The following is a 57,671-nucleotide window of genomic DNA, read 5'->3' as shown; positions in this document are numbered from 1 at the left end:
TACGGAGACAGTGCTTTAGTAAAAGATTATTTAACCGTATTAGCCGAGCAGCAAGTTAATAACGTACTTATCGTTTCTCATTTACCATTGGTCGGAGATATTGCTTACGAACTTTGTCACGGTAGAACGGCTATGAATTTCTATACTGCCGCCATCGCACTAATCGAATGGGATGGTGTGAAAGGGGAATTAGCCGAAGCTTATTATCCGGCATAAAATATTTGAAAAAGCCACCGCACTTTTTGCTGAAGTGCGGTGGCTTTCCAATTGTTTTTTTTAATTAAGTCTTATTCGTCCAAGAAACTGCGTAAGGTTTCCGAACGGCTCGGATGACGCAATTTACGCAATGCTTTCGCTTCAATCTGACGAATACGTTCACGAGTCACGTCAAACTGTTTACCCACTTCTTCTAAGGTGTGATCGGTGTTCATATCAATACCGAAACGCATACGCAATACTTTCGCTTCACGCGGTGTTAAGCCTTCTAACACTTCGTGGGTTGCCGCACGCAGACTTTGTGCCGTGGCGGAATCTAACGGTAACTCTAAAGTGCTATCTTCGATAAAATCACCTAAATGCGAATCGTCGTCATCGCCGATCGGGGTTTCCATGGAAATCGGCTCTTTGGCAATTTTCAATACTTTGCGGATTTTATCTTCCGGCATTCCCATGCGTTCTGCCAACTCTTCCGGTGAGGCTTCACGGCCCATTTCTTGCAACATTTGACGTGAAATACGGTTAAGTTTATTAATCGTTTCAATCATATGCACCGGAATACGAATTGTACGGGCTTGGTCAGCGATAGAACGGGTGATTGCCTGGCGAATCCACCAGGTCGCATAAGTAGAGAATTTATAACCGCGACGGTATTCAAATTTATCTACCGCTTTCATTAAACCGATGTTACCTTCTTGAATTAAATCCAAGAATTGCAAACCGCGGTTGGTATATTTTTTCGCGATAGAAATCACCAAACGTAAGTTCGCTTCAACCATTTCTTTTTTCGCACGGCGGGCTTTAAGCTCACCTTGTGCAATGCGTTCGCCGATATCGCGAATTTGTTGAACGGTTAAACCGGTCTCTTGTTCAATCTGAGCCAATTGAGCGATACACGCTCGAATATCATCCGCATAAGCGGCTAATTTTTCCGCATAAGGCTTACCGGAATCCAATACTTTCACCAACCAATCATCGGTAGTTTCATGACCTAAAAACGCTTTTTGAAAAGAGGATTTCGTCATTTTCGAATGTTCGACCGCCCAACGTTGTATTTTACGTTCTTCAGTGCGTACGCGTTTCATAATCGAACGCATACTTAATACTAAAATGTCAAATTGACGTGGCACTAAACGGAATTGAGTAAAAATATCCGCCAATGCTTGAATTTGTTCTTTCGCTTTTTTCGTCGTACGTCCGTGCTTTTGGATTGCCGCTAAGGTTTTCGCATGTTGTTCTTTTAATAAGGTGAATTTTTCGCGAGCCAACTCAGGATCGATGGAGTTATCACCGTCATCACTGCCGTTGTCATCAGATTCTTCCTCTCCTTCCTCTTCTTCATCATCCAAGTCGGCATCATTAATTTCGCCTTCCTCTTCATCTTCGTCGGCATCTAACGCCTCTACATCAGGAATTTCTTCTGCAATAATATCATTCGGATCGATAAAACCGGTGATAAGGTCCGCTAAACGTACTGCACCTTCATCCACTAAAGTATATTGCTCAAGCAAATTATCCAATGCTTCCGGATATTCGGCAATGGCACATTGCACTTCGTTAATGCCTTCTTCAATGCGTTTTGCAATGTCAATTTCACCTTCGCGGGTCAATAATTCAACACTCCCCATTTCACGCATATACATACGCACAGGATCGGTGGTACGACCTAATTCATTTTCTACGCTGGACAATACTTGCGTGGCTTCTTCCACTGCATCGTCATCTGCATCGGTAATATTTTCCGCCAAAATCAAATCATCGGCATCCGGTGCCACTTCCAGCACTTGAATACCCATGTCATTGATTGTTTGAATAATATCTTCAATTTGATCAGTATCAACAAGATCTTCCGGTAAATGGTCATTGATTTCGGCATAAGTTAAATAGCCTTGCTCACGACCTTGGGCGATCAACAATTTGAACTGAGACTGTGATTGGGATTGTGGATTTTGATCCATAATTGACTTCCGAATGTAGTTAAACTGATAACGAAAAATAAATAGGATTAATTATTCTAGCATTATTGCCTTATATTAACTAGGCTTAGCCGTTAATAATTTTGCTAATTCATATTTTTCTTCCTGACTTAAACTATCCGAGCGATCTTTTGCAATTAATGTTTCAATACGCTTTTCAATTAATTGAGAAAATAGAAATTTCAGTGTGTCTTGAAATTCTTGCAAGGTAGTTTCAATATTTTCTTTGTTCTCTAAATGGTTCCAAATCGCCAACATTTCAAGGGCTTTTTGGTGTTCGGTATCACGCCAGTTCTCTAATAACTGGCCGGTGGTGATTCCCACATTATTACGGCAATAATCCGCCAGTTGAGTAAATAGTTCGAATCCTGGTTCATTCAAAGTGCTTAACAGCGAAATATCCGGCACAAATTCGACCCAATTCGGATTTTGCAATAATAAGCTGATTAAAATCCGCATTGGCGTACGTTTAATTTTTTGTTTTTCCACCGCACTTTCCGGCACTGCGACATTAGGAATCAATGCTTCCAATTGACTTTGATCCAAAATACCTAATTTTTGCGCCAACGTATTGCGTAAATACAAACGCAGCATTTCACCCGGTACTTGTTTAATCAATGGCACGGCTAAAGATGCCAGTTTACTTTTTCCTTCTTTACTGGAAAGATCGACTTGAGTAAGTAAATGAGAAAACAGAAAATCACTCAACGATAATGCATTATTAATATAATTTTCAAAAGCTTCTTTGCCTTGGGCACGAATAAAGGTATCGGGGTCTTCACCGTCCGGAAGAAAAATAAATTTTAACTGACGACCGTCATATAAATAAGGCAAGGCATTATTTAACGCTTTCCAAGCCGCATCCCGCCCCGCTCTATCACCGTCATAACAGCAGACAATTTGTTCCGTAGATTTAAATGCAAGTTGAATTTGTTCCGGCGTGGTTGCCGTGCCTAATGCGGCAACGGCATAATTTACTCCGAACTGAGCCAATGCCACCACATCCATATAGCCTTCAACGACTAATAATTTTTCCGGATTATCGTCAGATTGCAAGGCTTCATATAAACCATATAATTCATTACCTTTATGATAGGTCAGACTTTCCGGTGAGTTTAAATATTTAGGGCGTTCGTCGCCTAGCACACGACCGCCGAATGCGATTATGCGACCGCGACGATCCCGAATCGGAAACATAATGCGATGACGAAAACGATCATATACATTGCCGTGATCGTTTCGTGATAACATCCCCGTATCAAATAATTTTTGCTGATCATCTTTATTTTTGCCGAAACGGCGTAGCACTGTATCCATGGAATTCGGCACGAAACCGATTTGAAAACGTTCAATGATCTCGCCGGAAACACCGCGATTTTGCAAATAAGCCTGAGCCGGAATATTGTTTGGTAATTGTTGTTGATAAAACACAGCAATATCTTGCATTAACTCATACAGATTCCGCTTAGTTGCACTGGGTATTTGCGGTACATCGCCATTATTTAATGTTTCCCGCGGCACTTCCAAACCAAGCATGGCAGCCAATTCTTCTACGGCTTCCACAAATTCCAGTTTGTCATACTCCATGAGAAAATTTAATGCACTGCCATGTGCACCGCAGCCAAAACAATGATAAAACTGTTTATTTTTACTGACAGTAAAAGACGGCGTTTTTTCATGGTGAAACGGACAACAGGCTTGATAATCACGTCCTGCTTTTTTCAATTTCACACGACTATTCACAACGTCCACAATATCGGCACGAGCTAAAATATCGTTGATAAAGGAGCGAGGAATACGACCTTTCATCCGTTAATAATCCTTAATGTCACAGCATAATTTAAACACAGAGTTCAGCAACAACAAAACCGCGATCCCCTAAGGTTTCACGGTTCTACTGCTAAATGTAAATATCCGAAACGAGAATTTTCGATATATTTTAATAATTAGTATAAGCGGGTATTACGCGCATTTTCGCGGAAAACACGTTTAGCATGACGTTTTTTCAAAGACGCGTTTTCACGTTTACGAATTGTAGTTGGTTTTTCGTAGAATTCACGGCTACGTACTTCCGCTAAGATACCAGCTTTTTCGCAAGAGCGTTTAAAACGACGTAATGCAACGTCAAATGATTCGTTTTCACGTACTTTAATTACAGGCATAAGCCATTCACCTCAATGAAATTTTGCTATTTTGCTAATTTATTAACCGCCCTTTTGAACGGCTGTATTCAATAAAGGTCGCAATTTTAATCCAAGATCCCGGTAAAAGTAAAGCCTAATTTACGATTTTATTTCGAGGATCCCGAAAATTTGATATAGATCACAAAAAGTGAATCTGTTATATTTTGTCCCAATAGCTTGCTTTCAGAACAAACAGAAACCATGCTATAATCACCAAATGACAGGGGATTGAATTATTTTATCTTGTAAAATTAACTCGAATAGAGTAATTTAGCGACTGTAATAATTTTGTTTAACTTTACTATAGAAGGTGAAAATCTTATGGCAATTAAAATTGGTATCAATGGTTTCGGCCGTATCGGTCGTATCGTATTCCGTGCAGCACAATCTCGTAGCGACATCGAAGTTGTCGGTATCAACGACTTAATCGACGTTGAGTACATGGCTTATATGCTAAAATACGATTCAACTCATGGTCGTTTCGATGGCACTGTTGAAGTGAAAGACGGTAATTTAGTGGTAAACGGTAAAGCAATCCGTGTAACTGCTGAACGTGATCCGGCTAACTTAAACTGGGGTGCGATCGGTGTAGATATCGCTGTTGAAGCAACCGGTTTATTCTTAGATGATGCAACTGCGCGTAAACACATCACTGCCGGTGCGAAAAAAGTTGTTTTAACCGGTCCGTCTAAAGATGCAACTCCAATGTTCGTAAACGGTGTAAACTTTGATTCCTATGCCGGACAAGACATCGTTTCTAATGCGTCTTGTACAACAAACTGTTTGGCACCGCTTGCTAAAGTAATCAACGATAAATTCGGTATCAAAGACGGTTTAATGACAACTGTTCATGCAACCACAGCAACGCAAAAAACGGTTGACGGTCCATCAGCAAAAGACTGGCGCGGTGGTCGTGGTGCGTCACAAAACATCATCCCGTCTTCAACAGGCGCAGCTAAAGCGGTAGGTAAAGTAATCCCGGCATTAAACGGTAAATTAACCGGTATGGCATTCCGTGTTCCTACACCAAACGTATCTGTCGTTGACTTAACCGTTAACTTAGAAAAACCGGCAACTTACGCTGAAATCTGTGCAGAAATCAAACGTGCTTCCGAAAACGAAATGAAAGGTGTTTTAGGTTATACTGAAGATGCAGTAGTTTCTACTGACTTCAACGGTTGCACATTAACATCTGTATTTGATGCCGCAGCAGGTATTGCATTAACTGATACTTTCGTTAAATTAGTATCTTGGTACGACAACGAAACAGGTTACTCAAACAAAGTATTAGACTTAGTTTCTTTAGTGTACAACTACAAAGGCTAACCCTGTCTTTAAAAATTTCCAAATTTTTAACCGCACTTTTTTAAAGTGCGGTTATTTTTTTACATTTTTTATAAAATTTATTACAGAAGCAGGAAATTTTACTGTAATTTATGCTCAATTTTTGGTAAATTAGCCACAAATTTTTCAGCTGTAAAATCAGCGTCTCGAATCCCAATTAATCAAATTCTGAAAACGGTAGTGAAACAGTTATGTTCAAAAAAATTCGTGGTTTATTTTCAAACGATCTTTCCATCGATCTTGGTACGGCAAATACTTTAATTTATGTAAAAGGGCAAGGTATCGTGCTTGACGAACCTTCCGTGGTGGCAATTCGTCAAGATCGGGTAGGATCACTAAAAAGCATTGCAGCGGTGGGTAAAGAAGCAAAAATGATGTTGGGTCGTACACCGAAATCCATCGCGGCTATTCGCCCGATGAAAGACGGTGTGATTGCGGACTTTTTCGTTACTGAAAAAATGTTGCAATATTTTATTAAGCAAGTACACAGCGGTAACTTTATGCGTCCGAGTCCGCGTGTGTTAGTGTGCGTACCGGCAGGTGCAACTCAAGTGGAACGTCGTGCCATTAAAGAATCCGCAATCGGTGCCGGTGCACGTGAAGTATATTTAATTGAAGAGCCTATGGCTGCCGCAATCGGTGCAAAATTACCGGTTTCTACCGCAACCGGTTCTATGGTTATCGATATCGGCGGCGGTACCACTGAAGTGGCTGTAATTTCTTTAAACGGTGTCGTATATTCATCATCCGTACGTATCGGCGGCGACCGCTTTGACGAATCCATTATTGCTTATGTTCGTCGCAAATTCGGTTCATCCATCGGTGAAACTACGGCGGAACGCATCAAAAAAGAATTGGGTACCGCTTGTTTGCAAGAAGGTGATGAAATTTTAGAAACCGAAGTACATGGTCATAATTTGGCAGAAGGGGCTCCACGCACCTTCACCTTAAACTCCAAAGATATATTGGAAGCAATTCAACAGCCATTAGAAGGTATTGTTGCCGCAGTGCGTACCGCATTGGAACAGTGTCCGCCGGAACTGGCTGCCGATATTTTTGAACGCGGTATGGTGCTTACCGGTGGCGGGGCATTATTACGTAATATCGATGTGTTATTATCCAAAGAAACCGGTGTGCCGGTTATCGTTGCAGACGATCCGCTAACCTGTGTAGCTCGCGGTGGCGGTGAAGCGTTAGAAATGATCGATATGCACGGCGGCGATATTTTTAGTGACGAACTCTAATCATCAGCCCAAAAAGTGCGGTTATTTTTACCGCACTTTTTAGTTATTAAAATTCTGATATGAAACCTATTTTCGGTAAAGCCCCCCCACTTGGACTTCGTTTAGCATTGGCGATCATCGCTTCGACCGCACTTATTTTGTCGGACGGACAAACCAATACTATGATCAAAGCACGCAGTTTTATGGAAACTGCCGTAGGGAGTTTGTATTATCTGGCCAACACGCCTCGCACGGTATTGGATGGCGTATCGGATAATTTGGTGGACACCAATAAATTACAAATCGAAAATAAAGTCTTAAAAGATCAACTTCGCGAAAAAAACGCCGATTTGTTGTTATTAGATCAGCTTAAAGTAGAAAATCAACGTTTGCGTTTATTGCTCAATTCCCCTCTACGCCAGGACGAATATAAAAAAATCGGAGAAGTGCTCACGGCAGAAACCGATACTTATCGCCAACAGGTGGTAATGAACCAAGGGCAAAATGACGGTGCTTATGTTGGTCAGCCGGTGATTGATGAAAAAGGCGTAATCGGACAAATTATTTCCGTCGGCGAACAAACCAGTCGTGTCTTATTGCTTACCGATGTCACTCACTCTTTGCCAGTACAAGTATTGCGTAATGATGTTCGCTTGATTGCCAGCGGCACAGGGCGAACTGATGAATTGCGTTTAGAAAACGTGCCGCGCTCCACGGATATTGAAAAAGGGGATTTGTTAGTTACTTCCGGTTTAGGCGGTCGTTTTCCCGAAGGCTATCCGGTAGCAACAATAGAAAGCGTATCTCGTGACGGGCAAAATTACTTTGCCACCGTAACAGCCAAACCTTTGGCTTCACTCGAACGTTTACGTTATATTCTATTATTGTGGCCGACCGGTGAAGAAAGTCGTAAAGCAAATTCATTATCCCCGGAAGATGTGCGTAATGCCGTCAAACAACGGATGGCCAACCAACAAGGTGTAATAAAAGAGAAAGTGCTGGAATCTCACGATAAAGAAGCGGAAGAACATCCGCATTCCGCCTCGGATATCACCGATCCGGCCGATTTAGCACCGCCGAACTATGAAAGTTTACCCGTCGATGTGGAAGATATTCGTGATAATAAAACCAATAAACAAGGAACCGAATAATGAATAATAATATTATTTTTCAGTGGCTGATTATTCTTTGTACTTTTATTATCGCGTTAGTAATGGAAATCGCGCCTTGGTCGAGTTTTTTTCAATATTTTCGCCCCGCTTGGGTTGTGATGGTACTACTTTATTGGATATTGGCAATTCCCGGTAAAGTCAGCATCGGCAGTGCCTTCGTTGTCGGGATTTTATGGGATTTGGTGCTAGGCTCTATTCTCGGCGTACATGCACTGGTCTTATCCGTATTTGCTTATTTAATCGCTGTAAATTATTTGGTCTTACGCAATTTATCTCTTTGGCAACAAAGTTTATTGGTCGTCGTCTTCGTCTTTGCCATTCGTTTAGGTATTTTCTTTGTTGAGCTATTGCTGCACAGTGCGGTGCTAAATTGGCATGAAATGCTCGGTGCATTAACCAGCGGACTACTCTGGCCTTGGTTATTCCTGCTGTTACGCAAAATCCGCCGACAAGTCAATCTGCATTAATAAAAAACGATTATTCCAAACTTTTGTATTACTGTCATTAATTAATGACAATATGCTACCACCAGGATTCCGACAAAGCTTAACAATGCCAACCAGAAAAATAAGGGATTTGCAATTTGTACTTTTCGACTGAAAAATTTGGTGGAAAAAACAACGTACAGTACCAAGAAAGCAAGTTTGAGCAAAATCCATGTTTCCCACAATAAACCATAAGCAAAGAAAAGCCAGAAACCGCTCACGAGTAAAAGGGTATCCACTAAGTGCGGTAGGATTTTCAATAATTTTATGGCACGCCAATCTTTACCGCTGAATTGCATTGTGCCGCGTACTAATAATAAAGCTAAACTTGAAAATGCACAAATAATGTGCAGATAAAATAAATAAAGCATAAGAGTCCTTGAGAAGAGTAGAGGCGTATGTCATACGCCCAATAAAAGTAAAAATTAAATATTTAGTGCCTGATCAATTTCGACATTGATTTCTGAAAAATATTGGTTCATGTCAAAAGCCGGTTTAGCACTTCTGTCATGGCTGACTATCTTAGCCGGCACACCGGCTGCGGTGGCATACTCAGGCACCGCTTGCAGAACCACAGAATTCGCCCCGATTTTGGCATGTTTACCCACTTCAATATTACCTAAAATTTTTGCACCGGCACCAATCATCACGCCTTCGCGAATTTTAGGATGGCGATCGCCATGTTCTTTGCCCGTACCGCCTAGAGTAACGCCCTGCAAAATCGAGACATCATTTTCAATGACGGAAGTTTCCCCCACCACAATACCGGTCGCATGGTCAAACATAATTCCGCAGCCGATTTTGGCCGCCGGGTGAATATCCACATCAAAAGATACGGAAATTTGATTTTGCAAATATAACGCTAAGGCTTTGCGATCTTGTTGCCATAAATAATGCGTCACGCGATAGCTTTGAATAGCATGAAAGCCTTTTAAATATAATAACGGGGTAGAATATAAATCTACTGCAGGATCGCGTTGTCGCACAGCTACAATATCGCAAGCGGCATTATCCACAATATCCGGATTCGCCGCATAAGCTTCTTCGATAATCTCTTTTAATGCAATAGCAGGCATTATCGGATTAGCCAGCTTATTCGCTAAAATATAACTTAACGCTCCGCTAAATTGATGGTGTTTTAAAATCGTTGCATGGAAAAAACTCGCGAGCATCGGTTCACATTCCGCCAATTCCTTTGCTTCAACACGAATATGACTCCACACTTTTTCAAGATTTGCCGACATACTATTCCTTATTTTTTTCACGACCTAATAGTGCCACAGCGGCCTCACGCGCATCTTTACCACAAAATAATACTTGATAAATTTGTTCGGTAATCGGCATTTCAATGCCTTGTCGCTGTGCTAATAAATAAGTTTCTTTGGTGTTATGATAACCTTCCACCACTTGACCGATATTTTGCATTGCCACATCCGCAGAAAAACCTTGTCCCAACATTAAACCGAAACGACGATTACGGGATTGATTATCGGTACAAGTCAACACTAAATCACCTAAGCCTGACATTCCCATAAAGGTATTTTGATTAGCACCGAGCGATAGACCCAAACGCGTAATTTCAGCAATGCCACGCGTAATTAATGCGGTACGGGCATTGGCTCCAAACCCCATACCGTCGGAAATCCCGGCACCGATGGCAATCACATTTTTAATCGCTCCGCCCAACTGCACGCCACACATATCGGCATTAATATAAACGCGAAAATTCTTACTACAATGAATACGAGCCTGAAATTCTAATGCAAATCGTTCGTCCTGTGATGCTAACGCGATCGCCGTCGGTAAGCCTTGTGCCAATTCCTTCGCGAAAGTCGGACCGGATAATACTGCCAACGGATAATTCGTGCCGAGCTGTTCTATGACAACCTCTTGCAATAAACGCCCGCTATCGCGTTCCAAACCTTTAGTTGCCCACACGATACGGCTGTCAGAGCGTAAGTGCGGTTTAATTTTCGTAATAATTTCACCAAATACATGACTCGGTACAACAATCAATAAATCGCGGGATTTTTGAATCGCTTGTGCTAAATTGGGTTCGATATGTAAACTGTCGGGAAAAGTCACATCGGGTAAATATTGTGCATTTTGGCGTTCTTTGGACAGTCGTTCCATATGCACGGGATCATGTCCCCAAAGATAGGTCGGATAACCGTTACGAGAAAAGGCAATTGCCAGAGATGTACCGTAAGAACCGGCACCTAATACTGTGATCGGGGATGTGGTAACAATATGATTTGTCATATTACGCTCCATTTTACTCTTATATTCCACTGACAAAAAGTCAGCGGAATATAAGTAAATCAAGGATTAATGCGTAGTTTCAGGTTGTTCAGCTTGTTGTTCTTGCTGACGTTGTAAATATTCCATAAACAACGCATCAAAGTTTACCGGAGAAAGATTCAACGGAGGGAATGTTCCACGGTTCACTAAACTTGCCACTAATTCACGGGCATAAGGGAATAACATTTCCGGGCATTTTGAGGTTAAACAATGTGCGAATTGCATTTCTTCCAATCCGCTAACCATAAACACACCGGCCTGCTTGATTTCACAAATAAACGCGACATCACCGGAGCCTTCCAAAGTGGTTTCTACGGAAATATTTAAACATACTTCGTATAAATCTTCACCCATAGAAGCGGTTTCAGTGGTTAAATCAAATTTTAATTGCGGTTTCCATTCTTGCTGGAAAATTTGTGGTAAATTCGGCGCTTCAAAAGAGACATCTTTCACGTAAATGCGTTGAATTTGTAACACCGGTTGTACTTGTTGCTCTGCTTCTGTTGCAGCGACTTGATTTTCTTCAGTCATTTTTAGTTCCTTGAGATTAATGTTTAACTAACGGTAAATTAGCACCACGCCAGCCTGTAACACCTTCTTTTAAAATGTACACACGGGCAAAGCCTTGTTTGACCAACTCTTCGGCTAATCCGCTGGCGGATACGCCGTTGACATCCGCCACGATCAACGGAAGATCTTTATGTTGTTCAAGTTTACCTAAGTTCTTCGTTTTGATTTCACTCGGTAAAATATGCAAACTGCCAATAATATGTCCGCGTTGGAACTCATCCAACGTACGTACATCAATTACTTTTGCATCTTCTTTATTAATTAATTGAGTCAATTGGGCATTATCCACCACTTTGGCTTTAGATGTTGCAGATTTAAAAAATTGGTACACCACCATTGCAAATACGGCAATCCAAGCAATCACCATCAAAGAATGGTTTTTGACAAATTCTGTCGCCATTTGACTAAAAGTTAATTCTTCCATTTTGTTCTCGTTTTGTTATCGTTAAAAAATGATTAATAAAATTAAGCGTTAAGTATAACCGTTGGAAGGGCTTTGAGCAAATAAAGAAAAACACTTTCGTTGGAAATTTAATCGGATTCGAGTAGCATATGTCGTTGATGAAAGAATAAAAAGTGCGGTAAAAATTTTCAAAATTTTACCGCACTTTACAAATCATTTAATGTGAGCAAAAGCCTGTGTAATATCTCCAATTAAATCATCGATATTTTCGATACCGCAAGATAAACGAATCATTCCTGCCGGAATTTTAGCAGCGGCTAATTCCGCTTCGTTCATTTGGCTGTGTGTGGAACTCGCCGGATGTAACGCACAGGTGCGAATATCCGCCACGTGCACCTCGCGAGAAATGAGTTTTAACCCATTCAGCCATTGTTCCGCCGCAGGCTTGCCGCCTTTAATCACAAAAGATAACACGCCACATAAGCCGTTCGGTAGGTATTTTTGTTTTAACGCATAATCTGGCGATGTAGGTAAACCGGGATAATTGACGGTTTCCACTATCGGATGTTCGGCTAAGAACTCTGCCGCTAATTGCCCGTTACGGGCATGTTCTTTCATACGCACCGCAAGGGTTTCTAAGCCTAAATTCAATAGGAAACTGTTTTGTGGTGCAGGGGTGGAACCGAGATCCCGCATTAATTGCACTCGAGCTTTGATAATGTAGGCGAGATTACCGAAGGCTTGCGTGTAAACAATATTGTTATAGGTGTTATCCGGCTGATTAAAATCGGCAAATTTTTCACCGGACCAATCGAAATTACCGCCATCTACAATCGCACCGCCAAGTGCGACCGCATGACCGTCCATATATTTTGATGTGCTGTGCACCACAATATTGGCACCATGTTCAAATGGGCGGCAGAAATAAGGGGTTGCGAAGGTGTTATCGATGATTAACGGTGCGTTAGCAAATTTGGCAAGTTCGGCAAATTTTTCAATATCCAGCACACGCAATGCCGGGTTAGCAATAGTTTCGCCGAAAATGACTTTAGTATTCGGCCGTACCGCAGATTTAAGCACTTCCAAAGACGCATATTGATCCACAAAAGTTACGCTGATACCCATTTTTTGCATGGTGTGTGCGAATAAATTATAAGTACCGCCGTAGATGGTGGAGGCAGAAATAAAATGATCGCCGGCGGAAAGAATATTCATCAGTGCATAAAAGGTTGCCGCCTGTCCGGACGATGTGCAAAGTGCACCGACACCGCCTTCCAATGCGGCTATTTTATTTTCTACGGCACTGTTAGTCGGGTTTTCAAGACGGGTATAAAAGGAGCCCGCCTCTTCCAGTTTAAATAATTTTGCGATGGATTCGGAAGAGTCATAAGTAAAGGTGGTACTTTGTACGATAGGGAATACACGCGGCTCGCCGTTTTTCGGGCTGTAGCCCGCGTGTAAACATTGGGTTTCAAATTTCATATTAGTTATCCTATTTATGTAATTTTTATAAATAAGTAAACACTTGCTCTGCACTTAAACGGGCTTTTGGTTTTGCTGCATTCGGATCGGTGTCAGCGTGATAACCTAAGGCCACAATCACAGAACTGTGCATACCTTTTGCCTGCAGATCAAATTCTGTATCTAAACGTTTTGACGTGTAACGGGTTTGTGCAATGTTCAATGAATCAGTCATAATAGCAATAATCTGTGGCTGTAACTATATCACTAAATCAGCATAAAATAACAAAAAAGTGCGGTGATTTTTAGCAAGATTTTTTGTAGAATGAAAATACCTCATTTTCTATTCAAGGAACCACTATGACCGCTGTTCTACTCTACATATTTATTTATCTCAGTGCCGCCGTAATCACTGTTCCACTGTCAAAAAAACTCGGCTTAGGTTCGGTCCTCGGTTATTTGATAGCCGGTGTATTTATCGGACCGACCTTAGGTTTGGTAGGAAAAGAAACCGAAACAATTCAACACGTTGCCGAATTCGGTGTCGTGATGATGCTGTTTTTAGTAGGTCTTGAATTAGAACCCAGTAAATTATGGAAATTACGTTCCAAGCTGCTCGGATTAGGTGGTTTACAAGTGATGTTAACTGCCGCTGCCATTGCCTTCTTAGCCTATTTATGCGGTGTAGCATGGCAAAGTGCGGTCACTATCGGCTGTATTTTTTCATTATCATCAACGGCAATCGTCTTACAAACCCTGGGAGAAAAAAACCTGCTTAGCAGTCCCGGCGGACAAAGCAGCTTTTCGGTATTGTTATTCCAAGATATTGCCGTTATCCCAATGTTGGCACTCTTACCTTTATTGGCATTACCGGAACTCACCAATTCCACTATCAGCGTATCCGCTCATTCCTCCTTAAATTTATTAGAACACGCCAGTGCAATCACAAAAACCGTAATTACTACATTTGCAATTTCAGTGATTATCGTCGCGGGGCATTATTTGGCTCGCCCCGTATTTCGCTATATTGCCTCCACCCGTTCACAAGAAATTTTTATTTTCTTTGCATTGACTTTAGTTGTCGGTATCGCATTATTAATGTCATTAATCGGCTTATCACCGGCTTTAGGCACCTTCCTCGCCGGTGTCGTTTTGGCAAATAACGAATATCGTCACGCACTGGAAAGCACGCTGGAACCGTTTAAAGGCTTATTGCTCGGCTTATTCTTTATTACCGTGGGAGCCAGTATTCAATTCGGTTTATTATTCAGCAACTTCTTTTTAATCATCGGTTTGACGCTTGCTATCATTGTAATCAAATTCGTGGTGTTGTTTTTACTCGGCAAAGCCTTCCGTTTAAAAGGTTTGGACACCTATTTGTTCGCACTCAGCTTGGCTCAAGCAGGGGAATTCGGTTTTGTATTACTCACCTTCGGCGTACAAAATGCCTTAATCAGCCAAGAATATTCCGATATTTTATTATTAGTTGTCACGCTTTCTATGGTGTTCGCACCACTACTATTTATTTTATATGACAAAGTGTTGATACCGCGCTTCCATAAAAAAGGCGAACGTCAGCAAGACACGATTGAAGAAGCAAATCCTATTCTCGTGTTGGGACACGGACGTTTCGGACAAGTCGTCAATGGTATATTAAATAGCTGTGGCTATCCGACCACCATCATCGACCACGATCCGCATATTACTGAAGGTATGTCGATGATCGGTGTTAAAACCTATTTCGGCGATGCCTCACAACCTACATTGCTGGAAGCAGCAGGCGTAAAAGATGCCAAATTGGTTGTGGTTGCCATTGACAACCAAGAACAAACATTACAAATCGTGCATTATTTACATCAGCATTTTCCAGAATTACCGGTTGTTGCCCGCGCTTATGATCGTCGTGCAGTATATAATATTTATCAAGAAGACATCGGCACGGCTATTGTGCGGGAAACCTTCGACTCCGCCGTACGTGCCGGACGTTACGCATTAGAAAAACTGGGCATTGAAACGGAAAAAGCGAAAATGCTGGCTCAATTGTTCTTTGAACGCAATCGTACAGGTTTAAAACATTTAGCGGAATATTATGATCCGGAAATCGAAGCCTTTAAAAACAAAGCACTTATTTATGCTGCGAAACAATATGATCAGGAAACCGCCGCGTTATTGCAGGCACTAATCGCCAATGACGGTTTATTGACAGACGAAACCACGAAAGAAGAGCTGAACACGGATTTCCCTGAGGTTGAAAATGAATATTCGAAAAATAATGATGATAAATCCGAAACTGCACAGGAAGATAAATCATCAGCTTAAAACAGATTGAATAAGGGGCAGCATATGCGCCCTTATTTCACCACTGCAAACATGTTTATCGAATGCCGCCAAATGGTCTCCGCAATAATCTCCGGCGGCATTTTTTTTAGCTCGCATAAAGCGTTAAATACATTAATAATGCGTTCCGGACGATTAGGCTGCCCCTGAAAACCAAACACCGGCATATCAGGACTATCGGTTTCCAACAGCAAACTATCTAAGGGCAATTTAGCAATCGCTTGACGGGTTTTATTAGCCCGTTCGTAAGTAATGGTTCCGCCTACACCGATTTTGTAACCTAAATCCACAAAGCGTTTTGCCTGCTCATAACTGCCGGAAAATCCATGAATCACACCGCACTTTGGTGGTTGAATACGTTTTAAAAAGGTGAAAATGTGATCGTGGGCTTTACGGGAATGAATATTCACCGGCAGATGATATTGCTTCGCCAGTTGTAATTGGGCTTCAAAAAAATCGCATTGCTTCTGCCAATGTTCATAAGTCAGCAATTCGGGAACCGCCCGCTCTAAACCGATTTCCGCCACTGCGGTACAATTTGCCGAACGTTGCGAAAACATTTTTGCCAATAAATCTAAATGCTCAGTCTGATGCTGTTTTAAATGCAAAGGATGCAAACCTAAACCGCAATAAAGCTGTTCGGGAAAAAGTGCGGTCATTTTACGGATAGTTTTAAAATCCGCTGCCATCACCGCCACAATTAAAATTTTCTCCACGCCTACCGCACTTGCTCCGGCGAGTAAATCCGCCAGTGATTCTCTGGTGGATTGCCGTACGTAATCTAAATGGGTATGGGTGTCAAAAAATTTAAACATAGATTAAACTTCCTCTCTCCGTTTACGGGAGAGTGTGCGCAGGAAGAGAGGAAAATCAATTATTCCACAGTCACCGATGTAATCACTACATCATCTTTTGGTACATCTTGATGGAAGCCTTTATTGCCGGTTTTGACGCCTTTGATTTTATCTACCACATCCATACCTTCAACCACTTCACCGAATACGCAGTAGCCCCATTCTTGCACCACTTCACGACCGTGCATTTCTTTTGAGCGATAGTCTAAGAAATTGTTATCTGCTACATTAATGAAAAATTGCGAGCTGGCTGAATGAGGATCTGATGTACGAGCCATTGCAATAGTGCCGCGTTTGTTGCTTAAACGATTGTTCGCTTCGTTTTGAATCGGTGCATTGGTGCGTTTTTCTTTCATGCCGGCTTCCATACCGCCGCCTTGGATCATAAATCCGTCAATAACACGGTGAAAAATTGTGTTATTATAGAAACCGTCTTTGCAGTAATTTAAGAAGTTTTCTGCGGTAATCGGTGCTTTTTCGCTGTTTAATGCGATTTTAATATCGCCGAAATTTGTATGTAATGTAATCATTTTAATCATCCTTATGAAAATTCAAGATCGTCATTATTTCATAAATTGTGGAAAAGTGCTATAAAGTGCGGTAATTAGTTCATTTAAATCAGAGATATCCAATGCTAAAAATTTTCAATACCCTCACAAGAGAAAAAGAAGTATTCAAACCTATCCGCGAAAACAATATAGGTATGTATGTATGCGGTGTGACAGTTTATGACCTGTGCCATTTCGGTCACGGCAGAACCTTCGTTTCTTTTGATGTGATTACCCGTTATTTGCGTTATTTAGGCTACAATTTAACCTATGTCCGTAATATTACCGACGTGGACGATAAAATCATCAAACGGGCATTGGAAAACGATGAAACCTGTGACGAGCTTGTAGATCGTATGATCGCTGAAATGCATAAAGATTTCGATGCCTTAAACATTCAACGCCCGGATATCGAACCGCGTGCCACCCATCATATTCCTGAGATTATCGCCATGGTGCAACGCCTTATCGCCAATGGTCACGCTTATGTGGCACAAGACGGTGATGTGATGTTTGATGTGGAAAGTTTCAAAAAATACGGTGTATTATCCCGTCAAAATTTAGCGCAGCTGCAAGCGGGTGCTCGCGTTGAAATCAAAAGCATTAAACGCAATCCGATGGATTTTGTGCTGTGGAAAATGTCTAAACCGAACGAACCGAGTTGGGATTCCCCTTGGGGAAAAGGCCGCCCGGGCTGGCATATCGAATGTTCCGCAATGAACAGCAAAGAACTGGGCGAACATTTTGATATTCATGGCGGCGGTTCCGATTTGATGTTCCCTCACCACGAAAATGAAATAGCACAATCCTGCTGTGCCAACAGTGGCGATTATGTGAACTATTGGATGCACACAGGGATGTTGACTATCGACAAAGAAAAAATGTCAAAATCCTTAGGTAATTTCTTTACCATTCGCACTATGTTGGAAAAATATGATGCGGAAAGCCTGCGTTATTTCTTTTTAACTGCACATTATCGTTCTTTATTAAACTACGATTTAGAAGCCTTAGATAACGCCCGCAACGCCTTAGAGCGTTTATATACGGCATTACGCGGCACTGATGCAAGTGCGGTGGCTTTTGGCGGAGAAAATTACATTGACGATTTTAAAGCCGCAATGAACGATGATTTCAACACACCGGGAGCATTAGCGGTATTATTTGAAATAGCTCGCGAGGTAAATAAGCTTAAAACGGAAGATATAGTACGTGCTAATGGTTTAGCCGCACGTTTGCGTGAATTAGCGGCTGTACTCGGCATTTTATATCAAGATCCGGAACAATTTCTGCAAGCAGGTTCCGATGATGACGAAGTGGCACTTATCGAAACCTTAATCAAACAACGCAATGAAGCCCGTGCAGCCAAAAACTGGCCGGCTGCAGATGAAGCCCGCAATAAACTCACTGAAATGGGAGTGCTGCTGGAAGACGGTGCTAACGGCACGACTTGGCGTAAGGGGTAATTTCCACTCTCTCGTTTACGAGAGAGTATGTGCCCCAAAGGCGAGAGGGGAATTTGCGAAATAAATTTCAAAATAAGCCCCTCTACCTACTCTTTCTTTCGCCAATATGTCGCAAATCTTGGTTTGCCGTTCTTTGTTAATCCCCGATATTTATAAGTAATCACCGTACCAATAGGTGGCGGGTTAATGCGATCTGTTAGTTTAAATCCCGAACCGATTTTAAATTGCCCGCGATGATTTTCACAAGTTAGGCTGCCCATAGCATTTTCAAATTGACCTTTGCCTTTATGGTGAGCAATAACTGTACATTCTTCATCAAGTGCGGTCTTAAATTTTAAAATTTGCGAACTGCGTTTGGTTTCATATGGCACATTTGGATTACGCACCACAACGCCTTCACCACCTAATGATTCAACATGCTGCAAATAGGCGGTAAGTTCAGATTTTTCTTGCACAGGGATCTGTTGAATAATTTGAATATAGGGATTGGGATGTTGTTTTAAATACTGTTCTAATACGGCTAGTCGCTCAAATAAATTGCCTGCTGCGTGCGGCACATCAAATACATAGAGTTTTAAACGATCCCAGCCTTTATCTTCGGTGGAACGCACAATCGTGGAAATTTGTTCAAACTGATTACGTTGGCTGAACAACTCGCCGTCAATGGCAAAAGGCGGAAAATGTTCGGTAAAATAATGAGGGACTGAAAAAGGATTGCCTTGTCGTGATAATAATTGTTTGCCGTTCCAATAGCCTCGAATGCCATCTAATTTTTCACTCATCGTCCAGCCTTGAATTTCTTGATTTTCATACGTATCCAACAACATCAACGGCAAATCCGCCGCAACATAACCGCTGACTAAGGCCAATAATAAAATTAATTTTTTCATCTGCTCTCCTTTATCTCTCTTTCATACTAAAGAACGGTATAATAAAAGAAAATTTTTTTAACAAATCATTGTTTATTTATGGAAGCAAGATCACAGTTTTGCTGACGATAATCAAATTTATACCGGAAGATTCAAAATGAAGAAATTAGTTTCAACGTCTTGTGCTTCAATGATGTTATCGGCCTGTGCCAATGATACAGACAAACCGAACATCGGTATGGCTAACCCTGCCAGCGAATATTGCGTTGCGCAAGGGGGTACTTTAGAAATTAAGAAAGATAAACAAGGCAATGAATACGGTATCTGTCATTTGCCTGACGGCCGTGTAATTGAAGAATGGGATTTTTATCATCAAAGAATGGGATTTTTATCATCAAAATCATAAATAACAAAGAAGGAAATCAAAAGATTTCCTTCTTTATCATTGAATTACATGATTATAATACGCGACGGGATTGAGTATAATTTCTCGCCCAGTAGCTTTCGCTTAATGAACTGATGGTGACACCTTGACGGGAGCTGGCGTGCATGAAACGCCCTTCACCAATATACACTCCAACGTGATTATTTCTGCGGAAAAATACTAAATCGCCGACTTTCAACTGGCTTTTGGCAATATTCCGACCTATATGGCGTTGTTCAGATGTTGAACGCGGCAGGCTCATTCCAAAGGCTTGTTCAAAAACTTCACGCATAAATGCCGAGCAATCGATCCCGCGTTTACCGGTGCCGCCTAAACGATAACGCGTGCCATGCCATTCTTGGAATACTTGAGAAAGTTTTTTGTTCGCGATAACTGCGTGAGATTTCCTGTTGAATACAGCTGCATCATTTTCATCAGCACCGAAATTATGCGGTTGGTTGGTTCTGATATTGACGATAAATTTATTTAATTGAACCTCGTCTTTACTGCCATATGATCCGGTCTTGTTCGATTGATAACGTGCATGAGTTTGATCTACCGAGCTTGAACAAGCGGTCAAGGCAAGCAAGGCGGTAATCATTAAAATTTGCTTAAACATAATAAAAAATAAATTGTAAAAATGTAAAAAGTCTGAAATTTCATCGATACTACCCGAATTTATCCCTCATTACTACCTTTTATTTGGCTTTTTATTGAATTTTATGCTAAAAAGTGTTCCTTTATTCGATAATATTTAAAGAAATCAGCTTATGACTGCAATAAATACAATTAATAACTTTTCCATGATTAGCCGTTTATTCGGTAATCTATTCTATCGTTCCCCCAAAGATCCGATTTTAAGCGGAGTATTCGGTTGGTTAAATCAACAAGGATTAAGCCAAATTTGGGCATTATCTACTGATGCTCAAAGTGAGCCGGCTCTAAAACAGCTGCAAACTACCTCAGATTTCACCGCACTTGAATTGGAATACCAACATCTATTCGGCGATGAGGCCGCCGTGCCCACCACAATTTCTGCTTATGGTATTGATGTGGATGAATTTGTGGCATTTCGTAACGTGCGTAATATGCCGGCGATAGAAAGTGCGGATCATTTTGCGTTACTTTTACTGACCGCATCTTGGTTGGAAGATAATGTGGATTCCGTTTCAGCTCAACAGGAATTATTTGAGCAGTTTTTATTACCTTGTGCAGCAAAATTTTTAGGCAAAGTAGAAGCCCATTCTACCTTGCCTTTTTACCGTGCATTAGCTCAACTGACCCGGGATATTTTATCTGCTATGGCCGATGAGTTGGAAGAATCTGCGGAATAATTCAACCGAGCAAATTTCGTACCGGAGCAAAACTTTTTCGATGCTCCGGTAACACGCCGAATTCGACCAGTTTTTCAAAATGCAGTTTGGTGGGATAACCTTTGTGTTGAGCAAAACCATATTGCGGATATTTTTGATCCAATTCTACCATTTCCTGATCGCGGGCAACTTTCGCTAAAATCGATGCAGCACTAATCTCTTGCACCAAGCTATCGCCTTTCACTACCGCTTGTGCGGGCATTAGCAATGCCGGAATACGATTGCCGTCCACGAGTACAAAATGCGGTTGAATTTTTAAATTTTTCACCGCTCTTTGCATTGCCAACATTGTGGCGTGTAAAATATTCAGTTCATCAATTTCTGACGGTTCTGCTCGCCCTAACGCCCAAGCCAAGGCTTTTTGCTTGATTTCATCTGCCAGCGCCAAACGTTTTTTCTCTGATAATTTTTTAGAATCCGCCAGTCCTTGAATGGGGTTATGAGGATCTAAAATCACCGCAGCCGTTACCACCGCACCAACTAAAGGTCCGCGGCCTACTTCGTCCACACCGGCGATCAGTTCGTAATCAGGATAAACAAACTCAGTCATTTTGCTCACCTTTCGCTTGTTCGGTTCGCGTTTGTTCGTCTTCTAGTAAATCAATCACTGCCTGTGCCGCCTGTTTATCCGCATCGCACTGAATACTTCGGTGTAAGTCCGTGAAACGTTGGATTAAATTATGCCGATTTTGCACCGCACTTTCTTGTGAATCTAAATAACCCGCTAATTTTTCTGCTAATTTTCCCGGTGAGCAGTCATCTTGGATCATCTCCGGCACCAACATTTCATTTGCCAATAAATTCGGTAAAGAAATATACGGGGTTTTCACCAAACGTTTTGCCAAGAAATAGGTCGTACCTTTCATTTTATAGCCGACCACCATCGGGGATTTGCACAACATCGCTTCTAATGCCGACGTACCGGAGGCCAGCAAAGTGACATCAGCCGCAATCATCGCTTGACGGGCCTGACCGTCTAGCATAACCACATCAAGATCTGGTGCTACACGTGCTTTAATCGTTTCAAATTGCTGGCGGCGTTTTTCATTGATCAACGGTAATAAGAACTGCAATTCGGGATATTTTGCTTTCAACAATAATGCCGTTTGTAAAAATGGCTCCGTAAGAAATTCCACTTCACTACCACGACTGCCTACAAGAATCGCCATATAACGACTATTCTCATCAATATTAAGCAAACGACAGGCTTCCGAACGGTTCGGTTTTAGCGCAATCTGATCCGCCATTGTGTGACCGATAAAACGGCAAGGCACATCAAATTTATCATAAAAGGCTTTTTCAAAAGGCAAAAATGCTAACACTTGATTGGTCGCCCGTGCGATTTTGTGAATGCGGTTTTGTCGCCACGCCCACACTGACGGACTCACATAATGAATAGTTTTAATGCCGTTTTCTTTGAGTTTCAACTCTACATCAATATTAAAGTCCGGGGCATCAATACCGATAAAAATATCCGGTTTTTCAGCCAGCATGGTATCAATCACTTGGCGGCGGATTTTCAATAAACGGGGCAAATGTTTCACCACTTCCACTAATCCCATAACGGAAAGTGCTTCCATATCCACTAGAGTTTCACAGCCTTCCGCCAACATTTGTTTGCCGGCAATGCCCATAAATCGGGCGTTTGGATAACGGGTTTTCAATGCCCGAATTAAGCCGGCACCAAGAATATCGCCGGACACTTCGCCCGCAACCAGTGCAATGGTAAGTGGTTTATTTTCCATATTATCTCCCGATTTTGATAAAAAATAACCGCACATAAGTGCGGTTACTTTTGCGAAAATTTTATTAACGAATAATCCCGCGGGTTGAACGCTTAAAGAATTCCACAAAGAAACTGATTGCAGAATCAGTTTCTGCGATACGTTCGATTTCCGGGATCACATCTTCTAAAGTGCGGTCGCTACGATAAATTAATTTATACACGTTGCGGATTGCATGTAAAGTCGGTTTGTCAAAACCGCGACGTTTTAAGCCTTCCAAATTCACGCCGAACGGACGAGCATGGTTGCCCTGAGCCATCACATACGGCGGCACATCTTGGCTGACCATTGAACCGCCGCCTAACATAACATGAGCCCCCACGATAGCGAATTGGTGAATTGCCGACATTCCGCCCACGATCACAAAGTCATCTAACTCAACATGGCCTCCCAACGTAGCATTATTGGCTAAGATACAACGGTTTTTAATTTGACAGTCGTGAGCAATATGGGTGTTAATCATAAATAAATTATCATCACCGATACGAGTGACGCCGCCGCCTTGTACAGTTCCACGGTGAATAGTCACGCTTTCACGGATGCGGTTGCGATTACCGATAATAGTTTTAGTCGGTTCGCCTTGGTATTTCAAATCTTGGTTCACTTCACCAATGCTGGCAAATTGAAAAATTTGGTTATCTTCACCGATGGTTGTACGTCCTTTTACCACTACATGAGAATATAACACGGTATTTTTACCGATTGTTACGTTGTTTTCTACAACACAAAACGGACCGATCACAACATTTTCAGCGATTTTGGCACCTTCTTCAACAATGGCTGACGGATGAATTTTTGCACTGGCGTGAATCATAAATTGCTCCTGATTATAAATTATTTTTGTAAGATCGACTTATTTGCGCGCACACATTAAAGTGCCTTCGCACGCCACTTCGCCATCAACGCTTGCCACAGCTTTAAAACGAGTAATACCGCGACGTTCTTTGATCACTTCCACGTATATTTCCATTTGATCGCCCGGCACAACCGGTTTTTTGAAACGTACTTCATCGATTCCGGCATAATAGAATAGCTCTCCGCCTTGTAATTCGTAAGTTTTAAACGCCAAAATACCCATTGATTGTGCCAACGCTTCAAGAATTAACACACCGGGGAAAATCGGTTTTTGTGGAAAATGACCGGTAAACTGCGGTTCGTTTACACTCACATTTTTGATCGCTTTCAACCATTCGCCTTCTTTATAATCCACCACGCGATCCACTAATAAAAACGGATAACGATGGGGTAATAAAGACATAATTTCATTAATGTCAATTGTTTTATTTGTCGTTGCCTGTTCAGTTGTCACAATAAATCACCTTTGGTTTAAATTAAAATATGTTCAAAATTATTCTTTGCCGATTTTACGCTCTAAAGATTTTAAGCGTTTATTCATTTCATCTATATTCAGAGTGAGTGCTGCTGTTTTACGCCATTCTTTATTGGTTTGCAGCGGAATACCCGATGAATAGACTCCCGGTTTGGTAATTGGTCGCATAACCATCCCCATGCCAGTGACAGTGACCTGATCGCAAATTTTCATATGTCCGTTAATCACGCTGGCGCCGCCGATTAAGCAATATTTACCCACCGTTAAACTACCTGCCATAATAACCCCACCGGCGACTGCCGTACCAGTACCAATGTGCACATTATGAGCGATTTGACATAAATTGTCGATGATTACATTATCTTCAATAATGGTTGCATCCAATGCTCCGCGATCAATACAAGTGCAAGCACCAATCTCAACTTTATTGCCGATAATTACCGTGCCGGTCTGTGGAATTTTAATCCAACGACCGCGATCATTGGCATAACCAAAACCATCGCTACCGATCACCGCACCAGATTGAATCAAACATTCACTACCGATTTGCACTTCGTGATAGATACTTACATTTGCCCAGAGCTGTGTTTTTGCACCAATTTTAGTGTTCTTACCGACGAAACAACCGGCTCCGATTACCACTTCATCACCCAATTCAACGCCGTCTTCGATTACTGTGTTCGCACCCACCGAAACATTATTGCCTAATTTTGCCGTGTCGGAAATGACCGCACTTTCTGCAATATTTGAAGCGGCTTTAGGTGTGCTGTCCATATATTGAGCTAAAATCGCATAGGCTACATAAGGATCTTTAACAATTAATAAATTACTGTTTTCACTACAAAATTCAACATCACTTTCTGATACAACTAAAATTCCCGCGTTGGATTCGGCAAGCTGGGCACGAAATTTTGCATTAGAAATAAATGTTAATTGGTTTTCTGTCGCACGATCTAAAGGTGCAATACTTTCAATAGCAACATCGGTGTTACCACGAATGGTAGCACCGATCTGAGTTGCTAATTCTTCTAAACGATATAATCGCATTGAATTTCGCCTATATGATAATTTGCTATTATTTTGCTTCAGGAGCTTTCGGTGCTTTTGGTAATTCACCGCCGAAAGATTTTACTACCGCTTCCGTAATATCATTGCCTTCATTTGCAGTATAAATCACTGCGGCAGCATCAAGCACTAAAGTATAACCCTGTTCTTTTGCCACTTTATCAATATTTTCTTTTACGTTTTTAGTCACTTCAGCACGCACTTTCGCTTCTTCCGCCCCCAAACGTTGTTGAGCTTCACCCGCTTTTTGTTGGAATGCCGCTACTTTTTGTTGATGTTCGTTAGCGCGTTTTTCAAATGCCGCTACTTTTTTCTGGAATGCCGCACTTTCAGCATTTAATGCTTTTTCACGTTCTTGTAATTTTGAAGGTCGTTGTTTCGGATCTTTTGCATCTTTTTGTAATTGTGCAAATTTTTTGTCTAAAGAGGCTTTTAGTGCTTCGCCTTCTTTTTGCAAAGCCGCTTCATCAGTACGTAAACCTTGAGCTGCTTCTGCTAATTTTTGTTCTTCCGGTGCTAATTTATCTTCCTCCGCTTTACGTAATTTACCGAATTCAGAGGTCTCGCTCACTAACGGATGGCTTTGTAATAATACCGGTACGCTTACATAGGCAATTTTATCTGCATCTGCCGCTTGTGCAAATGAAGCGGAACCAAATGCTAATGCTAAAGAAAGTGCGGTTAATTTTAATGCTTTTTTCATAAAAAATCCTTTTATATTAGTTAAGTTTAGTCGGTATCACCTTTGATACCGATAGATTGTTTGACATATTATTATAACATAAGTTCTGGTTTAGAATGTACCACCAATACTAAATTGGAATTGCTCAATGTCATCACCTTCATATTTTTTGATCGGTTTGGCATAAGAGAATACCAGCGGACCGATTGGCGACTGCCATTGGAAACCTACACCGACCGATGCTCGTACACGGCTTGGATCACTATAATCCGGCAAACTTGAATAAGTGGATTTATTCCATTTAGTATTCCAAACGCTCGCTGCATCCACAAAGATAGATGTACGTACGTTGATCTGATTTTTATCTGCCACAAACGGAGTCGGAACAATCAATTCCATACTGGCCGTTGTCATTGCATTACCGCCAACTACATCGTCATCAGGGGTATCATAACAGGCTGTATTAGTATTTACTCCCACACAGTTACCGGATGAATAATTTTTCGATGACATATAAATTGCGTGCGGACCAATACCGCCTGAGGCGAAACCACGTAAGGAGCCGATACCCCCGGCACTATAAGTTTGATAGAACGGCAATACTTTGCCACCATAACCATTTGCATAAGCAGCTGATACTTTACCGCTTAACACCCAGTCTTGATCTCGCGTTAACGGATAGTAAGTTTGAGCTTCGGCACTTAATTTATAATATTTATTATCTGAGCCAGGAATAGTTACACGTGCACCGATATTCGCTTTAGTACCAGAGGTCGGAAAATAACCGCGGTTTAAACTATTATAGTTCCAACCAAATGAGAAATCGAAATCATCAGCTTTAAATTTCCATTCATTGAAATCCATGGAACTCAAATATAACATACGGTTATATTCCGGATAGATGTTACTTAATTTATTATGGGTATAACCTAAACCGAGATAGAATGAGTTATTTTCATTCACCGGGAAGCCTAAAGTTGCATTAATACCGTAGGTTTTACGTTTATAACTTGCTGTTGTATCATTATCGGAGTTATCGTAAGTTTCATAGAAAATATTACCGCCCAGACTCACTCCGTCTTTAGTGAAATACGGTTCGGTATAACCTAAGTTCACGCTTGTACCATAATCATTACGAGAACCGCCCAAACTGATGGTTGAACCTTTACCCAAGAAGTTATCTTGTTTAATGCTTGCTTGATAACTTAAACCACTGTCCGTACCATAACCGATACCTAAGTTGATACTACCTGTATTACGCTCTTTGACTTTATAAATCACATCCAGCTGATCATCGGTACCCTGTACCACTTCGTTACGGGTTTCCACACTTTCATAGAAACCGGTACGATCCAAACGGATTTTGCCTAACTCAATCAAGTTAGAAGATAACCATGTACCTTCTTGTTGGCGCATTTCTTGACGTAAGGTTGAATCTGCACTCACATCATTACCTTCAAAACGAATTTGACGTACCGTATAACGACGCCCTGCATCTACCACATAAGTAATATTAACAGTATGGTTTACATCATCAAATTCCGGCGCAATCTGCACTTGAGCCATAGCATAGCCGCGATTACCCAATACGGATTTAATATTCGCTTCTACCGCTTTGACATCTGCACCGTCAAACGGAGCACCAAGGTTAATTGCTTGTAATAACGGGGCTAATTGTTCGCCCATACCTGCCGTATTCCCAACAATACGGGCTTGTTTTACGGTATAAAGTGCACCTTCGCTTACATTAATAGTCACATCCGCTTTGGTTTTATCATCGCTTAATTTCACATCGGTACCGGTAATACGGAACTTGGGATAACCACGATTAGCGTAGTAATCCGTTAAAGCTTGCAAATCTTTATCAAATTCTTGTTGTGAAAAGCGATATCCCCACAGCTTCCACCAGGCATTTTCGCTCAATTCCATTTCATCTTTTAAGTCATCGGAATCAAATACCGTATTGCCGTTAAAGGTGATCGATTCTAAATCGGCACTGTCTTCTTCTTTAATGACTAATTTTAATTTTGCTTGATTGCCGTCCACGTTTTCTAATTCGGTATCCACCGTTGCATTGTAATGACCGGTCGTTTTATAGTGCTCCAATAAACCTTGACGGAATGCTTCTAATTTTGCTCGGTTTAATGTACTGCCCACACCTAATCCGTTTGATGTCAGATTTTCTTTTAACGCCTCGGTAGGCACTGCACTATTACCGGTAATTTCAATATCGGAAATAACCGGCTTTTCCATTACTTTAACCACTAACGTATTGCCATCACGAGAGACCTGCACATCATCATATGAATTCTGTGCGAATAATTTTCTCACGATTGTGGACATATCCGAGTCAGTAGCACGTTGACCGACTTTAACCGGTAATTGTGCAATAATACGTTGTTGAGTTTCTGGTGTCGCACCGTCCACGCGAATGTCTTGTACAACAAAAGGCGCTGCAAACGCCACTGTTGTTGATCCTGCAAGCAGGCTGGCAATGAGAAGTTTTTTCATTGTAACAATGATCCTATGTAATATTTACAAACGTAAAAAATCATTAAATAACGCAAATGCCGTCAGCATTAGCAATAATACCGCACCGATCCGAAACGCAATTTCTTGTATCCGTTCCGATAACGGTTTTCCCATCACACCTTCAGCGGCCAAGAACAATAAATGCCCGCCGTCTAACACCGGTAATGGAAATAAATTCATTATGCCTAAATTGACACTGATTAATGCCATAAAACTCAGATAATAGATAAAACCGATTTCTGAGGACATCCCCGCTCCTTTGGCAATAGAAATCGGGCCACTTAAATTATTCAGGGATAAATCACCAGTAAATAATTTACCAATTACTTTCAACGTAATTAAACTGAGTTGACCTGTTTTTTCAATACCTTTTTGCAGGGCTTCAAGAATACCATATTTTAATTCAGTACGATACTCATCTGCAACCGGAACGAAGGTCGGTGCAACACCTACAGCCCATCGATTATCTTCTTTCTGCGGTGTTAAGGTAAAATCCATTTGCTGCCCGTTTCGTTCCACCGTAATTAATAAAGGTTGGCCATTACTTTTTTGAATACCTTGTACAAATTGCTGCCAACTAATCGATTGGTGATTAAGTGCGGTTAGTTTATCGCCGATTTTCAGTCCCGCTTGAGCAGCCGCGGAATCGTCAATAACTTTAGATAACGTCATATCCACTTTATTGCCCACCGGCACAATACCCATAGAACCGAAAGCACTTTCCGCTTCAGGATCAAAAGTCCAATTTCTCAAATCCAGTGTTTTTTCTTCTTCGTATCCTAAATTCATCGGTGCTAAAACAACTTTCACCTGATCATTGCCCAATTTAGTGGCAAGCACCATATTCACGGTTTCCCAGTCCGGTGTCGATGAACCGTCAATGGCAATAATTTGGCTATTCAGCGGTAAGTCCGCCCGTGCCGCAATTGAATCGGGCTTAACTTCGGCAATCACTGGTTTAAGTGTCGGGATTCCCACTAAATACACTACCCAATAAGCCAGTACGGCAAAAATAAAATTAGCGACAGGTCCCGCAACGCTCACAAAGGCACGTTGTACCACCGTTTTGCTGTTGAAAGATTGGGATTTCAAATGTTCCGGTACGGTTTCATTACGTTCGTCCAGCATTTTCACATACCCGCCCAGCGGCACCGCTGATAGAGCAAATTCCGTGCCCTGTTTATCGGTTTTCGACCATAAGACTTTACCGAAACCGACAGAAAAACGATGTACTTTTATACCGCACTTTCTCGCTGCCCAAAAATGCCCGTATTCGTGTACGGACACCAATACGCCGATAACAATAATAAATGAAGCGAGCGACAATAAAAACGACATAATTTATCCTAAATCACAAAAAAGTAAAAATACGCAAAGAACGGAACGGCTGCCGTTAAACTGTCGATACGATCCAACACGCCGCCGTGTCCCGGAATAATATTGCCACTGTCTTTAATGCCGCTGGTGCGTTTGAACATACTTTCTGTTAAATCACCCAATACGGAAATCGCCACCGTCGCCACAGAAAGCCCTAAGAATGAGGTTAATTTACCGCCTAATTTAATTTGTTGAACAAACTCCACCGAAGCAAATTGTAAGAATAAATAGGCAATCACACCCGCCGTGACCAACCCACCAAACACGCCCTGCCAGGTTTTACCCGGTGAAACTTTCGGGGCTAGTTTGTGTTTACCGAAGGCCCGGCCGGCAAAATAAGCACCGGAATCCGCCCCCCATATTAAAATAAACACATAAAGCAACTGCATCACACCGTAGGTCGGGTTAGTAATATAGTGATCCAAACGTAAAGAAAGGATACCGATTAAGAAGGGAACTAAGGTAAAGAAGGCAAAAATAAATTGCAAAATAAGGGATTTTCCCCAAAGTGCGGCTGATTTTGGATAAGATATCACTAGAATTAATGCGGCAAACCACCAAATTACTGCCGACAATAAAATCGGTTGAGCCAAATCCACAAATACTCGTCCGGCATTTAAGAAATCCGCTTCCGCATACACCCATAAAAATAGAAAACTGGCTGCAATACCAGTGATAATGCCACGCCAGATAGGCATTTTAAACTGCATGAATTGCGTCCATTCCCATACACCAATAGCCACAACCACCGCAACAGCCAAAGCAAAAGCAAAAGGGGAAAATAAAAACAAGGCGGCAAATACAATGCCGATTAACACGATAGCTGAGATGACTCGTTGTTTTAACACAATTTTTCCTTATTCTGATCCGCCAAAGCGACGGTTGCGTTGTTGATAGGCAAGCATTGCCTGTTTAAATTCATTTTCGTCAAAATCCGGCCATAATACGTCGGAAAAATACAATTCAGCATAAGCGATTTGCCACAATAAAAAATTGCTGATCCGCTGTTCGCCACTGGTGCGGATCAATAAATCTACCGGGGGTTGCTCTTTTGTGACCAAATATTTTTGAAAAAGTTCTTCATTAATATCTTCCGTAGCCAACTGATTTTGCTGTACTTCTGAAGCCAGCTGCCGGGCGGCTTGCACTATATCCCAACAGCCGCCGTAATTGGCTGCAATATTGAGTGTCAATGCAGTATTATTTTCCGTTAATTGTTCTGCTTTACGGATTTTCGCCTGCAACTTTTCACTGAAACGAACGGTATCGCCGATAATATTCAGGCGGATATTGTTTTTATGCAGTTTTTTCACTTCCATATCCAATGCCTGCGTAAATAAAGTCATCAAGGCACTCACTTCTGCTTCCGGGCGATTCCAGTTCTCACTACTGAAAGCGTATAACGTCAACAGTTTAATGCCGTTTTGACGGGCAAAAGACACCGCTCGACGCACCGCTGCCACACCGTTTTTGTGGCCGAAAATTCGCATTTTGCCTTGCTGCTCTGCCCAACGACCGTTGCCGTCCATAATAATCGCAACGTGTTGGGGTATATTATCCTGATCCAGTTCTGTCATAAAATTTTTCTAAAAGTGACCGCTCTTTTATATTCCGTCACTATATCATAGTTATAAGGAATAGGTTATAAACTTAAAATAATCTGTTTTGCCAATTCGCGGGCATTTTTATCCACCGCCAACACATCATCAATACTTTGAATAGCCTGGCTTGGTGTTTTTTCTACTGTCATTTGATTGACTTTAGCGATTTGGGTAAATTTAATTCGGCGGTTTAAAAACGCCTCTACCGCAATTTCATTCGCCGCATTCATCGCCGTGGTAGCATATTGTCCCGCAGCAAAGGCATCCATTGCCAGTTTCAAACAAGGATAACGCTGATAATCCGGCTCTAAAAAAGTAAGCTCTTTGATTCTGAAGAAATCCAGCGGCTCAACACCGGCAAAAGTGCGGTGCGGATACGCCATTGTTTCTGCAATCGGGGTTCGCATATCGGGATTACCCATTTGAGCGATCACTGAACCATCCATATAACGCACCATAGAATGAATAATGGATTGTGGATGAATAATTACTTCCATCTCATCGGCGGATGCGTTAAACAGCCAACGGGCTTCAATATATTCCAAGCCTTTATTCATCATAGTGGCAGAATCCACCGAGATTTTTTTACCCATTGACCAATTCGGATGAGCCACGGCTTGTTCCGGTGTGATCTTGGCAAATTCACTTAAATCCGTATAACGAAACGGGCCGCCGGAACCGGTCAACACAATTTTATTGATCCCTAATTCCTGCAAAGGACAAAAACCAATTTGTGTTTGAGCTTGCGGCGGTAAGGATTGAAAAATAGCATTATGTTCGCTATCCACCGGCAATAATTGCGCGTTGTGCTTACGCACTTCATCGATAAACAAGCCGCCACAAGTAACCAAAGTTTCTTTATTGGCCAACAGCACTCGTTTGCCGGCTTTAATTGCTGATAAGGTCGGCAATAACCCGGCCGCTCCCACAATTGCCGCCATTACTTGATCCGCTTCAGGATGAGCCGCTAATTCACAAATAGCCTGTGTACCGCTTAATACTTGAGTGTGACTGCCGTAGGTTTTGAGTAATTCCGCCAGTTTTTTGGCTGCATTTTCATCATCCAATGCCGCAAAAGACGGTTGAAATTGCAAACATTGTTGCAGCATTAAATCCGTATTCCGCCCGCCGACTAAGGCAAAAGCCCGATATTTTTCAGGATTATGCTCAATCACAGAAAGCGTACTGGCACCGATAGAACCGGTAGAGCCGAGAATAACAATATTTTGAATTTTCATTATTTTGTGACCGCACTTTTAATAACAAAAGATAAAGTAAAGACAGCATATTGCTGTCTCTAATTACTGACAAACCTTCTCTCGTAAACAGGAGAGAATTAAACTAGAACGCCATTAATTCTTTTTCTTTATCCGCTAACACTTCATCCACTTTTTTCACGAATATATCGGTCAATTTTTGGATTTCATCTTGTGCTTTACGTTCTTCGTCTTCGCTGATTTCTTTATCTTTTAACAATGCTTTAATTTGATCGTTCGCATCACGGCGTACGTTACGCACGGCAACTTTCGCCCCTTCCGCTTCACCGCGAACCAATTTAGTTAAATCACGACGACGTTCTTCTGTCAACGGTGGCAACGGTACACGGATAGTCGTTCCCGCAGAAGCCGGATTTAACCCTAAATCAGAAGTTAAAATCGCTTTTTCAACCGCTTGAATCAAAGAACGATCAAACACAGTCACTGCCAAAGTGCGGGCATCTTCCGCCACGACGTTAGCCACTTGGCGTAATGGCGTGGCAGAACCATAATATTCTACTTGAATACTATCCAACAAACTTGGATGAGCGCGACCGGTACGGATTTTAGCAATTTGATGTTTAAAAGCTTCAAGGCTTTTTTCCATACGATCTTGCGTATCTTTTTTGATTTCGTTAATCACAATGTAATCCTTCTTGTTAAAAACAGATAAAACGGTTTGATTTTACTTGATTTAGAGAATTTTGACTAGAACTTTTGTTTTCCGTTTTTACTACAACTAATCCATATTTTTCAGTATCAATTTGGCTTGTTCTGCAAATTCACCTTTTCCTAAAGCTGCTTTTTGATACCACTCTTTTGCTTTATTAATATTTTTATTAGTAGCAAAACCATTCCGATAAAAATCGGCTACTTTTACTTGGGCTTCCGTATCACCATGTATTGCCGCTTGTTGATACAGCTCAAATGCTTTCTTTTGATCTATTTCTACGCCTTCGCCCAATTCATACATTTCAGCTAAATGAAATAAAGCAGGGGCATAATGCTCTTTTGCCGCTTTTTCAAAGAAAAATCTCGCTTTGGTAAAATCTTGTTTAACAAATGAAGCAGTGCGATATAAAAAGCCGTTTGAAAAATATTCATCGGCTTTGGCATTACTACGAGTTGCTACACCTTCAACAGAATCTTCAACGAACTTTGTAAGAGCACTTATTGCATTCATTTCCTTAGCTTTCTCTTGTGCTTTATTGAACCAATTTATCGCTTCTGCCGTACTTCGTGATACAACTAGGCCTTCAGAATAAAAAAGCCCAATAGATAACATTGCAATAGGGTGTCCTTTATCAGCAGCCTGTTCCATATACTCAAAAGACTTTTGTTCATTTTTTAATTTAGGATCACTATGATAAAAAGCACCCAACGTGAATAACGCTTCTGAATTTTCGCTTCTTTGTTCTAATAACTCTAAAGCGTAATTTACATTTTTTGGAGTACCAATGCCGTTGTAATAATATTTTGCCAAAGCGGGGACATAACTAGAATCCAGCTGTGTTGCCTGTTGTAACAATTCAAACGATTTTTTCTCATCTTTTTCAACACCATTTCCGGCTAAATACAAGCCAGACAAAACTTTTTTGGCATAGGCCTTGCCATCTCCCGTTACCTGTGATGCCCAACGAGCGACATCCGATGCAGCTAAATTTAATTTATTTCCTGTTTCCCAAAGTAATACAAGATAATACTGGGCATCTGAATTTCCTTGACTGGCAGAACGGACTAACAAATCCTTGCTTATTTGCAAAAAAGAACTTTCCCTTTGTGAATTTTCATCTGCCCATGCCAAGAATGTCATACCGACTACGTACTGTTTTTGACTTACATTGTAATCAGCTTGTTGTATTTTTTTTATACTATTTTCTGCATCAATTATGCTAGGATCGGATTTTCGCACTTCTTGATACCAGTGTAAGGCTTGTTCTTTGTCCGGTTCAAGATCAAATCCTAATTCATAAATAAGAGCAAGAATTAATTGTGCCGAAGTATGCCCTTGCTCTGCGGCTTTCAAATACCAGTATCGAGCTTTATCATAATCTAAGGGAAATAGTCTTGTTCCGCCATTAAAATACAACGTTGCCAATGTATATTGTGCTGTTTTATTCCCTTGTTCTGCGGAATGAATCATGTTTTCTGTAATGCTATTATCTTTAGGAACTTCAAAAAGTGGCGAATTCACTGGTTGAGCACTTGCAGGATGAATGAAAAGAACTAGTGACAATAAAAAAATATAAAGTTTAGACATATAAATTACCAATAAATATGATGAAAGCGAGGCTTGATAGTACTTGATTGATAGAATATTGCGGAGAATTATGACCGCACTTGGAAAAGTGCGGTCAAAATTTGAAAAGTTTTTATTCGGTAATCAATGTACCTTCCGCTTCACCGGTAATCACACGTTTTAACGCCCCCGGTTTGCCCATATTGAATACGCGAATCGGCAAGCCGTGATCGCGAGCCAAGGTAAATGCCGCTAAGTCCATTACTTGTAATTCTTTATCGATAACTTCAGCGTAGGTCAGTTGCGGATAGAGTTTCGCCTCCGGATTCTTAGCCGGATCACAATCATAGACACCGTCAACTTTAGTCGCTTTTAACACCACATCCGCTTCGATTTCGATACCGCGTAAGCAAGCTGCTGAATCTGTGGTAAAAAACGGGCTGCCTGTACCGCCGGAAAAAATCACCACACGTTTCTCACGCAACATCTTAATAGCTTCAGACCAGTTATAAGTATCACAAATACCGTTTAATTGAAAAGCCGACATCAATTTTGCATTCACATCGGCACGGTGTAACGCATCACGCATCGCCAAACCGTTCATTACAGTGGCCAACATCCCCATATGGTCGCCTACTACGCGGTTCATACCGGCTTTCGCTAATTTTGCACCACGGAATAAGTTGCCGCCGCCAAGCACTACGCCCACTTCAACGCCCATCGCCAGCAATTCTTTGATTTCGATTGCCATACGATCAAGAATAGACGGATCGATACCGAATCCTTCCGCACCTTGTAATGCTTCGCCGCTTAATTTTAATAAAATTCGTTTATATTTCGCTTCGTTCATTTGTTCTACCCTACGAAATTTATCCAAAGAAAAGGCGAGAACTTCGCTCGCCTTTGCTATCAATAATTAGATTTTTTGCATTGCCGCAACTTCAGCAGCAAAGTCAGTTTCTACTTTCTCAATCCCCTCGCCCACTTCAAAACGAATGAAATTAGAAACGCTGCTGTTCACAGATTTCAAGTAGTCACCTACTGATTGTGAAGGATCCATTACGAATGCCTGACCGGTTAAAGAAACTTCGCCGGTGAATTTTTTCATACGACCTTCAACCATTTTCTCTGCGATTTCACGTGGTTTACCGGATTGTATTGCGATATCCACTTGAATTTGACGCTCATGTTCAACCACATCGGCAGGTACATCAGACGGATTCACATAATCTGGACGGCTTGCAGCAACATGCATAGCAACTTTACGTAATTCTTCTTCAGAACCTTGACCGGCAACTAATACACCGATTTTCGCACCGTGCAAGTAAGAAGCGATTAAATCACCATCTAAGAATTGAACGCGACGGATATTCATGTTTTCACCGATTTTCGCTACTAATGCTGCACGTTGTTCTTCAAATTGTGCTTGTAATGCCTCGATAGTAACACCTTTGTTTGCCACGGCGAAATCTGCTACTGCGTTAGCTAATGCTAAGAAACCGGCATCTTTTGCTACGAAGTCGGTTTCACAGTTCATTTCAACCAATGCACCGAAACCGTTTGCAACGCGAGCTAAGATCACCCCTTCCGCTGCCACACGACCCGCTTTTTTAGCGGCTTTCGCTTGGCCTGATTTACGCATATTGTCGATGGCTAATTCGATATCACCGTTTGCTTCTACTAACGCTTTTTTACATTCCATCATACCCGCACCGGTACGATCACGTAATTCTTTTACTAATGATGCTGTAATTTCAGCCATTTTTAAATCCTCTTTCCGTTCGGCCTGATTTTCGACCGCACTTTTGATAAAAAAGCAGGGAACTTATTTTTAAGCCCCCTGCTAACCCATTATGTATTTGATGGTTAATAAGGGCTGACAGCCTTATTAAGCATTACAGAATTATTCTGCTGCCTGCTCTGCTTCTTCTGCAACAAAATCCGCTTCAGCAACGGTGTTAGCACCTTTTGCTTCTTTAACCGCAGCGGCTGCCGCTGTTAAATATAATTGGATTGCACGGGTTGCATCGTCGTTACCCGGGATTACGTAATCAACGCCGTCCGGGCTGGAGTTAGTATCAACGATAGCAAATACAGGGATACCCAAGTTGTTTGCTTCTTTGATTGCGATATGTTCGTGGTCAGCCGCAATAACGAACAACGCATCCGGAAGACCGGCCATATCTTTGATACCGCCAAGGCTTAATTCTAATTTTTCCATCTCACGAGTACGCATTAACGCTTCTTTTTTCGTTAATTTATCGAAAGTACCGTCTTGAGATTGAGTTTCTAAATCTTTTAAACGTTTGATTGATTGACGAACTGTTTTCCAGTTAGTCAACATACCACCTAACCAACGATGGTTCACGTAGAATTGTTGACAGTCTAATGCTGCTGCTTGAACTGACTCGGCCGCTGCACGTTTTGTACCAACAAAAAGAATTTTACCGTTGTTTTGAGCAATACGACCTAATGCGTTTAACGCATCGTTGAACATTGGAACGGTTTTTTCAAGATTAATGATATGAACACCATTACGCGGACCATAAATGTAAGATTTCATTTTTGGATTCCAGTAACGAGTTTGGTGACCAAAATGAACGCCAGCTTGAAGCATATCGCGCATTGAAACTTGTGCCATAATTTTTTCCTTATTTAATTTGGGTTTAGCCTCTACATATCAAACAAATTGAACCTCAATCCAAAGATCCAAGCACCCCAATTTGCCGTGCAGATATGTATGTGTTTTAGTAAATTAATCATCCGCTATTTTGAAAAGCCAAAATAACGGTGCGTTTTATACCATAAAGTGCGGTGGAAATCCAGTGAATTTTAAATTTCTCATAAAAAGGAAGGTTCAAGCCTTCCTTATCAAAACTCAGTGTAATTACTCACTTGCTTGATTAATAAAGCTCTCATTCACTTCAATTTTCGCTTTTGCTCGTAGAGCTTGTAATAATTGGGCGAACATATCAGCCTGTTGCATTTGAGCGTATTGTGCGGTGAAGGACGTCATATCTTGTTCGCTGATTGTCGGTTCATCCACTTGGGTTAACTTTGCAATGGCAATATCGCCATTGCCGCTTCTTACCGCTTGAAATGTTGGTTTGCCGTTTTGTGGTTTAGACATAGTGAAAATACTATTGGCTAACACCGGATCTTGCACATTAATATAGCTGAATTGTTGCTCCGCACCAAAACTGACACCTGCCACTGTTGCATCGGCATTTTCACTTAAGGCTTTCACTGCATCTGCGGCATTCGTTAATACAACGGCTTCTGCTTTTTGGCGTTTTAGATAGGATTCAATATCCGCTTTTGCCTGCTCAAACGGTTTAATACCTTCGGCTTTGTGATCCACCACGCGGAATACGACCGAATGTTGCTCGCCCACGCTGATCGCGTTAGAGTTTGCCCCGCCATTAACTAAATTATCACTAAAAATATTAGAAACTACATTCGGATAATTTAACGCTTGCGGCACATCGTTGCGAGAGAAATAACTGGTTTCGTTGATTTTCACACCCGCGGCCTGTGCTGCAGCATTCAAACTGCTTTGATCTTCAAAGGCTTTTTCATCCGCTTGTTTTTCTACTTTATAAAATTCATTGGCAAATAAATCATTGCGAACTTTAGTGGTAATCTCTGCTTTTACCTGATCTAACGGGCGTTCTTTACGCTCTAATACTTTGATGATGTGATAGCTGTTATCTACTTTTACCGGTTGGCTGTATTGCCCCACCGCCAGGCTATTTGCTGCGGCTTCAAAAGTCATCGGTAGTGCACCTGCCGGTAACCAGCTTAAATCACCGCCGTTTACTGCTGACGGTTTATCTTGTGAATTAATTTTTGCCAATTCAGCAAAATCACTGCCATTTTGTAAATCTTGATAAATGCGGTTTGCATCTTGCTCATTGGCTAACTGAATGTGAGCCAAATGTTGTTGCATATATTGTGCCTTATTATCTTGATAATATTGAGCCACTTCCACGTCTGTTACTTTGATTTTGTCTTCCAACGCTTTACGATTTAAATCAAGATATTGCACTTTAACTTGTTCCGGTTCTAAAAATGCCGCTTTATTATTGTTGTAATAATCCTGCATTTCTTGCTCGGTTACTGTTTGTTTGGCGATTTCAGCAGCTAAAGGCAATTGAGCCAAACGCACTTTACGCACCTGGAAAAAAGCTTTTGCCAACATTTCCGCTTGAGCGGGCGCCACAAAATCAGAAGCTAAAATACCGTTTTGTAATTGGGTTAATTTCAAATCCTGACGCATATAGCCCGCATAGGTTTCTGCGGTAATGCCGTTACCGGTCAACAATTGTTGATATTTTGCGTTATCAAATTTACCGTTAGTCTGAAATATCGGTGAACTTACAATGGCCATTTTTATATGTTCATCACTTACATCTAAATTAAGCTCTTTCACATATTGACGCAGCAATTCTTGGTTAATTAATTCGTTCAGTACATTTTGTCTAAGTGCGGTGGTAAATTCCGGAGAGTCTGCCAATGCGGCAAATTGCTCGCCAAGCTGTTGACTTTGTTGACGATATTGCTGTTCGTAAGTTTGTTGAAAGGAACGTTGTGAAACCTCTTCACCATTCACTTTCACAGCGGAAGTATCTTGTTGAGTAAACATATAACCGGCGACACCACTAATTACGAAAGAAACCGCGATTACGCCTAAAATCGCTTTACTTACCCAAGTTTTACTGATGCCGTGTAATTGTTCAATTGCCATAAAATTGCCTTTTTGTCTTAAAAAAATTGCTGAAATTATAAAGAGATTATGCGAAATAAACAAGCCACCGGTGGTACGACACAAGGTGGCTTATAAAATTTTCTATTAATTCACCGCGCTTTTAGTTTACTGCCGTCTGTCCTGTCGGTGTATGTAAATGCGAAATTGGATTAAGTTTAATAAACTCAACACCTGCCGGCGGATTTTCCAATGCAATCGACAACACTTCATCAATGGTTTCTACCGGGATAATATCTAACGCATTTTTTGCATTATCCGGAATCTCTTCCAAGTCTTTCACGTTATCTTTCGGAATCAACACGATTTTAATGCCGCCACGGTGCGCTGCCAGCAGTTTTTCTTTCAAACCGCCGATTGGCAACACTTTACCGCGTAAGCTGATTTCACCGGTCATTGCCACTTCGGATTTCACCGGATTACCCGTTAAGCAAGAGACTAATGCCGTACACATTGCAATTCCCGCACTTGGACCGTCTTTCGGTGTCGCACCGTCCGGCACATGAATGTGAATATCGCGTTTTTCGTGGAAATCCTCGGCAATACCAAGTTTTTCTGCACGAGCACGCACTACTGTCATCGCTGCTTGAATACTTTCTTTCATCACATCACCAAGAGAACCGGTGAAAGTGAGTTTGCCTTTACCAATCACCGAAGCAGTTTCGATAGTGAGTAAATCACCGCCCACTTCCGTCCAGGCTAAACCGGTGACTTCACCGATACGGTTTTGCGTGTCCGCACGACCGAATTCAAAGCGTTTTACGCCCAAGAAATCGTGCAGGTTATCTTCATTTACCGTGATGGATTTCAATTTTTTATCCAACAATAAACTTTTCACCGTTTTGCGGCAGATTTTTGAGATTTCACGCTCTAAACCACGCACACCGGCTTCTCGGGTGTAATAGCGGATAATCCCCATAATGGCACTGTCTTCAATGGTGAGTTCGCTTTTTTTCAACCCGTTACGTTCCATTTGTTTTGCCACCAAATGACGAGTGGCAATGTTGAGTTTTTCATCTTCCGTATAACCGGATAAACGAATCACTTCCATACGATCCAATAACGGTCCCGGAATGTTCATTGAATTGGATGTTGCCACAAACATCACATCGGATAAATCGTAATCCACTTCCAAATAATGATCGTTAAAATGGGTATTTTGTTCCGGATCAAGTACTTCTAATAATGCTGATGCAGGATCGCCACGCATATCGGATGCCATTTTATCAATTTCATCCAGTAAAAAGAGCGGGTTTTTTACGCCGACTTTTGCCATTTTTTGAATCAATTTACCCGGTAACGATCCGATATAGGTTTTACGGTGACCGCGGATTTCCGCTTCATCACGCACTCCGCCTAATGCCATACGCACATATTTACGACCGGTAGCGTTAGCAATGGATTGGCCCAATGAAGTTTTACCTACTCCCGGTGGACCGACTAAACATAAAATCGGACCTTTAATTTGATTCAGACGACTTTGTACCGCGAGATATTCTAAAATACGCTCTTTCACTCGCTCTAAACCATAATGATCCGCATCCAACACTTCTTGCGCTTTCGCAATATCTTTTTTCACTTTCGTGCGTTTATGCCACGGCACTTGGAGCATCCAATCCACATAAGCACGAATTACGGTGGCTTCCGATGACATCGGTGACATCATTTTGAGTTTTTGCAATTCGGATTCAACTTTTTCACGGGCTTCTTTCGGCATTCCTGCGGCATCGGCTTTTTGGCGTAACTCTTCTACTTCATCAACGCCGTTTTCTTTTTCGTTACCCAGCTCTTTTTGAATGGCTTTGATTTGCTCGTTTAAATAATAATCACGCTGATTTTTTTCCATTTGTTCTTTTACTCGACCGCGAATGCGTTTTTCCACATTCAATAAGTCCAGTTCGGAATTCATCAAACCGATTAAAAACTCAAAGCGTTCCAATACATTAGCTTTTTCTAATACTTCCTGTTTGTATTTCACGGACACAGGAATATGAGCGGCTAAAGTATCGCTTAAACGTTCCGGATCGTGAATCACACGCAAAGCATTTAACACTTCCGGCTGCACTTTGGCATTAAGTTTTGCGTAATTTTCAAATTCGGTTAATGCGGTATTTTTCGCCACTTCCAGTTCTTTTTCATCACCAAATTCCGATTCGATAGGTTCGATCACCGCTGAAAATAATTCGCCATTATCAAAGAATTTCATCACTTCGGCACGTTGCTGACCTTCCACCAACACTTTCACCGTACCGTCCGGCAGTTTCAACAATTGGATAATATTCACAATTGTCCCGACTTGGTGCAAGTCTTCCAGATTCGGTTCTTCCACATCCGCTTGTTTTTGAGCTACCAGCAATAATTGTTTGCCCGTATCCATTGCCATATCAAGGCTACGGATGGATTTATCCCGTCCTACAAATAACGGCATCACCATATAAGGAAACACCACTACATCACGTAGCGGCAATACCGGGATTTCTCTTTGATTAATTCTTTTTGTGTTCATTTTATACTCGATTCTTTGATTAAATACAGATGATGCCATGTTATATAAGGGCAATAATATAGCATATCAAGGCAGTAGGGTATTTTATTTTGTCAGAATATAAAAAAATAGTGGGCAACAAGTGCCCACTTTACGAGAATATAAATAAAATTAATTATTTAACGCGAGATACATATTCACCTGAACGAGTATCCACGCGGATTACTTCGCCGATTTGTACGAATAAAGGTACACGCACTACTGCACCGGTGCTTAATGTTGCCGGTTTGCCGCCTGTACCGGCAGTGTCGCCTTTTAAGCCGGGATCTGTTTCAATTACTTCTAATTCTACAAAATTCGGCGGAGTTACGTTGATAGGTGTGCCGTTCCATAAAGTGATGATACAATCCGCTTGGTCAACTAACCATTTATCATTGTCGCCTAATGCTTTTGCATCGGCAGAAATTTGTTCAAAAGTTTCCGGGTGCATAAAGTACCAGAAATCTTCGTCTTTATAAGAGTAAGTATAGTTCGTATCCATTACGTCCGCCGCTTCAACGGAAGTACCGGATTTAAAGTTTACATCTAATACTTTACCTGAAATCAATTTACGAATACGAGTACGGGTGAATGCCTGACCTTTACCCGGTTTAACAAATTCATTTTCGACGATCACGCAAGGTTCGCCATCTTGCATAAATTTAAGACCTGGTTTGAAATCAGTGGTAGTATATGTAGCCATTGTTATCCTCATTAACATTATTGAGTGTATTAAAAGTGCGTATTTTAACCCAAAACACCCTGATTAGAGAAGATCAAAGTGATAAAAGTTGGACAGATTATCTTGCTTCCGGCATTTCTGATCCGCGAAAATTGCTGGAACAACTTGAATTACCAATAGAAAAATACAAAAATGCGATTCAAGCCCGCAAATTATTTCCGATGCGGGTTCCTTTACCCTTCGTGCAAAAAATGGAAAAAGGCAACGAAAACGACCCGCTCTTTTTACAGGTAATGACCCTGCAAGAAGAGTTTTTTACACAAGCAGGCTTTAGCACAGATCCACTGGAAGAACAACAAACTGCCGCTCCTAACATATTGCATAAATATCATAACCGTTTGTTATTAATGGTGAAAGGTGGTTGTGCCGTGAATTGCCGTTATTGTTTCCGCCGTTATTTCCCTTATGAGCAGAACAAAGGCACGAAAGAAAATTGGCGACAGACTTTGGATTATATTGCTCAACATCAGGAAATTGATGAAGTGATTTTTTCCGGCGGCGATCCTTTAATGGCAAAAGATCACGAATTGCAGTGGTTGATAAAAAATCTGGAAAACATACCGCACTTACAACGTTTGCGTATTCATACCCGCTTGCCGGTGGTGATTCCGCAACGGATTACGCCGATACTTTGCGAGATATTGCAACAATGCCGTTTTCAAACAGTATTAGTCACGCATATCAATCACGCCAATGAAATTGATGATGTGTTCACCGATGCAATGCAACTGTTGAAAAACAGTGGCATCACCCTGCTTAATCAATCCGTGCTGTTAAAAAATATTAATGATAACGCCCAAGTGTTAAAACAGTTGAGTGAAGCATTATTCCGAGTAGGAATTCTGCCTTATTACCTGCATTTACTGGATAAAGTACAGGGTGCCAGCCATTTTTACATCAATGATGAAAGTGCGGTAAAAATTTACAAAGAATTACAAAGTATCACATCCGGCTATCTGGTACCGAAACTTGCCCGTGAAATTGCCAAAGAACCGAATAAAACCTTATATAGTTCCTAGCAATAGAATGAATAATCCTTTAAAATAGGTAAAATTTTTACCGCACTTTTGTGCATTTTAGCTATTTATTATTTCGAGGTACACCGTGGATTCTAAAAATGAAAATCTGAACAATCAGAATCAACTAGATTTAGAATTTAGTCAAATGGAGCCAATTACTCCGAAAAAGCCATTAGAACACAAACAATCTTTATCCGATAAAGTATTGGGTTTTATGGGTTCATTGGGAAAAAAAGAAGCCGGTAAAATGCTCAGTAATACCGTTCGTCAAGAACCGATTATTCAAAAAGCAGAGCCACAAATCACATCAGGCAATGCCTCTGTTACAAATCACGCGGAACCAATTGTATCTCAAACTGTCGAAAATAATGATAACAATGCGGTTTCCGTATCGGTCGGCACAGAAAAAATTGTCGGTACAATGTCGGAAAATGCTGTTGATATCACGACAAATCCACAACCAGAAAACACAACAATGAATAACGACAATCATTCCGTTAATATGGAAGAATCCGCAGAACTCATTCAAGCTGAAACGAACAATGAACCTATTCAAGCGGTTCCCGTTACAGAAAAAACGAACAATGAAAAAACAGCAGAAAAACCACAGGTAGCAAGTAGCTGGAAAAAACCGGAAACTTGGGCAATTTTGCAACGTTTACCGGAAAAACATCGCCGTTTAGTAGTAGCATTAGTCGGTGCAATTTTAGTTTTATTGTTCTTCCTATCATTCAAATCCGATCCGGCAACGGTGGATTCTTATCAACCGGACGCCGCCAACAATTTGCCGATCGAATTCCAACCGTTGGATCAATCAGCCGTTGTTGTGAAAGAAACGCCTGCTCCAGCACCCCAATCGGCGGAAAACAATACGACTGTTGAAATCAACGGTGTATCTGTGAATACAATGAATCCGCAAAGCGAAAGTAGTGCGGTTCAACAATTATCCAATGCAATGACAGCTCCTGCCTCATTAAATACAAAACCAACTCCGACATTATCCGCGCCAGAACCGGAAGTAGTTCCACAACAACATCCGTCCATGACACCTGCACCACAAGTGGAAAAACCAAACACCGATAAACCGCGTATAGTGGAAAATAATAAACCGGTCACAAAACCGACTGAAAAACCGAAAGCAACTATCGCAGAAACCAAACAAACGCCACAAGGCAGCACAATCAAAACACCTAAAGCACCAATTGTTGAAGCGAAATCAGCCAAACGACCGACAACAACGACTTCAAGCGGTAGCAGAAAAACATTAACGATTGAAAAAGGCAAAACCTTATTCCAAGTATTCCGTGACAATGGCTTAGATATTCGTGATGCCAATGCTATGACCAAAGCAAGCGGTGTAGGCAATGCTTTAAGTAATTTTAAACCGGGCGATAAGATTCAGGTATCTACAAGTGGTGGACATGTAACGGAATTACGTTTACCAAGTGGTTCACGTTTTGTACGCCAAAGCGATGGTACTTATAACTATAAATAATTTTTAAGGGAAGTTTTAACTTCCCTTTTATTTTTTTATATTTTAAAAATATAGGAGTTAATGATGAAAAAAATATTCTGCCCCCTGGGAATATCCGCAGCTGCATGCCTGTTGCTCGCCTGTCAACAAAGTCTGAAAACGGCCGTTGCAGAAGAAACGGCAATTCCCTTACCGAAAGAAACGGCATCATTAACCGCTAAAAGCAAAATATTGGATAAATCCATCCAACAAACCTGCATTACCGAATATCGCTGTAAAGGCGAGAAGATCGTGAAAGTTGTTGAAACTATAAAAAGTAGTAAAAAAACACCGGCTAAAAATAGCATCAAACTCACATTTAATAATAATACCCAACAGCTACTTGCCGCAGTATCTGAGGTCGGTAAAAGATATACCAATATTAATTGGCACTGGCAGGTAAAAAAAGATTATGCCATGCTCACCACAGCCACCGGCACTATATTAGCGGAGCAATGCGAAGTGGCAAACAGTTCAAAAACAAATTAAAACAAAGAGGGCATACCATGACGATATGCCCTCTTTTTAGTTTTCTTCTTGTTGTTGAAGTGCGGTCAAAATTGCCGAAGTTTTTTGTTCCACTTCGTCTAACATCAGCTGCCGAGCCATATCATCGATTTTATGAATATCGCCCAATAACATCTGTTCAACTTGCCGAATACCACAAAAACCAAATAAACCGTTGGCTAAAGTAACATCTAAGGCTTTATCCCAACCGAGTTCCTGATAAGTTGCTACATTACTGCCGATAGTAACAAATTGTTGTAACTTTTTATCTGTTAACAATCCTACTGAACTTCCGTTGTCCGTTTTATAGGCAAAACCATAACTGAGCACTCTATCCAAATAGCCTTTTAACATGGCAGGAAACCCCATCCACCATAATGGATAAACCAATGTAATCAAATCCGCCTGACGAATAAAATGTTGTTCCCGTTGAATCTCGGCGGAAATAATACCTTGAAATGTTCCCTGCATTTCTTCAACAGATAACAAGGGATTAAATTCCAAGCTATACAAGTCACGCACATGCGTTTCTACGCCCAACTTTTCGCTCGTCGCAACCACACGCTCTGCTACGGCCCGATTAAAACTTTCCTTTCCATTTGGATGAACAAAAATAATCAGATGATTTAATGCCATTAAATTTTTCTCACTTGTAAAGTTATTCCGTCCACGGCGATGACTTCCACAACATCATTGACGGTTAAATTATTACCTTGAATTCGCCAAGTGGTATCACCGAAATGTCCACGGCCAATGCCGTCCACATTAATTTCTTCCACTCTGCCTTTTACACCGAGCATTGCATGATCCCGCTGATTCAATGAAGTTTGCGATTGATCCTGCACATCTTTTCGATGCTGATATTTCCACCACAAAACACTAAATATTAATGCTAATATTGCGTACGCAATGGAAAGTGCGGTCAAAGATAAGGAAGGAATCAACGCCATTACCGTAGCAATCACTAACGCTGCCAATCCCCACCATAAAAAGAACACGCCGGGTACAATAATTTCTAAAATCAATAGCACAAAACCCAATACAACCCAATGCCAACTTGTCCACGTTAATAGCCAGTCCATGGTTTGATCCTTAATTGACTTGTGATTTATCAGATTTCAATAATTCTGCAATACCTGCGACCGAACCGATTAAATTACCGGCTTCCAACGGCATTAGCACTACTTTGCTATTTTTCGAACCGCCAATTTCTTTTAATGCTTCTGTATAACGTTGTGCAATAAAATAGTTGATGGCTTTTGCATCACCGCCGGCAATGGCTTCCGATACCATTTGTGTGGCTTTGGCTTCCGCTTCCGCGGCACGCTCACGTGCTTCCGCTTGCAAGAAGGCTTCTTGACGTTCCCCTTCCGCTTTCAGAATTTTCGCTTGTTTTTCCCCTTCTGCCCGTAGAATTTCCGCCTGACGCACACCTTCCGCTTCTAAAATGTCAGCCCGTTTATTTCGTTCCGCTTTCATTTGGGCGTTCATTGCTTCCGTTAATTCACGCGGTGGACGCACATCACGGATTTCGATACGGGTCACTTTCACGCCCCATGGGTTTGTGGCTTCATCCACAATGGAAAGCAAACGGCTATTAATGATATCCCGTTGGGATAACATATCATCTAAATCCATTGAACCTAATACGGTACGCATATTGGTCATAGTTAAGTTGATGATAGCCTGTTCCAAATAATTCACTTCATAAGCTGCACGGCGAGCGTCAATCACTTGCACAAAGCATACCGCATCAATGGTTACACTGGCATTATCTTTAGAAATGACTTCTTGAGAAGGAATATCCAACACTTGTTCCATCATATTGATTTTGCGACCTACACGATCCACAAAAGGTACCACAAAATTCAAGCCCGGTGACAAGGTTCGGGTGTATCGGCCAAAACGTTCAATTGTCCAATGATAACCTTGCGGCACGGTTTTTAGTATCGAAGTTAAGAGCACAATCACTAAAACTACAAAAAAAATTGCCACTACCGGCAAACCGTCTAATAATTCCATAATATTTCCTTTTTTGTTTGAAGAACATTGCTAAAGAATAACATAGAATAATTTATACCGCACTTTTCTGATAACAATATTTATCATTTTTTGCAACAAATTCTAAAATATGGGTGATGCAATTGGGAGCATCTTGGTCTTGATGAGACACAAACAACAATTGAGTATCACTATTTTGTACAAGCTGTTCGATAAAATGCGTAACCAATTTGCGGTTAATGCCGTCTAAGCCTTGCAGAGGTTCATCCAGAATTAAAATCGGCGGATGTTTCACCATCGCACGGGTGATCAGCAATAATCGTTGCTGCCCCCAAGACAGCGAGCGGAAAGGGTGATGTGCCAAGGCGGTTAAATTCAAGCGTTCCAGCCATTGCATAGCTTTGATATTTAACGCATCGGGAATTTCTTGATATACGCCGATTGAATCAAAAAAACCGGACACAATGACCTTCAACGCAGAGCAATTCACGCGGTAGTCCATATGTAGCTGACTGCTCACATAGCCGATATTTTTCTTAATATCCCAAATGGTTTCGCCCGTGCCTCGCTGACGACCGAATAATTTTACTTTATTGGCATAGCTTTGCGGGTGATCGCCGGTAATTATCGATAACAAAGTAGATTTCCCCGCTCCGTTCGGGCCTTTGATCCACCAGTTTTGTTTGGGTTGTACCGTCCAAGTGAGTTTATCCAAAATCACTTTCTCGCCGTATTTAATGGTCACATCTTGCAATTCAAAGGGGTTTTGTACAGGATCGATGTGCACCAACGGCTCTACACTGCTTGGCAACGACACATTTTCGGCCGTCTCGGCATATTGCAACTGTTTGAATATGCTTTGATTTTCGATTTCCGCACGCTTCCCTTGCAAGATCAGTTCGCCATGATCCAACACCGCTATATGATCAGCCTGCGGTGGCATATCTGTCATTCGGTTGACTATCAACACCAGTGGGATTTGCTCATTAAGTTTGGCTAATAACGTTCCCCAATCTTTTACCGATTGTTGATCCAAACCTTCAAAAGGTTCATCTAAAATCAACAAATCCGGCTCGCTGACCAAGGTTTGGCAGAGCAAGACTTTACGGCTTTCACCGGTAGAAAGCTGCATAAACGATCGGTCTAACAATGCCGTAATGCCGAGTTGGTGAGCATAATAATCGCAAAGCTCTTGTTTATCCGTTTGATTTAAAATCGTTTGGCGGGCAGTTGCCCCAAAATCATCGGGACTGACCGCATCGTTATTGCGGTTTTTAAAAGTCTTTTCTAAAATTTCTTGTTGTTTTTCAAAGGATAAAGTGGAAATACGAACAAAATCATTGCGATATTCCCCTTCATACAAGGCTAATTTGCCCTGCAACGCCAAAGCAAAAGCGGTTTTGCCACTCCCGTTACCGCCGCTCACCACCCAATAATCTTTCTCTTGAATGGTAAAGTGCGGTATGTTTAGGAAATTTTTTTTATGCAGTAGAAATGTTGCGTTTGTGAGTTGTAATTTCATTATTTTTCCCATAAAAAAGGACGACACTCAGGTCGTCCCAGGGCAATTAGACTTATTTCCAGAATTTCCACCAGCTTCTTTCTTTGTCGATAGCGGTTTCGGTAATAATATCGTTATTGATCAAAATATCATTGTCTTCCGGCAATGGTTTATCTAAGTGCGTATCCGTTACCACACCTTGTGAATTTAAATGCACGGTGAAAGTGTGTTGCACGGGATCTTCATAACTTTTTTGTTGCAAAAACACATAATACAAGGTTTGACCATTATACGGGTCAGTCAATAACGGCGTACCCAGCAAATATTGTACCTGAGCATAAGTCATTCCTGCTTTCACCTGCTCAACTTGAGCGGCTTCCAAGTAATTGCCTTGCGGCACATCAATACGATACACCCATTTTTGCACCATGGAACAAGAGGTTACACTCAATGCCAATGCAACTGAGGCGATAATTGATTTAATTTGCATAGTTGTCCTTGCCTTTGCTATGTTCTTTGTTATGTTTTGTCGGAGCTTCGACTCCGAATACACAAAATAATGCTGATGATACCTAAACCTAGCCTAAATGCCAAATTAATTTTGCTTTTGCAGCTGATCTCGTAAATTCGGCGGAATGCCTTTGATCGTTAAGGTATCCGTCATTTCATCCCAAATAATGCGGTTATTGAGCAATTCCGCATCAAAACTGATAGTAACGCCTTTGCCCGAACCGGAAAATTTTGTTAAGGATTTCAAGGCGGAACGTACCGGTGGGATGCTTTGATCCAAGCCGTAATCCTGCGTGTCGGTAAATTCGGAAAAAGGTTGTTCTTTTAGAGTGGGAATATTTTCAGAAAGTTCCCGCAATTCGATTTCATCACCGGCATTAATTTGCCCTTTGCAATATTCAAATACTTGTTTTTTCACCGCTTGGGTTTGATCGCGGTTTAATTCGCCCTGTTCACAGTAATCGCTCACAGCCTGTAACAGCACCTGATTTTGCACCTGCGGGTTTAAACCTTCATCCGCCCCGAGAAAATCCATGAAGAAATCGCCGATTTTACGTCCAACCCGACCTTTTACGAAAGTCAAATAACGGTTGGAATCCGCTTTGATTTGCAGTTCCGTTAAATTAATGCGACCGGCAATATCAAACTGGGTCATTTCCAAATATTGCGTACGGTGAATTTCTAAGTTTTCATCGACTAACATACTGGCTCGGCTGTCCAATAAGGCAATAAACAGATAATCCGTAGCTAAAAAATTATATTGGCACAAAATCAATGTGCCACTGGTAGCAAAGGCATATTTGCCCAGCTCTTGCCCTAATAATTTGGTGGCCTGCCGGCTAAAAGGTAAAAAGTCGGTTTCTTGTTCTAACAGGCGATTTAATTCTTGGGCGAACAAAGATTCATCTTTGAATACGCCGTAGCCTTTGGCTTTGTTTTGATAGCCTTGATGTAATTGCAACATCATTTGCTCTACTTCCGGTGTAATCGGCAAAAGCTGATCTCGCAATACGTTCTCAATTTTCACCGCACTTTCGCCTTCGCTACTGTCGTCATTCGGTTGCACAACAAGCTGATGCAATACGATTTGCTTAACATTTATACTCATTTCGTCATTCCAATAAGTCAAAATAAAAAATTTGCATAATTATAATAGAATTGACCGCACTTTTTTAGCCTAAATGTGCTAACATTCGCATAAATGAACAAAGATCAGCAAACTGACTATGGCAAAAAATTCAAAATATCAAGATAAACAAGTAGATGCGATTTTAAATGATATGATTGCGGTATTGGAAAAACATCAAGCACCGGTGGATCTTTCGTTAATCGTATTAGGTAATATGACCACTAATCTGCTCACATCCAGTGTAGGCGAACACCAACGAACAGCGTTGGCCACTGCCTTTACCGAAGCCTTGTTGAACTCATTAAAACCTGTTAAATAACAATAAATTAAAATGAATATTAAAGAATTCAAACAGAAATTCAATCGTCAATATCGCGAAGAAACATCTCAAAAAATCTCGTGGGGGCATTGGTTTGCATTTTTTAATATCCTTTGGGCGATCATCATCGGTGCCCGCTATGCCTTTATTATCGACTGGCCGGATACGCTGTTCGGTAAGCTGTATTTTTTTATCAGCCTGCTCGGTCATTTCAGCTTTGTGGTGTTTGCGTTATATTTGCTGGTGATCTTTCCTTTAAGTTTTATCGTCAAAAATCACCGCACTTTTCGTGGATTATCGGTAATTTTCGCTACTATCGGCATCACTTTGCTGCTAGTGGATACGGAAGTTTTCACCCGCTTTAATTTGCATTTATCATCGTTGGTGTGGAATTTGTTAGTCAATCCAGACAACGGTGATCTGTCCCGTACTTGGCAGATTTTCTTTGCCCCTATGCCGATTATTTTGCTGGCTCAAATGCTGTATTCCCGCTGGTCGTGGGAAAAATTACGCAGTTTGAACCGGCAAAAATGGAGCAAATATGTGGTTTGGGGATTCGGCTGTGCTTTTATTGCCACTCACTTGATTTATAGCTGGGCGGATGCCTTTATTTATCGACCGATTACCATGCAAAAATCCAACTTTCCGTTATCTTACCCGATGACAGCTCGCACCTTTCTGGAAAAAAACGGCATTTTGGATAAAGCGGAATATAATAAAACCCTTGACGAACAAGGTCGTCCGGAAGCACCCAAAATCATTTATCCGAAAAAAGACCTGCAGTTTGCTCAAGCCGATGCCTATCCGAATATTATTCTGATTACCATATCCGGTTTGCGTTATGATGCCGTTACACCGCAAAAAATGCCGAATTTAACGGCATTTGCCGATACATCCGCTCAGTTTATCAACCATTACAGCACAGGCAACAACAATAACACCGGCTTAACAGGCTTGTTCTATGGCTTGAGCGCCAACTATTTAGACAGCTTATTGCAATATCAAAAAACACCGGTATTAATAAATCGTCTGCAACAAACCAGTTATAAATTCGGCCTGTTTTCCAGCACCAATTTTAAGGACAGTTTATATCGCCAAGGTATTTTCCATCATCGAAAATTAACCAAACAGACGGAAAGTAATCAAAAAACCACAGCAAATTTTGTAGCGGATTTAATCAAAATGAAAGAGCAAAACGAGCCGTTTTTTGAGTTTTTAAGTTTGAATCTCCGTGGCGGATTATCCGAGCTGCAATACAACGTGGAATTGGCGGAAATTGACCGTTTATTAGGCCAAGTTATCGCTCAACTGCCGAAACAAAATACCATCACCATTATTACTACGGAACACGGCTATGCCTTCGGCAAAACGGAAAAAGAACTGCGTAACTATTTCGCACCGGAAGAAACCCATGTGCCGTTCATCGTACATTGGGATCAATTGAAATCGAAGCAATATGATAAAATCACCGGCCACGCCGATTTAGTACCGACCTTGATGGAAACAGTGTTTAAAGTGAAAAACCCGGCCATTGATTACGCCCAAGGCGAAAATTTGCTTAATCCGAACCGCCATGTCGATTGGGTGCTTACATCCAATTATCGCTGGAATGTGATTGTGACGGAAGGTGGCGTTCAATATCATATCGACCGTCAAGGAAATTATCAAAAATATGACCGCACTTATGAAAAAGTATCGTCTAATCAACCGCCATTAGGGTTATTTTTAGATGTGTTTAAGCGAACAAATTCTTTTGTGGATAAATAAAATTTTACTATTATGCTATTTTTAGGTTTTCGAATAGAAAAGGCGGCATAGCAAACAAAAGCCACAGAGATGAATTTGTGGCTTTTGTTTTAGAACATATCATTTATAACTCGCTTCATTCCAACGTAATTCGCTTTTCAGTTGAGAAAGCTCTGTTTTATCATTAATATGAATAAATTCAATATCAAAATATTCGGCAAAAGTACGTAGCATATCGGCATCAACATCAAGACTAAACGCACTATGGTGTGCTCCACCGGCTAAAATCCACGCTTGCGTACCCACATCAAAATTAGGTTTAAGCTGCCAGAAAGCATGACCTACCGGTAAATTCGGCATATCTTGCGGTTTTTCTACGGCGTCTAAATCAGCGACAATCATACGGAAACGATTTCCCATATCAACAATGGTCGCATTAACCGCTTTACCGGCTTTAGCCGTGAAGATTAAACGGGTAGGATCTTCTTTACCCCCAATACCAAGCGGTTTGATTTCCAATAACGGCTGAGCATCGGCAATTGAAGGACAAACTTCCAACATATGAGCGCCCAACACCACTTCATTATTTTCTTCTAAATGATAGGTATAATCTTCCATAAAGGAACTGCCTTTCGGTAAACCATGGCCCATTACTTTAATGGCACGAACCAAAGCGGCGGTCTTCCAGTCGCCTTCTCCGCCGAAACCATAGCCTTGCTGCATTAACCGTTGAACCGGTAGCCCCGGTAACTGCTTCATTCCATGTAAATTTTCAAAGGTATCTGTGAAAGCTTTAAAACCACCTTTGTCAAGAAAACGTTTTAAGCCCAATTCGATTTTGGCCGTATCAAAAAGTGCGGTACGTTTTTCGCCGTTTTCTTGTAATTTGGCACTGACCCGATATTCATTTTCATACTCTTTCACTAATGCCGCCGCCTCTTCATCACTGACAGCATTGATGCTTTCAACCAATTGATATACACCATACCCATTAACGCTGTAACCAAATTTAATTTGAGCTTCAACTTTATCGCCTTCAGTCACCGCCACTTGACGCATATTATCGCCAAAACGAGCGACTCGTAAATGTTTTTGATCATAGATTGCCGCCAATACACGCTGCCAACGATTAATTTTCTCTAATACAGCAACACTTTTCCAGTGACCGACAACAATCGTTCTGGCTTTACGCAAGCGAGATACCAAGAAACCGAATTCACGATCACCATGTGCAGTTTGATGGAGATTCATGTAATCCATATCAATATCATTCCAAGGGATAAATTGGTTAAATTGAGTATGGAATTGCAATAACGGTTTATTTAATTGAGTTAAGCCGGCAATCCACATTTTTGCCGGTGAGAATGTATGCATCCACGCAATCACACCCACACAATTATCTTGGTTATTCGCAGCCTGGCAAATTGATAAAATCTCTTCCGGCGAAGTCGCCAACTCTTTTACTTTGATTTTAATAAACGGATTTTGCTGATTTAAATATTGTGTGATTTGCTCTGCATTCTTCGTCACTTGTTGTAATGCTTCGTCACCATATAAATGTTGGCTTCCCACAACAAACCAAACTTCCAGATTTTTGATAAATTCCATAATGTTCTCCTATGATATCGTTGAGATTTTAGTATTAACGGCTTCTTGAACAATAGAAACGCCTTGAGAATAACGTTTAATGAACTGATTATAACCTTGAACCATATTAACATCCGGATACACTACATCTTCATCGTTACTGCTAAAGATATCTTCGTCTAAATAGGCTTCAAGGGATTTATGCGTATGTGTAAGGTAATTGGCTAATAATGCAATTCCCCACGCCCCACCTTCACCGGCTGATTTAGTCACTGCAATTGGTACATTCAGCGCAGAAGCAAGAATTTTTTGTGCGACACCTTTGGTTTTGAAAATACCGCCGTGTGCTAAAATTTGCTGAATTTTTACTTGCTCCTGTTGTAATAAAATATCCACACCTAGTTTCATTGCACCAAACGCAGTATAAAGATGAACCCGAATAAAATTGGCTAAATTAAAGTTTGCATTCATCGGATGTAAAAACGTCGGACATCCCTCAGCCAAACCAACACCATGTTCACCGGAATAAAAACCGTAAGCAAGTAAGTTGCCACAGTTATCTTCACCTTCCAAAGCTTTGGTAAATAAGGTCTCATAAAGTTGGGATTGACTGATATTCATGCCAAATGACGCAAGACATTCTCCAAATAGTCCCATCCAAGCATTAATATCTGATGTGCAATTATTAGAATGTGCCATTGCAACTAATTTACCTGCCGGCGTCGTGACCATATCCAATTGTTCATATACTTTAGATAAATCTTTTTCCAGCACGATCATGGCAAAAGCTGAAGTTCCGGCAGAAATATTACCGGTTTTTTCTTTGATACTGTTAGTTGCTACCATCCCGGTACCGGCATCGCCCTCCGGCGGACAAAGCGGAATACCGGCCTGCAACTGACCGCTCGGATCAATTAATTTCGCACCGGATTCGGTTAAAACGCCTGCATATTCACCGGCATTCAGCACTTTAGGTAAAATACGATGAATTTTCCATGGATAATTTAATTCACTGACCAATTGCTCAAACTGCTTCAACATCGTTTGATTAAATGTATGTGCCTGAATATCAATTGGGAACATACCGGAAGCTTCACCAATACCCAAAACTTTCTCATCCGTTAATTTCCAGTGAATATAGCCGGCCAGAGTTGTTAGAAAATCAATTTCCGATACATGTTTTTCCTGATTCAAAACGGCTTGATATAAATGGGCGATGCTCCAACGTTGGGGGATATTGTATTGGAAAAGTGCGGTTAGTTTTTCGGAAGATTTTGAAGTGATATTATTACGCCAGGTTCTGAAGGGCGTTAGCAAAGAACCTTCTTTATCAAACGGCATATAGCCGTGCATCATGCCGCTGATACCAATCGCTTTGGCATTTCGAATTACGGTGTTATATTGTTTTTTTACCGAAGTCCCAAGATCAGCATAAGCACTTTGTAACCCTTGCCAAATTTCTTCTTGCGGATAAGTCCAGATACCGTCTATCAGATGATTTTCCCATTCAAATTCACCTTTAGCTAAAATATTTCCTTTAGCATCAATTAAAACGGATTTAATACGGGTTGAACCAAATTCAATGCCAATAAAAACATCTCCCTCTTCGATTATTTGTTTAATATTTTGCATTGCAATCTCCTTTTATTCTAATCGCCTGGAAGTAGATTAACGATTTTTTAAATTAATCGTTAGACAATGATATGCTACAAATATGGACAAAACCGCTGCATAAAAAAATATGAGAAGTAGATCAAATTTTATCTTGAATCCCTAAAACCGGAAGGACTTAAACCGGTATAACGTTTAAAAATACGTGAAAAATACAATTGATCATCATAACCTAGTTGACGCGCTATATGATAAATCGGTTCACCTGACGCATGCAGTAAATGCTTTGCTTTAATCATACGTTGCTCTTCACGCCATTTCACGATACTCGTACCGATTTGCTGCACAAAAAGGTGTGTTAAACGTGACGGAGACATACAGGCCTGTTTGGCTATTTCATTAATCGTATAATTTTTATCAATATTATCGGAGATAAAATGACAAGTTTCGCGTATTCTCGGATCGAGCATTCTTTGTTTATTTGCCGGATCAAATCTGAAGCAACGAATCAGCAATTGTTCTAACAAGCACATCGACATTGCTTCTGAAAGCGGATCATCTGAATTATATTCAGCTTCAATCTGTAAAAATAAAGATAAAATCTCTTGATAGCTGTGTTCATCAGGAATCGTAAGTCTTCCCACATTATTTACTGTGTCAGTCCATTTCACCCAATCCAACCAGAATGCTCTTGGACGAAAATAAATCCATTGATGATGCCAGCTTGGGGAATTGTCGGAACGCCCATAATAATGAGCCGCATTCGGTGGAAATAAAAGTAGATCCCTTACTTGGCAATAGAATGCATTCTTCCCGTGAAATACAATGCCTTCTCCTTTTGTTGTCAGATTAATAATGTATCCACACATGCCATTAGGGCGGTTAATAATGAAATCCAACTCACTATTTTCTTCAATCGGAGTACAGCCTGCCACTAAATAGGCATTAAAATTATATCCGGGTAGCAATGGATTAGGCTGAGGATTCACTTCATTTTTTACTTTCATATTATCTTTTTCGGTTGAATGTATTAACGCTAGTTTTACCAAAAACGACATTACATCACAAGAATGAATACTAAAAAGTACGGTGAATTTAAAAGTGAAATGCGAGTACCTTTGTACTCGCA

General features: G+C 41.1%; 56 protein-coding genes (1 of these 56 running past the window's edge). 14 read left to right on the top strand and 42 right to left on the bottom strand.

The annotated features are described in order from the left end of the window. Nucleotides 1-216: the end of a phosphohistidine phosphatase SixA gene (gene sixA, locus EDC44_RS07240; RefSeq protein ID WP_131976848.1), read on the top strand. Its footprint begins 249 nt before the window's first position; the window shows 216 of its 465 coding nt (coding positions 250-465); the start codon falls outside the window, past its left edge; its stop codon occupies nt 214-216. A gap of 71 nt (nt 217-287) precedes the next feature. Here the strand turns inward: sixA and rpoD are convergent, their stop codons facing one another. The 3 genes from rpoD to rpsU all read right to left on the bottom strand — a co-directional run bounded on the left by rpoD (nt 288) and on the right by rpsU (nt 4,354). Further along, nucleotides 288-2,174: an RNA polymerase sigma factor RpoD gene (gene rpoD, locus EDC44_RS07235; RefSeq protein ID WP_131976846.1), complete on the bottom strand. Its 1,887-nt coding sequence runs from the start codon at nt 2,172-2,174 to the stop codon at nt 288-290. Nucleotides 2,175-2,249: 75 nt separating this feature from the next. After that, entirely contained in the window at nt 2,250-4,001 is a 1,752-nt protein-coding gene (gene dnaG, locus EDC44_RS07230; RefSeq protein WP_131976844.1) for a DNA primase, read from the bottom strand. A 137-nt stretch (nt 4,002-4,138) separates the two neighbouring features. Further along, a complete protein-coding gene (gene rpsU / locus EDC44_RS07225; protein ID WP_131976842.1) occupies nt 4,139-4,354 on the bottom strand; it encodes a 30S ribosomal protein S21 in 216 nt (71 codons plus the stop codon). A 342-nt stretch (nt 4,355-4,696) separates the two neighbouring features. Here rpsU and gap point away from each other — a divergent pair, with 342 nt between their 5' ends. The 4 genes from gap (at nt 4,697) to mreD (ending at nt 8,581) form a co-directional block, all read left to right on the top strand. Continuing rightward, nucleotides 4,697-5,701 carry a type I glyceraldehyde-3-phosphate dehydrogenase gene (gap, locus tag EDC44_RS07220; RefSeq protein ID WP_131976840.1) on the top strand — a complete coding sequence of 335 codons (1,005 nt, stop codon included), beginning with the start codon at nt 4,697-4,699 and terminating at the stop codon, nt 5,699-5,701. A gap of 209 nt (nt 5,702-5,910) precedes the next feature. Beyond that, nucleotides 5,911-6,963: a rod shape-determining protein gene (locus EDC44_RS07215; RefSeq protein ID WP_131976838.1), complete on the top strand. Its 1,053-nt coding sequence runs from the start codon at nt 5,911-5,913 to the stop codon at nt 6,961-6,963. Between the two features lie 59 nt (nt 6,964-7,022). Continuing rightward, nucleotides 7,023-8,093: a rod shape-determining protein MreC gene (gene mreC / locus EDC44_RS07210; RefSeq protein WP_131976836.1), complete on the top strand. Its 1,071-nt coding sequence runs from the start codon at nt 7,023-7,025 to the stop codon at nt 8,091-8,093. After that, nucleotides 8,093-8,581, top strand: a complete 489-nt coding sequence (mreD, locus tag EDC44_RS07205; protein WP_131976834.1) for a rod shape-determining protein MreD — start codon at nt 8,093-8,095, stop codon at nt 8,579-8,581. The genes mreC and mreD overlap by 1 nt, the downstream gene beginning before the upstream one ends. 41 nt (nt 8,582-8,622) lie before the next feature. Here mreD and EDC44_RS07200 read toward each other — a convergent pair whose 3' ends face one another. From EDC44_RS07200 to EDC44_RS07170, 7 genes are all read right to left on the bottom strand, one after another. Then, nucleotides 8,623-8,970: a SirB2 family protein gene (locus EDC44_RS07200; RefSeq protein ID WP_131976832.1), complete on the bottom strand. Its 348-nt coding sequence runs from the start codon at nt 8,968-8,970 to the stop codon at nt 8,623-8,625. Nucleotides 8,971-9,024: 54 nt separating this feature from the next. Continuing rightward, the gene (gene cysE / locus EDC44_RS07195; protein ID WP_131976830.1) at nt 9,025-9,843 is read right to left on the bottom strand and encodes a serine O-acetyltransferase; all 819 of its coding nucleotides are present in this window, start codon (nt 9,841-9,843) and stop codon (nt 9,025-9,027) included. 1 nt (nt 9,844) lies between these two features. Then, a complete protein-coding gene (gene gpsA, locus EDC44_RS07190) occupies nt 9,845-10,861 on the bottom strand; it encodes an NAD(P)H-dependent glycerol-3-phosphate dehydrogenase (protein WP_131976828.1) in 1,017 nt (338 codons plus the stop codon). 66 nt (nt 10,862-10,927) lie between these two features. Next, nucleotides 10,928-11,431 carry a protein-export chaperone SecB gene (secB, locus tag EDC44_RS07185; protein ID WP_131976826.1) on the bottom strand — a complete coding sequence of 168 codons (504 nt, stop codon included), beginning with the start codon at nt 11,429-11,431 and terminating at the stop codon, nt 10,928-10,930. Between the two features lie 16 nt (nt 11,432-11,447). Beyond that, nucleotides 11,448-11,894 carry a rhodanese-like domain-containing protein gene (locus tag EDC44_RS07180; protein WP_131976824.1) on the bottom strand — a complete coding sequence of 149 codons (447 nt, stop codon included), beginning with the start codon at nt 11,892-11,894 and terminating at the stop codon, nt 11,448-11,450. 192 nt (nt 11,895-12,086) lie between these two features. Further along, nucleotides 12,087-13,355, bottom strand: coding sequence for an O-acetylhomoserine aminocarboxypropyltransferase/cysteine synthase family protein (locus tag EDC44_RS07175; protein ID WP_131976822.1), 1,269 nt, complete (start codon nt 13,353-13,355; stop codon nt 12,087-12,089). A gap of 25 nt (nt 13,356-13,380) precedes the next feature. Beyond that, nucleotides 13,381-13,569 carry a nitroreductase family protein gene (locus EDC44_RS07170; protein ID WP_131976820.1) on the bottom strand — a complete coding sequence of 63 codons (189 nt, stop codon included), beginning with the start codon at nt 13,567-13,569 and terminating at the stop codon, nt 13,381-13,383. 125 nt (nt 13,570-13,694) lie between these two features. On the opposite strand from EDC44_RS07170, the gene EDC44_RS07165 reads away from it, so the two are divergent. Further along, the gene (locus EDC44_RS07165; RefSeq protein ID WP_131976818.1) at nt 13,695-15,653 is read left to right on the top strand and encodes a monovalent cation:proton antiporter-2 (CPA2) family protein; all 1,959 of its coding nucleotides are present in this window, start codon (nt 13,695-13,697) and stop codon (nt 15,651-15,653) included. 32 nt (nt 15,654-15,685) lie between these two features. Here the strand turns inward: EDC44_RS07165 and EDC44_RS07160 are convergent, their stop codons facing one another. Together EDC44_RS07160 and EDC44_RS07155 are read right to left on the bottom strand one after the other, a co-directional pair. Then, entirely contained in the window at nt 15,686-16,486 is an 801-nt protein-coding gene (locus EDC44_RS07160) for a TatD family hydrolase (protein ID WP_131976816.1), read from the bottom strand. A 59-nt stretch (nt 16,487-16,545) separates the two neighbouring features. Then, a complete protein-coding gene (locus EDC44_RS07155) occupies nt 16,546-17,055 on the bottom strand; it encodes a peptidylprolyl isomerase (RefSeq protein WP_131976814.1) in 510 nt (169 codons plus the stop codon). Between the two features lie 101 nt (nt 17,056-17,156). Between EDC44_RS07155 and cysS the strand changes: the two genes are divergently transcribed. After that, nucleotides 17,157-18,536, top strand: a complete 1,380-nt coding sequence (gene cysS, locus EDC44_RS07150; RefSeq protein WP_131976812.1) for a cysteine--tRNA ligase — start codon at nt 17,157-17,159, stop codon at nt 18,534-18,536. Between the two features lie 86 nt (nt 18,537-18,622). Here the strand turns inward: cysS and EDC44_RS07145 are convergent, their stop codons facing one another. Then, on the bottom strand, nt 18,623-19,426 hold the full coding sequence (locus EDC44_RS07145) for a DNA ligase (protein ID WP_131976810.1): 804 nt from the start codon (nt 19,424-19,426) through the stop codon (nt 18,623-18,625). Nucleotides 19,427-19,562: 136 nt separating this feature from the next. Here EDC44_RS07145 and EDC44_RS07140 point away from each other — a divergent pair, with 136 nt between their 5' ends. Next, complete coding sequence (locus tag EDC44_RS07140; protein ID WP_131976808.1) at nt 19,563-19,811, top strand: putative hemolysin; 249 nt, start codon at nt 19,563-19,565, stop codon at nt 19,809-19,811. 52 nt (nt 19,812-19,863) lie between these two features. Here the strand turns inward: EDC44_RS07140 and EDC44_RS07135 are convergent, their stop codons facing one another. Beyond that, complete coding sequence (locus tag EDC44_RS07135) at nt 19,864-20,448, bottom strand: NlpC/P60 family protein (protein WP_131976806.1); 585 nt, start codon at nt 20,446-20,448, stop codon at nt 19,864-19,866. Nucleotides 20,449-20,599: 151 nt separating this feature from the next. On the opposite strand from EDC44_RS07135, the gene EDC44_RS07130 reads away from it, so the two are divergent. Next, nucleotides 20,600-21,163 carry a TorD/DmsD family molecular chaperone gene (locus tag EDC44_RS07130; protein WP_131976804.1) on the top strand — a complete coding sequence of 188 codons (564 nt, stop codon included), beginning with the start codon at nt 20,600-20,602 and terminating at the stop codon, nt 21,161-21,163. 1 nt (nt 21,164) lies between these two features. Here EDC44_RS07130 and rnhB read toward each other — a convergent pair whose 3' ends face one another. The 19 genes from rnhB to efp form a co-directional block, all read right to left on the bottom strand. Beyond that, on the bottom strand, nt 21,165-21,752 hold the full coding sequence (gene rnhB, locus EDC44_RS07125; protein WP_131976802.1) for a ribonuclease HII: 588 nt from the start codon (nt 21,750-21,752) through the stop codon (nt 21,165-21,167). After that, nucleotides 21,745-22,947, bottom strand: a complete 1,203-nt coding sequence (gene lpxB, locus EDC44_RS07120; RefSeq protein ID WP_131976800.1) for a lipid-A-disaccharide synthase — start codon at nt 22,945-22,947, stop codon at nt 21,745-21,747. The genes rnhB and lpxB overlap by 8 nt, the downstream gene beginning before the upstream one ends. A 64-nt stretch (nt 22,948-23,011) precedes the next feature. Beyond that, on the bottom strand, nt 23,012-23,800 hold the full coding sequence (gene lpxA, locus EDC44_RS07115; RefSeq protein WP_131976798.1) for an acyl-ACP--UDP-N-acetylglucosamine O-acyltransferase: 789 nt from the start codon (nt 23,798-23,800) through the stop codon (nt 23,012-23,014). A 39-nt stretch (nt 23,801-23,839) separates the two neighbouring features. Beyond that, nucleotides 23,840-24,295 (bottom strand): 3-hydroxyacyl-ACP dehydratase FabZ, encoded by a 456-nt coding sequence (gene fabZ, locus EDC44_RS07110; protein WP_131976796.1) that lies wholly within the window; start codon nt 24,293-24,295, stop codon nt 23,840-23,842. A 39-nt stretch (nt 24,296-24,334) separates the two neighbouring features. Next, entirely contained in the window at nt 24,335-25,363 is a 1,029-nt protein-coding gene (lpxD, locus tag EDC44_RS07105) for a UDP-3-O-(3-hydroxymyristoyl)glucosamine N-acyltransferase (protein ID WP_131976794.1), read from the bottom strand. A gap of 28 nt (nt 25,364-25,391) precedes the next feature. After that, nucleotides 25,392-26,084 (bottom strand): OmpH/Skp family outer membrane protein, encoded by a 693-nt coding sequence (locus EDC44_RS07100; protein ID WP_131976792.1) that lies wholly within the window; start codon nt 26,082-26,084, stop codon nt 25,392-25,394. Between the two features lie 90 nt (nt 26,085-26,174). Beyond that, nucleotides 26,175-28,574 carry an outer membrane protein assembly factor BamA gene (bamA, locus tag EDC44_RS07095; protein WP_131976790.1) on the bottom strand — a complete coding sequence of 800 codons (2,400 nt, stop codon included), beginning with the start codon at nt 28,572-28,574 and terminating at the stop codon, nt 26,175-26,177. Between the two features lie 24 nt (nt 28,575-28,598). Beyond that, entirely contained in the window at nt 28,599-29,933 is a 1,335-nt protein-coding gene (rseP, locus tag EDC44_RS07090; protein ID WP_131976788.1) for a sigma E protease regulator RseP, read from the bottom strand. A gap of 8 nt (nt 29,934-29,941) precedes the next feature. Then, complete coding sequence (locus EDC44_RS07085) at nt 29,942-30,820, bottom strand: phosphatidate cytidylyltransferase (RefSeq protein ID WP_131976786.1); 879 nt, start codon at nt 30,818-30,820, stop codon at nt 29,942-29,944. A gap of 9 nt (nt 30,821-30,829) precedes the next feature. Then, on the bottom strand, nt 30,830-31,549 hold the full coding sequence (gene uppS, locus EDC44_RS07080) for a polyprenyl diphosphate synthase (RefSeq protein ID WP_131976784.1): 720 nt from the start codon (nt 31,547-31,549) through the stop codon (nt 30,830-30,832). Nucleotides 31,550-31,614: 65 nt separating this feature from the next. Then, a complete protein-coding gene (ispC, locus tag EDC44_RS07075) occupies nt 31,615-32,811 on the bottom strand; it encodes a 1-deoxy-D-xylulose-5-phosphate reductoisomerase (RefSeq protein WP_207896746.1) in 1,197 nt (398 codons plus the stop codon). A 103-nt stretch (nt 32,812-32,914) separates the two neighbouring features. Next, the gene (gene frr / locus EDC44_RS07070) at nt 32,915-33,472 is read right to left on the bottom strand and encodes a ribosome recycling factor (RefSeq protein WP_131976780.1); all 558 of its coding nucleotides are present in this window, start codon (nt 33,470-33,472) and stop codon (nt 32,915-32,917) included. A gap of 96 nt (nt 33,473-33,568) precedes the next feature. Beyond that, entirely contained in the window at nt 33,569-35,089 is a 1,521-nt protein-coding gene (locus EDC44_RS07065) for an SEL1-like repeat protein (protein WP_131976778.1), read from the bottom strand. 112 nt (nt 35,090-35,201) lie between these two features. Then, entirely contained in the window at nt 35,202-35,918 is a 717-nt protein-coding gene (gene pyrH, locus EDC44_RS07060; protein ID WP_131976776.1) for a UMP kinase, read from the bottom strand. A 66-nt stretch (nt 35,919-35,984) separates the two neighbouring features. Beyond that, nucleotides 35,985-36,830, bottom strand: coding sequence for a translation elongation factor Ts (gene tsf / locus EDC44_RS07055; RefSeq protein WP_131976774.1), 846 nt, complete (start codon nt 36,828-36,830; stop codon nt 35,985-35,987). A gap of 141 nt (nt 36,831-36,971) precedes the next feature. After that, nucleotides 36,972-37,709 (bottom strand): 30S ribosomal protein S2, encoded by a 738-nt coding sequence (rpsB, locus tag EDC44_RS07050; RefSeq protein ID WP_131976772.1) that lies wholly within the window; start codon nt 37,707-37,709, stop codon nt 36,972-36,974. 246 nt (nt 37,710-37,955) lie between these two features. Next, the gene (ppiD, locus tag EDC44_RS07045) at nt 37,956-39,815 is read right to left on the bottom strand and encodes a peptidylprolyl isomerase (RefSeq protein ID WP_131976770.1); all 1,860 of its coding nucleotides are present in this window, start codon (nt 39,813-39,815) and stop codon (nt 37,956-37,958) included. 121 nt (nt 39,816-39,936) lie between these two features. After that, nucleotides 39,937-42,339, bottom strand: a complete 2,403-nt coding sequence (gene lon, locus EDC44_RS07040) for an endopeptidase La (RefSeq protein WP_131976767.1) — start codon at nt 42,337-42,339, stop codon at nt 39,937-39,939. Between the two features lie 154 nt (nt 42,340-42,493). Next, a complete protein-coding gene (efp, locus tag EDC44_RS07035; protein ID WP_131976765.1) occupies nt 42,494-43,060 on the bottom strand; it encodes an elongation factor P in 567 nt (188 codons plus the stop codon). A gap of 35 nt (nt 43,061-43,095) precedes the next feature. Between efp and epmB the strand changes: the two genes are divergently transcribed. The 3 genes from epmB (at nt 43,096) to EDC44_RS07020 (ending at nt 46,120) form a co-directional block, all read left to right on the top strand. Next, on the top strand, nt 43,096-44,118 hold the full coding sequence (gene epmB, locus EDC44_RS07030; protein ID WP_131976764.1) for an EF-P beta-lysylation protein EpmB: 1,023 nt from the start codon (nt 43,096-43,098) through the stop codon (nt 44,116-44,118). A gap of 145 nt (nt 44,119-44,263) precedes the next feature. After that, nucleotides 44,264-45,613 (top strand): LysM-like peptidoglycan-binding domain-containing protein, encoded by a 1,350-nt coding sequence (locus EDC44_RS07025; protein WP_131976762.1) that lies wholly within the window; start codon nt 44,264-44,266, stop codon nt 45,611-45,613. 63 nt (nt 45,614-45,676) lie between these two features. Beyond that, nucleotides 45,677-46,120, top strand: a complete 444-nt coding sequence (locus tag EDC44_RS07020) for an MliC family protein (RefSeq protein WP_165870238.1) — start codon at nt 45,677-45,679, stop codon at nt 46,118-46,120. Nucleotides 46,121-46,156: 36 nt separating this feature from the next. Here the strand turns inward: EDC44_RS07020 and EDC44_RS07015 are convergent, their stop codons facing one another. The 6 genes from EDC44_RS07015 to yejK form a co-directional block, all read right to left on the bottom strand. Then, a complete protein-coding gene (locus EDC44_RS07015) occupies nt 46,157-46,774 on the bottom strand; it encodes an NAD(P)H-dependent oxidoreductase (protein ID WP_131976758.1) in 618 nt (205 codons plus the stop codon). Continuing rightward, nucleotides 46,774-47,220, bottom strand: a complete 447-nt coding sequence (locus EDC44_RS07010; protein WP_131976756.1) for an NfeD family protein — start codon at nt 47,218-47,220, stop codon at nt 46,774-46,776. Before EDC44_RS07010 ends, EDC44_RS07015 begins: the two co-directional genes overlap by 1 nt. A gap of 10 nt (nt 47,221-47,230) precedes the next feature. Next, nucleotides 47,231-48,160 (bottom strand): SPFH domain-containing protein, encoded by a 930-nt coding sequence (locus EDC44_RS07005; protein WP_131976754.1) that lies wholly within the window; start codon nt 48,158-48,160, stop codon nt 47,231-47,233. 52 nt (nt 48,161-48,212) lie between these two features. Then, nucleotides 48,213-49,664 (bottom strand): molybdate ABC transporter ATP-binding protein ModF, encoded by a 1,452-nt coding sequence (gene modF, locus EDC44_RS07000; protein WP_131976899.1) that lies wholly within the window; start codon nt 49,662-49,664, stop codon nt 48,213-48,215. Between the two features lie 49 nt (nt 49,665-49,713). After that, entirely contained in the window at nt 49,714-50,130 is a 417-nt protein-coding gene (gene bamE / locus EDC44_RS06995; RefSeq protein ID WP_131976753.1) for an outer membrane protein assembly factor BamE, read from the bottom strand. Nucleotides 50,131-50,235: 105 nt separating this feature from the next. After that, complete coding sequence (gene yejK, locus EDC44_RS06990) at nt 50,236-51,258, bottom strand: nucleoid-associated protein YejK (RefSeq protein ID WP_131976751.1); 1,023 nt, start codon at nt 51,256-51,258, stop codon at nt 50,236-50,238. A gap of 118 nt (nt 51,259-51,376) precedes the next feature. Between yejK and EDC44_RS06985 the strand changes: the two genes are divergently transcribed. Both EDC44_RS06985 and EDC44_RS06980 read left to right on the top strand, forming a co-directional pair. Beyond that, entirely contained in the window at nt 51,377-51,598 is a 222-nt protein-coding gene (locus EDC44_RS06985; RefSeq protein ID WP_131976749.1) for a YejL family protein, read from the top strand. A 12-nt stretch (nt 51,599-51,610) separates the two neighbouring features. Beyond that, a complete protein-coding gene (locus EDC44_RS06980) occupies nt 51,611-53,365 on the top strand; it encodes a DUF3413 domain-containing protein (protein WP_131976747.1) in 1,755 nt (584 codons plus the stop codon). A gap of 99 nt (nt 53,366-53,464) precedes the next feature. Here the strand turns inward: EDC44_RS06980 and araA are convergent, their stop codons facing one another. The 3 genes from araA to araC all read right to left on the bottom strand — a co-directional run bounded on the left by araA (nt 53,465) and on the right by araC (nt 57,549). After that, on the bottom strand, nt 53,465-54,952 hold the full coding sequence (gene araA / locus EDC44_RS06975; RefSeq protein WP_131976745.1) for an L-arabinose isomerase: 1,488 nt from the start codon (nt 54,950-54,952) through the stop codon (nt 53,465-53,467). Between the two features lie 9 nt (nt 54,953-54,961). Beyond that, nucleotides 54,962-56,563: a xylulokinase gene (locus EDC44_RS06970; RefSeq protein WP_131976743.1), complete on the bottom strand. Its 1,602-nt coding sequence runs from the start codon at nt 56,561-56,563 to the stop codon at nt 54,962-54,964. 128 nt (nt 56,564-56,691) lie between these two features. Then, nucleotides 56,692-57,549, bottom strand: coding sequence for an arabinose operon transcriptional regulator AraC (gene araC / locus EDC44_RS06965; RefSeq protein WP_131976741.1), 858 nt, complete (start codon nt 57,547-57,549; stop codon nt 56,692-56,694). Between the last annotated feature and the right edge of the window lie 122 nt (nt 57,550-57,671).

It is taken from the genome of Cricetibacter osteomyelitidis, assembly GCF_004340985.1.
Lineage (GTDB): Bacteria > Pseudomonadota > Gammaproteobacteria > Enterobacterales > Pasteurellaceae > Cricetibacter > Cricetibacter osteomyelitidis.
The sequence above is the reverse complement of the archived record's forward strand: the minus strand, read 5'-3'. Positions and strand labels throughout refer to the sequence as shown.

Coding starts and splice junctions, on each gene's coding strand:
- rpoD (WP_131976846.1), bottom strand. CDS start 2,174: ATGGATCAAAATCCACAATCCCAATCACAGTCTCAGTTCAAATTGTTG.
- dnaG (WP_131976844.1), bottom strand. CDS start 4,001: ATGAAAGGTCGTATTCCTCGCTCCTTTATCAACGATATTTTAGCTCGT.
- rpsU (WP_131976842.1), bottom strand. CDS start 4,354: ATGCCTGTAATTAAAGTACGTGAAAACGAATCATTTGACGTTGCATTA.
- gap (WP_131976840.1), top strand. CDS start 4,697: ATGGCAATTAAAATTGGTATCAATGGTTTCGGCCGTATCGGTCGTATC.
- EDC44_RS07215 (WP_131976838.1), top strand. CDS start 5,911: ATGTTCAAAAAAATTCGTGGTTTATTTTCAAACGATCTTTCCATCGAT.
- mreC (WP_131976836.1), top strand. CDS start 7,023: ATGAAACCTATTTTCGGTAAAGCCCCCCCACTTGGACTTCGTTTAGCA.
- mreD (WP_131976834.1), top strand. CDS start 8,093: ATGAATAATAATATTATTTTTCAGTGGCTGATTATTCTTTGTACTTTT.
- EDC44_RS07200 (WP_131976832.1), bottom strand. CDS start 8,970: ATGCTTTATTTATTTTATCTGCACATTATTTGTGCATTTTCAAGTTTA.
- cysE (WP_131976830.1), bottom strand. CDS start 9,843: ATGTCGGCAAATCTTGAAAAAGTGTGGAGTCATATTCGTGTTGAAGCA.
- gpsA (WP_131976828.1), bottom strand. CDS start 10,861: ATGACAAATCATATTGTTACCACATCCCCGATCACAGTATTAGGTGCC.
- secB (WP_131976826.1), bottom strand. CDS start 11,431: ATGACTGAAGAAAATCAAGTCGCTGCAACAGAAGCAGAGCAACAAGTA.
- EDC44_RS07180 (WP_131976824.1), bottom strand. CDS start 11,894: ATGGAAGAATTAACTTTTAGTCAAATGGCGACAGAATTTGTCAAAAAC.
- EDC44_RS07175 (WP_131976822.1), bottom strand. CDS start 13,355: ATGAAATTTGAAACCCAATGTTTACACGCGGGCTACAGCCCGAAAAAC.
- EDC44_RS07170 (WP_131976820.1), bottom strand. CDS start 13,569: ATGACTGATTCATTGAACATTGCACAAACCCGTTACACGTCAAAACGT.
- EDC44_RS07165 (WP_131976818.1), top strand. CDS start 13,695: ATGACCGCTGTTCTACTCTACATATTTATTTATCTCAGTGCCGCCGTA.
- EDC44_RS07160 (WP_131976816.1), bottom strand. CDS start 16,486: ATGTTTAAATTTTTTGACACCCATACCCATTTAGATTACGTACGGCAA.
- EDC44_RS07155 (WP_131976814.1), bottom strand. CDS start 17,055: ATGATTACATTACATACAAATTTCGGCGATATTAAAATCGCATTAAAC.
- cysS (WP_131976812.1), top strand. CDS start 17,157: ATGCTAAAAATTTTCAATACCCTCACAAGAGAAAAAGAAGTATTCAAA.
- EDC44_RS07145 (WP_131976810.1), bottom strand. CDS start 19,426: ATGAAAAAATTAATTTTATTATTGGCCTTAGTCAGCGGTTATGTTGCG.
- EDC44_RS07140 (WP_131976808.1), top strand. CDS start 19,563: ATGAAGAAATTAGTTTCAACGTCTTGTGCTTCAATGATGTTATCGGCC.
- EDC44_RS07135 (WP_131976806.1), bottom strand. CDS start 20,448: ATGTTTAAGCAAATTTTAATGATTACCGCCTTGCTTGCCTTGACCGCT.
- EDC44_RS07130 (WP_131976804.1), top strand. CDS start 20,600: ATGACTGCAATAAATACAATTAATAACTTTTCCATGATTAGCCGTTTA.
- rnhB (WP_131976802.1), bottom strand. CDS start 21,752: ATGACTGAGTTTGTTTATCCTGATTACGAACTGATCGCCGGTGTGGAC.
- lpxB (WP_131976800.1), bottom strand. CDS start 22,947: ATGGAAAATAAACCACTTACCATTGCACTGGTTGCGGGCGAAGTGTCC.
- lpxA (WP_131976798.1), bottom strand. CDS start 23,800: ATGATTCACGCCAGTGCAAAAATTCATCCGTCAGCCATTGTTGAAGAA.
- lpxD (WP_131976794.1), bottom strand. CDS start 25,363: ATGCGATTATATCGTTTAGAAGAATTAGCAACTCAGATCGGTGCTACC.
- EDC44_RS07100 (WP_131976792.1), bottom strand. CDS start 26,084: ATGAAAAAAGCATTAAAATTAACCGCACTTTCTTTAGCATTAGCATTT.
- bamA (WP_131976790.1), bottom strand. CDS start 28,574: ATGAAAAAACTTCTCATTGCCAGCCTGCTTGCAGGATCAACAACAGTG.
- rseP (WP_131976788.1), bottom strand. CDS start 29,933: ATGTCGTTTTTATTGTCGCTCGCTTCATTTATTATTGTTATCGGCGTA.
- uppS (WP_131976784.1), bottom strand. CDS start 31,549: ATGACAGAACTGGATCAGGATAATATACCCCAACACGTTGCGATTATT.
- ispC (WP_207896746.1), bottom strand. CDS start 32,811: ATGAAAATTCAAAATATTGTTATTCTCGGCTCTACCGGTTCTATCGGT.
- EDC44_RS07065 (WP_131976778.1), bottom strand. CDS start 35,089: ATGTCTAAACTTTATATTTTTTTATTGTCACTAGTTCTTTTCATTCAT.
- pyrH (WP_131976776.1), bottom strand. CDS start 35,918: ATGAACGAAGCGAAATATAAACGAATTTTATTAAAATTAAGCGGCGAA.
- tsf (WP_131976774.1), bottom strand. CDS start 36,830: ATGGCTGAAATTACAGCATCATTAGTAAAAGAATTACGTGATCGTACC.
- rpsB (WP_131976772.1), bottom strand. CDS start 37,709: ATGGCACAAGTTTCAATGCGCGATATGCTTCAAGCTGGCGTTCATTTT.
- ppiD (WP_131976770.1), bottom strand. CDS start 39,815: ATGGCAATTGAACAATTACACGGCATCAGTAAAACTTGGGTAAGTAAA.
- lon (WP_131976767.1), bottom strand. CDS start 42,339: ATGAACACAAAAAGAATTAATCAAAGAGAAATCCCGGTATTGCCGCTA.
- efp (WP_131976765.1), bottom strand. CDS start 43,060: ATGGCTACATATACTACCACTGATTTCAAACCAGGTCTTAAATTTATG.
- EDC44_RS07025 (WP_131976762.1), top strand. CDS start 44,264: ATGGAGCCAATTACTCCGAAAAAGCCATTAGAACACAAACAATCTTTA.
- EDC44_RS07020 (WP_165870238.1), top strand. CDS start 45,677: ATGAAAAAAATATTCTGCCCCCTGGGAATATCCGCAGCTGCATGCCTG.
- EDC44_RS07015 (WP_131976758.1), bottom strand. CDS start 46,774: ATGGCATTAAATCATCTGATTATTTTTGTTCATCCAAATGGAAAGGAA.
- EDC44_RS07010 (WP_131976756.1), bottom strand. CDS start 47,220: ATGGACTGGCTATTAACGTGGACAAGTTGGCATTGGGTTGTATTGGGT.
- EDC44_RS07005 (WP_131976754.1), bottom strand. CDS start 48,160: ATGGAATTATTAGACGGTTTGCCGGTAGTGGCAATTTTTTTTGTAGTT.
- bamE (WP_131976753.1), bottom strand. CDS start 50,130: ATGCAAATTAAATCAATTATCGCCTCAGTTGCATTGGCATTGAGTGTA.
- yejK (WP_131976751.1), bottom strand. CDS start 51,258: ATGAGTATAAATGTTAAGCAAATCGTATTGCATCAGCTTGTTGTGCAA.
- EDC44_RS06985 (WP_131976749.1), top strand. CDS start 51,377: ATGGCAAAAAATTCAAAATATCAAGATAAACAAGTAGATGCGATTTTA.
- EDC44_RS06980 (WP_131976747.1), top strand. CDS start 51,611: ATGAATATTAAAGAATTCAAACAGAAATTCAATCGTCAATATCGCGAA.
- araA (WP_131976745.1), bottom strand. CDS start 54,952: ATGGAATTTATCAAAAATCTGGAAGTTTGGTTTGTTGTGGGAAGCCAA.
- EDC44_RS06970 (WP_131976743.1), bottom strand. CDS start 56,563: ATGCAAAATATTAAACAAATAATCGAAGAGGGAGATGTTTTTATTGGC.
- araC (WP_131976741.1), bottom strand. CDS start 57,549: ATGAAAGTAAAAAATGAAGTGAATCCTCAGCCTAATCCATTGCTACCC.